Here is a 56,614-nt window from a genome sequence, read left to right as displayed (position 1 = left end):
TGAGTGGGCGGATGAGAACGGTAACCTGGGCCCCGTCTACGGTGCCCAGTGGCGCTCCTGGCCGACCGCCGATGGCCGGCACATCGACCAGATCGCCCAACTCATCGAGCAGATCAAAACCACCCCCGACTCACGCCGGCTGATCGTCTCCGCCTGGAATGTCGGCGAGATCGACAACATGGCCCTGCCCCCCTGCCACGCCTTTTTCCAGTTCTACGTGGCCGACGGCAAACTCTCCTGCCAACTGTACCAGCGCAGCGCCGACATCTTTCTCGGCGTGCCCTTCAACATTGCCTCGTACGCATTACTGACCATGATGATGGCGCAGGTCACCGGCCTGCAGGCCGGCGAGTTTATCCACACCCTGGGCGACGCCCACCTGTATTCCAATCACCTCGAACAAACCGAGCTGCAACTGTCACGCGAACCCTTGCCACTGCCGACGCTGAAAATGAATCCGGCCATCGACAACCTGTTCAACTTCAGCTTCGACGATTTCGAGGTGGTCGGTTACACCTCGCACGAACACATCAAGGCGCCCGTCGCCATATGACCCTGTCGCTGATCTGGGCCATGGCCGACAACCGCGTGATCGGCATCGACAATCGCCTGCCCTGGAAACTGCCCGCCGACATGCAGTGGTTTCGACAAAACACCCTGGGCAAACCCATCATCATGGGCCGCCTCACCTTTGAGTCCTTCGGCGCCAAACCCCTGCCGGGCCGGCGCAATATCATCATCAGTCGCAATCCCACCTACCAGGCCGACGGTATTGAAACCTACACGTCGTTAGCGGAGGCAATAAAAGCAACACAAGATGATGATGAAACAATGGTGATCGGCGGCATGTCGATTTACCAGCAGGCCCTGCCCCTGGCCGACCGCCTGTACATGACCCTGGTGCATGCCCCGCTGGAGGGGGACGCCTGGTTTCCGGAATTCGATCTCCGCCAGTGGCGCCAGACCGAGCGCCACGATTTCCCGGCCGATGACAAAAACCCCTACGCCTATAGCTTTATCGTGTTAGAGCGGAAGGCGGGAGAGAGGGCGTAAAGAGCACGGCCCGCAAGCCGCGCCCGGGGATGACCTACAGACCGGCTGGTCGCGAAGCCGATCTGTCTCGACTTTCTGTCGTAACCGGCACCGCTGTATGACAAATAATCTATAGGGTACCTCTAAAAATTCGATCAAGGCGCGAGGGCAAGGCGGAAATGGTCGAAAAAGCGCAGTGTACACGTAGTACATGAGCATTTTTCGACCATTTCCAACGCAGCCATCGCGGCTTCAGCGGATTTTTAGAGGTGCCTTATACGGTCTGCGCAAGATAGCGCTGTAAATAGGCATCGAAGGGCTCGCTGTCCGCCGCCTCCAGCTCGCGCTGTTGTTGCCAGGACTGCTCGGCGAGGCGGGTGAACTCGGCCGTCCTGGCCGGATCCTCCGGCAGCGCTCGAAAATAGGCCTGATGCTGCTGCGACATGCGCATCGCATAACGAAAGAAGCCTTCGCCTCTGGCGCGCATCTCCGCCAGCATCCGCGCCGACGGCGTGCGGTCCGGGTCGCGCACCTTTTCCGCCTGGTTGGCGAGCGAGCCGGTATAGGGTTTATGCTCCAGCCCTGCATCCAGCAGCTCACCCACGCCGCTCATCGCCTCGATGATCTCCGCCGCCCATTGCGTCAACCGCACCTGCCGGCCATTTCGATGCAGCATCAACTGCGGATCGCGCCCCCGGTGTGCGGCGGCCAGCTCATTGCGATCAATATCCTGACGTTCCTGGGAGCTGATTGGCGGGCTTTCGTGCAGCTGACAAAACACCAGAAAGGCCTCCAGGAATCGTAGCTGGCGTTCGTTGATGCCCAGCGGATCATAGGCGTTGACATCGATGGAGCGCAGCTCCACATAACGGACACCGCGCTGTTTCAGCGCCTGTATGGGTTTCTCAAAGGGCAGCAGGATCTGCTTGGGGCGGATGGTACTGTAGTACTCGTTCTCGATCTGCAGGATGTTGGCATTGAGCTGCTGGTAGCGGCCATCGACCTTCACGCCCATTTTTTCGTAGGGGGGATAGGGCGTTTCCGTGGCCCACCTGAGGCTGGCGATATAGCTCTCCAGACTATCGTAATTCGCCTTGATGCCGCTCTCCGCCTCCTGGTTATTCTGATAGCCGATGTCGCCCATGCGCAGCGAGGTGGCGAATTCCTGAAAGTAGGTGTTGTCGTCAAATGACGCCAGCTGCGTAGGCTTGCCGCCCAGAAAGGATTTGCAGACCGCGGGAGAGGCGCCGAACAGGTAGGGGATCAGCCAGCCAAAACGCTGCAGGTTGCGGATCAGGGCAAAATAGGCGGCGGAAATAAAATCCTGCCGGTTACCCGTCTGTTGCTCCACCTCCTGGTAGACCGGCCAGAAGCTGTCGGGAAAGGAATAGTTAAAATGCACCCCGGCGATCACCTGCATCACCCGCCCATAACGGTGGCCCAGACCCCGGCGATACACCGTTTTCATGGTGCCGGCATTGGAGCTGCCGTACTGCGCAATGGGGATGCTGGTCTCCCCCGCCACCACACAGGGCATGCTGGTGGCCCACAACAGCTCCCGCTCGGGCGCCGCATCCAGCACGCCGTACACAAACTGCTGGCTGTCGCGGAGAAAATCGAGCGCACCCTGCATCTCGTCACAGGGGGGCGTCACGAATTCGAGCAGGGCCTCGGAGTAGTCGGTAGTGATGTAGGGATGGGTCAGGGGCGAGCCCAGCGCCGCGGGGTGCACCGTCTGTGCCAGACTGCCTTCGGAGGAGACACGCAGACTCTCTTTTTCCAGACCGATCTGGCTGCCGGCTAACAGGCGGTTACCGCCGTGGCTGATCAGTGCCGAGAGTCGCCGTTCAGCGATGAGATACAATCCGTGCCCCTATAGGTTAATGATTCGATCGCCTGCGGGGCGGGTAACATTCACCGCTTTCCGCCAGGCCGAGGCGATTGTGCCGCAATCAGGGCAGAAAATCACTGCGCGTGGCCAGGTGCGGCGCCGATATCGCACAATCATAAAAAACTTTGATTGCATAACTGTGCGGCGAACCCTCCCACAGATAGGCAGAGAGGATCATCGCCAGCAGCGGCTCGTCAAACACCGCATCCCGGCTGCCGTCCGCCGTCTCCTGTTGCGACAGGTTTAGCGCATGCTCGGGCGGCACGCCCACGCGGGAATTGATCACCGAATCCATGCCCACCATCGCCCGGGCATAACAGCCCTGCAGGCGGGCATCAAACATCGGCGCGCTCACCGATCCCGACTGGTAGCGTGGATCGAAGGCCTGCGCGATGGGCGAGATCAGCAACATTATTATCCCTATCACTATTGCCACTATCAGCTTCGTTCTCATGGTGCGCCCTCCAGCCCGCAACCGCAGCAATCCCCAATAACACGCTGCGGACAGGTGATTGATTGCACCTCCCTTCCATCAGTGTAGCCGGATTTATCCAAGACACAGCGCGCCACGCGGCGATCACCCGCACCGCCCGCGCGGCACGATAAACCGGGTTTATTCTCGCCTTCAGCAAGCGGCTTATATAAATCCGCGCCAGCGGCTAAAATGGTGGCATGGAAAACGACGACCACTGGAAACAGAAACTGACCGCGGAACAGTATCGGGTTGCCCGCCAGGGCGGCACCGAACCGGCCTTCAGCGGTGAATATGAACACAACAAGGCAGCGGGCGAGTATCACTGTATCTGCTGCGGCAACCCCCTGTTCAGTTCGGCGCAGAAATACGATTCCGGCAGCGGCTGGCCCAGCTTCTGGGCGCCCATCAATCCGCAGGCCATCCGTGAAATCAGCGATCACAGCCATGGCATGAGCCGGGTCGAAACCCGCTGCGCGCAGTGTGACGCCCATTTGGGCCACGTGTTCACGGACGGCGCGGCACCCACCGGGCTACGCTACTGCATCAACTCCGCCTCCCTGCGGTTTGTGCCCGCGACGCCGGACACGCCCTAACCAATACTGAATGCGTGGCTTAACCGCGGCGCCGACCCACGGCGTGTTACGCGCAAAAACGGTATACTCCTTGCGCATTTTATCTATCGCCTGAATCCGAGGCTTAACCGCGGATCCAGGTATCACCCTTAATTTCGAATGACGGCAGGCACTCACTCATGACGCAACACGACCTATGCCCCTGTGGCAGCAACAACCGTTTCGACGACTGCTGCGGACCCTACCTCTCCGGCACGGCCGTGCCCCCCACCGCCGAGGCCCTGATGCGCTCGCGCTACACCGCCTACACGCGGCTGGATGACAACTACCTGTTAGCCACCTGGCACCGCGACACCCGCCCCGCCAGCGCCACACCCAGCGACGACGGTGATGGCGGAGTGTGGACGGGTCTGGATATCCTGCGCACCGAGGCCGGCCAGCCCGGCGACAACACCGGTATCGTGGAATTTCTCGCCCACTATGAGATCAACGGAGTGCCCTCCCAGCTGCACGAAATCAGCGAGTTCAGTCACGATGGTCAACGCTGGTTTTATGTGGATGGCTACGGCCAACAACCGATCCGCCGCGAGACGCCCAAGGTCGGACGCAATGACCCCTGCCCCTGTGGCAGCGGTAAAAAATTCAAGAAGTGCTGCGGCGGCTGAAATATAGAGCCGTAGGGCGCAATAACCGAAGGGCATTGCGCCGTATGTCAATCGCTACGGAAAAAACAACCGCGTAAGCATGCAGAATGAACACTGCCCACCAATCAGGCATCGTTGGTTTTTGTGCGACGGTGGACAATGCCCACCCTTCTCTCTACGAGACATTTTCCACCGGTCAATCAAAACGATTTTGCTTTGGAGAGGTTTCATGCGGCGCAATGCCCTTCGGTTATTGCGCACGCACGCTCAATACTGGCGCAGCGTCAGCTCGTTGCCACGCTGGGTAAATTCCAGATGCTTTAGAAAACTCATGCCCAGCAACACCTCGTCGCCCTGCATGTGGGGATTGATCGAGGCCCGCACCTGCCGCAGCACGATGCCGCCCAGGTCCACCGTGTCCAGGGTGGTCGCATACACACTGATCGTGCCATTGGCGGTCTGATAGCGCAGCTCGGCACCGCGTTGCAGACCGATCTCGCGCGCCAGGGCCTGCGGCACCGAGATATCCGTGGCCCCAGTGTCCAGCAGAAACACCACCGGCTGCCCGTTGATGTACCCACTGGCCACATAGTGCCCATAGCGGTTGCGTTGCAGCACCAGCTCACGCCCACCGCCATCCGCCTCGCCCAGGGCCAGACGCTGATTGGGGTTGTACTGTTTCTCCTGCCAGTTCTGAAAGAACAGGGTCATCAGGCCCAGCACCACCACCCACATGGCGATGGTCATCCCCACCCCCAGACCGCGCTGCGGGTTGGGCGGCTCCGCCTGCGGCGACCGGGGTTCGTCGTCGCTCATCGCCCGCCCTCAGCGCGCATCGCGGGCCTCCCGCAATACCGCGCCCAGGGCCGCCTCTTCAATGGGATAGGCCATCACCCGGAACACCTCGAATTGCTGTAGCAACCGGTCCAGCTGATGGCGGCTCTCCTTCTCATAAAACACGATGGCCCGGGTGTGGGGAAAGCGCTCTACCGAGGCCAGCAGGGATTCCAGGCTGCTGGTGCGGTCCCGAAAGTCGGACTGATAATTGAACTCGGCAACGATTACATCCGGGGTCTGCCGCTTGATGGCGGAGATGGCCTTGCGGGTGGAGGTGGCCGCGGTCACCACAAAACCCTCGCGCAGATACAGGGGGGTAAAATCGGGATAGCCCCCGAGTTCCACCAGGGAGAGCAGCAGGGGTTTAGGGTCAGGCGAGGATTTCGGGCTGTTAGTATTCAAGGCTCTGAGGTTTTTGAAAGACGCAGGTTATCGGGGCGATGGACATCTGTACGGCGATGATGAACAGGATTGTTACCCATCATGTGGGGGCGGATTCCACGACCACCAACGGCTACGCAATCAGGTGCGCAAGGCGCGAATTTAGGCCATGATAGGGGCATGTTACGTCCATGGCCAGCCTCGTTGATCGCTCTCCCTTTCGCGGCACTGTTTGCGACAGTCTGCGGCCTACTACTGCTCGCCGGCTGCTCCGATTCCGAGCTGAATATTCCCGACCGCAACAGCCTCGGTATGTCGAGCCCCCTCATCGAGATCTATTCTCCACAGAGCGGCTCCAGCCTGCCGGCCAACACCGACTTCACCCTGGAATACGCCATCCTGCGCAGCGAGGACGGCCATCATGTCAACATCCGCGTCGACGACAACAAACCCGTGAGCGTGTTCAAACTTCAGGGCAAACACCATATGCACGGCCTACCGGCAGGCAAGCATCGCATCCAGATCGTCGAATACACCCAGGATGGGCGCAAGACCGGCGGCAACATCACCCTGCAACTGACCATGGTCGATACCGCACCGGACGGCAACGCCCCCTCGGCCCCGTAGGGCGCAATAACCGCAGGGCATTGCGCCGTATGTCCGTCGCCACGGAAAATTCAACCGCGTAAGCGCTTTCATGGGAGCCTACATAACCCAAGCCACCGAGTGACCCTCGGTGGCAACGATACAAATCTGCTCTGCGAGATATTTCCCTCCGGCCAATCAAAACGATTCGGCTTTGGGGATGTCTCATACGGCGCAATGCCCTGCGGTTATTGCGCCCTACGCCCTAAACCCCCAGGCTTTTCGATAGCACCTCGTACACATCGCGCGACAGGCCCGGCGCCGCGAGCAGCTGTTGCATCTGTTCCTGCATCAACGTCTGACGCGGTGCGTCATAGCGACGCCACTGACTAAAGGCATTGCTCAGGCGCGCGGCCACCTGGGGGTTGAGGGCGTCCAGGGTCAGGACCTGTTCGGCCAGGAAGCGATAACCCCCGCCGTCGGCGGCATGGAACTGGGCCGGGTTGCCGTTGCAGAACGCGCCGATCAGCGCCCGCACCTTGTTCGGGTTGCGGATGCTGAACGCCGGGTGCTGGGTCAGCGCGCGCACATTCTCCAGCGCCCCGGGCAGGCGTGAGGTGGCCTGCAGGCTCAGCCATTTGTCCACCACCAGCGGATCCTCCTGCCACTGTTCGTAAAAGGCCGCCAGGGCCTCGGCCCGTTCCTCGCCGGGGGTGTTGACCAGCCCACTGAGGGCGACCATCACGTCGGTCATATTGTTGGCCGCACGAAACTGGCTGACACACTGCGCGCGCAACTCGGGATCATCGAGTTCCATCAGATAGGACAGGCAGGTATTTTTCAGCGCCCGCTGCCCGATCGCCTCGGCATCCAGCCGGTAGTCGCCCTGCTCCAGGTTTGCGTGGTAGGTGGACAGCAGCGGCTCGCGCAAGGCCTCGGCCAGGCAGCGCAGCACAAATCGCCGCGCCTCGTGCAGGGCCTGCGGGTCGATCACCGCCACGAACTCACCCAGATAGGCCTCCGACGGTAGCTGCAGGGCGGCGGCGATCAGCGCCTTGTCTAACGAGGAATCCAGCAGGGTCTTTTGCATCGCCGCCACATAGGCCTCGCTCAGGGCCAACGGCTCGCCGCGCTGCCAGGCCCCGGCCAGGGCGGTGATGATCTTCACACCCATCTGCTGTCCGGCCTCCCAGCGATTAAACGGATCACTGTCATTACCCATCAGGAAATAGAACTGTGCATCGCTGAGGTCGGTATGCAATTTGACCGGTGCGGAGAAGCCGCGTAACAGCGATGGCACCGGCGCCTCGGGGATGCCCTCAAACTCGAACACCTGTTCGCTTTCGCGCAGTTGCAGGACGCGGGTGCCCGGCTTGATCCCTTCATTGCCGGACGCATTGCCAGAGACGTTGCCGGATGCCGCCTCGCCCACCAGCCGCAGCGGGAGATCCCTGCCCTGCGCATCCAGCAGGCCGATGGCCAGCGGCATGTGGAAGGGAAGTTTGTGCGGCTGGCCGGGGGTCGCTGGACAGTGTTGCGAGACCGTCAGCCGGTAGCGCTGCTGCGCGGCGTCATAGTGCTGGGTGATGTCCAGCACCGGCGTGCCGGCCTGGCTGTACCAGCGGCGAAACTGGGAAAAATCGGCGTCATTGGCGTCCTCGATGGCGGCGACGAAGTCATCGGTGGTGACGGCCTGGCCGTCGTGGCGCTGAAAATAGAGATCGGTACCCCGGCGGAAACCGGCCTCGCCCACCAGGTGGGCCAGCATGCGCACCACCTCGGCGCCCTTGTTGTACACCGTCACCGTGTAGAAGTTGTTGATCTCGACATAGGACTCCGGGCGCACCGGATGCGCCATGGGGCCGGCGTCTTCGCGAAACTGGTGGGTGCGCAGGATGTTCACATCCTCGATGCGCTTCACCCCGCGCGAGCCCATGTCCGCGCTGAACTCCTCATCGCGATACACGGTAAAGCCCTCTTTGAGGCTGAGCTGGAACCAGTCGCGGCAGGTCACGCGGTTGCCCGACCAGTTGTGAAAATACTCGTGGCCAATCACCCCTTCGATGCCCTGATAGTCGGTGTCGGTGGCGGTGTCCGGCCGGGCCAGCACGTAGCGCGAATTGAACACGTTGAGGCCCTTGTTCTCCATCGCCCCCATGTTGAAGTCGTCCACCGCGACGATCATGTACAGGTCCAGATCGTATTCGCGGCCGTAGACCCGTTCATCCCAGGCCATGGCATTTTTCAGTGAGCGCATGGCGTGTTCGCACTTGTCGGTATTGTGGTGCTGCACGTAGAGGCGCAGGTCCACCCAGCGCCCGGAGACGGTCTGGAAACGGTCCTGGATGCAGGCCAGATCGCCTGCCACCAGGGCGAACAGGTAGGCCGGCTTGGGGAAGGGGTCTTCCCACTGCGCCCAGTGGCGGCCGTTGTCCAGCTCACCGCTGTCGATCAGATTGCCGTTGGATAACAGCACCGGGTAGCGGCCCTTGTCCGCCGTGATGGTGGTGACAAATCTCGCCATCACATCGGGGCGATCGAGATAGTAGGTAATCTTGCGAAACTCCTCCGCCTCGCACTGGGTGCAGAAATTGCCGCCCGAGGTATACAGGCCTCCCAGCGAGGTGTTGGCCTGCGGGTGGATGCGGGTCACGATCTCCAGCGTGAACGCCTCGGGCACCGCGGGGATCGACAGCCGCTCGGGCTCCAGCACATAGTCACCGGCGCCCAGCGTATGGCCATCGATCTTTATCGACACCAACTCCAGGTCGCGGCCATTGAGGCGCAGCGGCTGATCGCCGATGGCGGCGGGGTTGCGGCGCAGCTGCAGGGACGAGCGCACCCGGGTGTCAGCCTCGTCCAGGTCAAAATGCAGGGCGACCGAGTCGATCAAAAAATCCGGTACGCGATAATCGGCCAGATGCACCGTCCTGGGTTGCGCGGCCTCGGCCTGGGCTGTTTTCTGTTGCATGATTTTTTACCTACTGCATAGTTGATACGGATATGGCCTGCGATGCCGCGGTGATCGCGCCGTGGATGTGTCGGCCGGGATTTTTCGGGATCGTGGCGTAGCGGCGAGACAGTGGCGTATCGACGACAAAAACCGACGGGGAACGATGCCCGGTACACCCAACACTGAACGAGGGCGCGTGCCACTGATGACTGTATGAAATATCCGGCTTAAGTATAGGGCACGCACCCATCGCAAAGAGCCATTGTAAATGAAAATGCCTTTCGTGACCGAGCGGTAACCGGCTGACCGTTTCCATTCTCCCCTGCGCCGGCACGGCGTAGAATAGCGGCATGATCATTCACGCCGACATGGATGCCTTTTTCGCCTCGGTGGAAATCCGTGAGCAGCCGGGGCTGCGCGGCCTGCCAGTGGTGGTTGCTGGCCGACCCGAGCAACGCGGGGTGATCGCCGCGGCCAGCTATGCGGCGCGCCGCTATGGCGTGCGCAGCGCCATGCCCACGGCCACCGCCCTCAAGCGCTGCCCCGAGCTGATCATCCTGCCCGGGCGCATGTCCCTGTACAGCGAGGTGTCCGCGCAGATCCACGCCATCTTCTCCCGCTATACGCCCCTCATCGAACCGCTATCGCTGGACGAGGCGTTTCTCGACGTCAGTGCCAGCAAGAGCCTGTTCGGCTCCGCCGTGCACATCGCCCGCCGCATCAAACAGGAGATCCTCGACGAGCTGGGACTGGTGGTATCGATGGGGGTGGCGCCGAACAAGTTTCTGGCCAAGATCGCCTCGGACCTGGAAAAGCCCGACGGTTTCGTGGTGCTCGAGGCCGCCGACGTGCAGCGCTTTCTCGACCCGCTGCCGGTGTCACGCCTGTGGGGCGTGGGCCGGGTCACCGAACAACAGCTCCATGCCCTCAATATCCACACCGTGGCCGAGCTGCGCCGGCTAACCGAGGCCACGCTCAGCGCGCGCTTTGGTCAACTGGGCACCCACCTGTGGCAACTCGCCCATGGGGTGGATGATCGCCGCGTCACCCCGGAGCGCGAGGCCAAGTCCCTTTCCCGCGAGACCACCTTCGCGCAGGACATCAGCGACCCCGATATTCTGCGCGCGGTACTGCTCACCCTCACCGAGCAGGTCGCCTGGCGCCTGCGCCGTCAGGATCTGCGCGGGCGCTGCGTACAGCTCAAATTACGCTTTGCCGATTTTCGCACCATCACCCGCGTGCACAGCCTGCGCCGCCCCAGCCACGCCACCGATGAGCTGTGGCAGACCGTCGCGCAACTGTTCGACAAGACGACGGCGGACGGCCTGCCGCCCATACGCCTGATCGGCATGGGCGTCAGCGGCTTCGACAGCGGGCCGGAGCCCGCACAGCTCAACATGTTCGATGCGCCACAGGACGCGCCCAACCGGCTCGATCAACTGGCCGACGACATCAACAACCGCTTCGGCGGCCAACACCTGGCGCGCGCCCGCACCATTCGCCGGCCATCCTGAGCACGTCACCGGGCACTCCGGGCTAACAACGAATAGTAATCTTCAGACTACTACCAGGGGCGTTCTGGTCAGCGCCACCGCGACGATATACCCAAACACCGCCAGCGCCCCCAGCCAGGCCCAGCCGCGCACGGCCCGGGTCTTGCCCCGCCGCAGCGCCACCATCCCCAGCCCGATATAGAGCAGCAGGGCGATGATCTTGGCCTGCAACCACGGCAGGCCCAGAGCCGCCCAGCCCCATTGCGCGGCTAGCAGGATCGCACTCAGCAACAGCAGGGTATCGACTACATGCGGAGCGATCTTCAGTAGCGGCATGCGCAGCAATGGCGAGCCCCGCAGCATCAGCACGCCGCGCAGAAAAAAGCCCACTCCACTCACTGCGGCGCACGCCACATGCAGCTGTTTCACCACCTCCAGACCCGGCATAGCTCCCCCTGTTAATAGCGATTCATTGGATGCCGCCAAACTAAATCACTTTTTCCACTATGGCCATCATTAAAATGTAAATAAATTTTCGTGGCGGCCGATACGCTGTTTACCCCCCTCCCGCCGCGGCGGAGGATGCGGGCAAATTTCACCGCTCTAACACAGAATGACCAGAGGATGACGCCGTTGAACCCGAGCACTGTAGATCGCAAAACCCTGGCCTGGATCAAGGAGGGCGTCGACGAAACCCTGCAATTTGCGCAGGCGGCCCTCAGCGAATTCACCGAAAATATGGACGACACCACCCCTATCAAAATCTGCATCTCGGCCCTGCATCGCGTCAGCGGCGCCGCCACCATGGTGGAGATCGAGGGTGCCGCGCTGCTGGCCACCGAGATGAAACTGCTCGCCTGCGCCCTGGTGGAAGGCCAGGTCAAGGCCCGGCTGGATGCCGCCGAGGTGCTGGCGGCGGGCATGTTCCAGCTGACGGGTTATCTTGACAGCCTCTATCACGGCCAGCCGGATCTGCCCCTGGTATTGTTGCCCCTGCTCAACGACTGCCGCGCCTGCCAGAACAAGGAGCTGTTCACCGAGGGTGATTTCTTCTCGCCCAATCTCGCCATCGCCATGCCCGCCGCCCACGCCGCCTGCCTGGCCACGGCACACAGACCGGGCCTGCAGACCGGCAACAGTATCTCGGCCCTCGCCAGGAAGCTGCGCCCCGGTTATCTGTCCGGCCTGCTCGGCATCCTGCGCAAGGAGAACGAGGCCGATAACCTGAAGAAGCTGACCTTTGTACTGAACAAACTGTTAGGCGCCAGCACCACCGAAAAGTCGGAACAGCTGTGGTGGATCGCGCTCGGCATGGTGGATACGCTGCACGCCCAGCAACAGAATCCCAGCGTCTCGGTGAAGATCCTGCTGGCGAGGATTGACTCCCTGATCAAGCAGGTGATCACCAGCGGCGAGCAGATCCTGACCCAGCAGCCACCGATAAAGATCATCAAAAACCTGCTGTATTACATCGCCCGCTCACCCGTGGATGCGCCCCGCATCGGCGACATCAAGCAGGCCTTTCAACTGAGCTGCCCGACCACCGACGCCTGTATCGAAACGGCGCGGGAGACCCTGTACGGCTTCAATGTCAACATGATCGACAGCGTTACGAGTCAGTTAACGGAGGAGCTGGCCACCATCCGCGACGCCCTGGACATCAGCCTGCACCGCCATGGTGGCGCCACCGAAGGGCTGGAGCCGATACTGAAAAACTTTTCGGTCATCAAGGAAACGCTCGGCATGCTGGGCATGAAAAAACAGCAGGCCATCCTCGCGCAACAGGAAGAATTCCTGCGCCCCAGGATCAGCCAGGGGGAGATTCTCAGCGACGAGGAACTGATGGGCATCGCCACCGCCCTGCTACATATCGAGTCATCCATCCACAACCTGGCGGGCGAGATGCGTCAGCCGACCCATGAAGACACGCTGTCGCCCGCCGAATACGAAAACCTGCTCAAGGTGGTGGCGCGCGAACTGCTGGCGGTGATCAAGGAGATCAAGGATGCGGTGAATGAATATTCCATCACGCCCTCCAGGATCGAACTGCTGGGCAAGGTGCCCGATCAGCTGAAACAGATCGCCGATGTCATGTGCGCCATCAACGACGAGCAACAATCCAATCTGGCCCACGCCATCAATCAGTATGCCTGCCAGGAGCTGATCCTTAACCAGAGCGCAGATAACATGTTCAAGCTGGACCTGTTTGCCGACGCCATCACCGGTCTGGAAAACTATTATCAGGCCATACTCGAAGAGAGCGTGTCGTCCGAGGTGGGGCTGGCGGTTGCTGCGCGCAGCATTACCGAGCTGGGTTATCCACCCGCGCCGTCCATCACCGCCGCCGGCGCCATGCAGCACGCGACGCACAGCCCCTATCCTTCTTCGACAGCCTATGCCTGAATAGCTTGCGACGCAGGCGCGCCTAACCGGAATCTTCCTTTCATCCTCATTGCACACGCACGCTCACGCGCGCTATTCGCTCTCTGTCTGCGCGTCTATCTCTAGCGCCGCGTTTTTCTTTACGGTCGTGTTTTTTCTTGCCGGCGCGTTTCGCCCTAGCGCCGCGTCTCGCCCCGCCTGCTGCTGTTCCTGTTCATGCGCCTCATTCCAGATGGGGTTGGCACAGTCCTCCGGATTCAGCCGCGCCTGCTCCTGCTCATGCAGATGCCAGTACGATTTATCAATCGCCCCCTGTTGATACTCGGCCTTCTTGTCGTGACCAAAGGGACACCACCAGTTTTCCACCACCATCACCAGGTAACCCACATAGCGGAACAGGCCGACGCTTAGCGGACAGTACAATTTGCAATTGAACAGCCAGTACAAACGATAGTGACGCAGGTTATGCCAGCCCGCGCCCGTCGAATAGATGATCTGATTCTGGTACCGATAACGGTGCGAGTCCCAGCCCGGCACAAAATCACTGAACGGCCGAATCTCCCTGGCGCCCATTAACCGTAAATGGGCCTTCACCAGCCAGACACAAATGGCCACAAAAGGAATGGAAAACAGCAACGGCAGATAGATCAACGGCACGCCAATAAAAATCTTCCACAGGGGCTGCCGGTCAAAATTCTCACCAATCCGAACGCGATCCATCTTTTATCCTTATCGTTATCTAGCTATAGCCTGGGTGTGTTATTGGTGCAGCATGGATGTCACCGATGCCACCACTCCCCACCCTACCAGAATGGCCGCGCCGGATTCCGAAAATCTTCTATCGCGCTCCACAATCCGTGGCAGTAATTAGTAATATAAATTATTGGCGACATCAGTATACTGTCCACATGAGCGAAACCGGCGACCCTTCCGCGAACCCTTCGATCTCCTTCCGGGCCAGTGATGACAACACCCAGCTCATCGCCGTCCTGCCCGGTGGCACGGCCATTCCCGCACTCAACCTTGCCCAGTTAAACACGCTGCTCATCGAGCAGGGGCACAGCCACTGGCACCTGCTCAACGATGGGCTGGCACAGGTCTGTAGTCTGCTGGGAAAATCCGACGCGGCGAGCGAAATTGTGATCGGCGATCGACTGGATGGCGAGCTGGCGATCAAGGTCGCTGACGATGCCACCACGGTCCACCTGTCAGTCACCCCTCCTGTCGGCGGGCAGCCGGTCAGCGCAACACAGGTCAATCAGGCCCTGGCCGAGCTGGCGATCACCCACGGCATTAATGCATCGGCCATCGCGCAGGCGCTCGCCGGCAATAGCACCGAGCATTGCCTGATCGCCGAAAGCACGCCCCCGCAGCACGGCGAAGACGCATGCTTCGAGAGCCTGATCAGCGAGGCGAAAGACACCCGCCCGCAGATCAATGACGATGGCAGCGTCGATTACCACGAAATCGGCGCCTTCATCACGGTCAAGGCCGGGGATGCGCTGATGCGCAAGATACCGCCCACCAGCGGCGTTAACGGTGTCGATGTGCATGGCAAGGTGATTCCGGCGAAGTCAGGCAAGGACCTTGCGTTCTCGGGCAAGCTCACCGGCGTCGAGATCGACGCCGACGACCGGGCACTGTTGCGAGCCAGCACCGGCGGCCAGCCCGAAATCGTCGAGCGCGGCATGAATGTCAGCCCGGTGATCAACATCAAGGAGGTGGATCTATCCACCGGCAATATCGACTTTGATGGCACCGTCAACATTCAGGGCGACGTGGTCGAGGGCATGCAGATTATCGCCACCGGCGACATCATCATCACCGGCATGATGGAAGGCGCCACGCTCAAGGCGCAGGGCAATATCGTGGTGAGCAAGGGCGTGATCGGCCGGGGCGAACTGCGCACCGCGACCGGCGAGCCTGGCCAGGGCGCGGCCCTGTTGTCCAGCGAGGGATCCATCGAGGCCCGCTTTATCGAAAACGCGATCGTACAGGCGGGCGGCAACATCACCGTCGGCGAGCTGGTGTCACACAGCGAGCTCTCTGCCCTCAACAAGATTGTGGTCGGCAAAAAGGGCGCCAAGAAAGGTCATATCCTCGGCGGCAAAACCAGGGCCATACTGGCGATAGAGGCACAGATACTGGGCTCGCAGGCCAACGTAAAGACCGTGATCGAGGTCGGCAACAATCCCGAACTGCATGCAAAGGCACAGCAGCTCTCCACCGCCCACGAAGAAAAGATCGAGGAATGCGCAAAGCTGACCACCCTGATCAATCGCCTGAGGGGGCTGACCGACGACAAGAGCAAGGCCATCATGGCCAGGGCCTTGAGCACACTGACGAAATACAACGACGATCTGGCGACCATCGAGCAGGAAAAGGCACAGGTCGAGACACAGGATGAGTTGACCGGCTCCGCCACGGTGACGGTAAGAAAGCACGCCTATCCGGGGGTCTCCATTACCATCGGCGACAAGACGCATATAGTGCAGGATCGCACCGAGGCCGGCAGCTTCGTGCTGGAAGACAAGAAGGTCAGCTTCCACCACGGCTAGCCGACCGCACAACCACTACTGCCGGCGGGTGTCGCGCAGCCTTTTTTCAAATTGCCGGCAATTGTATTCGCTGCGCAGGTCCCCCAGACACGACACGCACAGGCAGTCATCATACTGCGCGCTGACATACTCCATCTGTTCCTGGGTCAGGTAGAGGGTCTGGCACTGGCACAGCAGAATCGAGCCCGCCTTGCATTCGAATTCGACCTCACAGCGGGGACAGCGCCGGGTTTCGTGCTTTTTTTCGTATTGGATTGCGTGTTGTTGACTGTCGGTCATGCATTCATTCTAACCGCAACGGGGAGTTCGACGAAAGTTCACTGTGTCCTTTTTGCCGGACTTTTTATAAGGGACCATAACAACCAAACCGTGCCGATTAGCCGACATATCTGTCTGGGCTATTTTTGGTGTCGCTGGCGCGGCCTGCCATAGAGATCCCGCAATTCATCCTTGGTCTGCTCCAGCCGTTCCTGCTGCGCGGCGGGAAGATTTTTTCCCGCGCGATTGATATAGAAGTTCAGCATCGACATCGCCGAACGAAAGGGATCGGTCTTGCGCCGCTGACTGCGCTCGGCCGAGCGTTGCAGCGACTCAGCAATCTGGCGCGGGTTTTCAAGGGTAAACACGCCGGGTTCAAGATCCAGCGCATTACTCTGCTCGGTGACCCGCTGTGACCACTTCTCCTGCTGCTCGGAACCCACAATAACGCGACTCCCTTTTTACAGTGCTTAGTACTAGTGCTTAGTGGACAGTAACTGTTTGACATTGTCCCAGGCGATTTTCCTGTGCACATCCTCCGGTAGATCCCTCAGCCAGGTCTGGTGATACCGGTATAACTGTTGATAGTGATCCCAGCCGTCATCCGATTCATCCCAGCTCTGGGTACGCGTCACCCGCCACACGGGATCAGTGCCGGTAAAGAAACGCTGGGGGAAATCCAGTACCACGCTCTTCCAGCCGGGCAGCAGGAGACCGTTGCCATCAGTCAGGCCGCCATAACGCCAGTCGTCCCGCGCCGACAGGTCGACCCAGACATTGGGGCACTGTTCAAGCACCGAACGGATATGCGCCGGTTTCAGATTGCCACCGGCGTGGGCAAAGATGATCTTGATTGCCGGGTGGGCCTTGCAGATACCCACAAAATAGGTTTCGTCGGAGGCATCCACGTGAATCAGCACCGGCACGCGATGCTGCCCGGCCAGCCCCATGAGCTGGAGAAAGATCGCATTATCCGGCCTGGGCAAAAAGCCGCTCATGAAGTGGATCTCGCCAATGCCGAAATAGATCCCCTGTTGCAGACCCTGGGCAGCCTGCTGCACAACGGCCTGGTCGAGATGCCAGTCACGCTTGCCCTGCTCATGGATATAGGGACTGAACAAGGGGATCACCCAATCACCACCGGCGGCCCGCAGCTCCAGCGCCAGATGGCTCGGGGTACTGGAGACCAGGGTGAGCCCCACTTTCTCCCGTCGGAGTGTCTCGACCACCGTCTGCACCGAGGTGACCTCGGCATGGTCCCAGTTATAGTGGATGTGCCCATCGGCGAAGGGGATCTCCGCCCTCACGGGGCCAATCCATAGGCAGAGAAAAAAGAGACTGAGGACAAGCGTAGTGATACGTCGCGCCGCACCCGCTGATGAGTGCAATGAAAGGCGCGGTGAAGGGTCTGTTGAAAGGCGCGGTGAAACGTATAACGGTATCGGGGTCATGTCATTACCTTGCAGGGAGTGTAGTCGAAGTATAGCGTGACCCATTCCATACTCAACTCGCGGCAAGGCGTGCTGACTCGCAGGCGAGTGGCCTGAAACAAGCAAATAAACCCGGATATTGCGGGGCCTTAGCCGCCCCGCCATTTCAGATAACGCTATCGTGGTGACAGCGAATTTCGCGCATCGAGATTGGCGCGGTCGATATCCGCCTGCACCTCGGCGCTACTTCGCGGGTACACAATCTCCCGGCCCATGACGGTGCCAACATAGGCCGAACCGTCCCGGGTCGGCTTCAGTCCACACCTGACGCTGTGCACACCCTCGCCCAGCACAACCTCGATCAGGGAGGCGCGCTTGCTGAACACCACCACCTCCATCTCGTTGCCGCTCTCCATTCTCAGCGTAATCTTTTCGGCATCCATTCCCGTTACTCCTGTCATAAAACATTCCATTGCCATGCGCATTCCCATCACGGCGTCTTATCCGCAGCCGAGCATACCACGCCGGTCGAACCCACGCGTACGGCTACAGCAACTAAGTGCGAGGCGCAAACATAATGATCGCCATCCCTGCAATAGCCACACCCGCACCGGTGATATCCCACAGCTGGGGGCGTTCGCCGTCCACCACCCATAACCACAACAAGGCGGTGGCGACATAGACGCCCCCATATGCCGCGTACACGCGCCCGGCCGACGTCGGGTGGAGGGTCAGCAACCAGGCGAATAATATCAGCGACGCCGCCGCAGGCAGCAGCACCCATACCGGCGCACGATTCTGCAACCAGAGATACGGCAAATAACAGCCCACAATCTCCGCAATGGCCGTGACAAAAAACAGACCGGTGGTCGTCAACAATTTCATGAGTCCTTAAGCGCCCAGAATATTAATGTGGACAGGGAGTGCGACAGAGGGTGCAACAGAGAGTGTGCATGGCGGCGAACGAACCCACTAATCCGACAGCCACGCCCTGGCCCGCTCCCACACCGCATCCCATTTCTCCGCGCTGTAGTTGGCGGTCGCTTCAAACGCATTGGATACCGCATCCGCCGAGGAACTTCTCAGCTCTACAAACAACGCCTTCGAGTCCTGTTTGCCCTCCTCGATACATTGCTCCATGTCCACGGACTCATTGGTGCCATAGAGGATATTGGCGTCCTCCTGCAACGAAGCCTTTTCCTCGCAGTAATCGGCCACCTCAAGACTCATGGTAGTGACCGCAACCGCCACCGTCCCGATCGTCACCGCCGCCAGTGCGGTCGAGGCCACCCGCCGCGATGACTTCTTGGCAAATTTTTTGGAAACGACACGACTCTTCTGTTGATGACGCCGCTTCACCCGATCGACGATCTGCTTTGACGCCACCAGATCCTGTAACCGGTCAATGGACGTCGCCGCCAGCCCAAAGGCGCCCAGCAGGGGAGTCAGGAAAAGATACCCCGCCATGGCCACAGCGGCGAGGGTCGCGGAAAAGGTCAGCAAGATTGTTTTCATCGCGTTACACCCAGGGGATGAATTGAAGATATGAAGTCAGGGATACCTCGGGAACTGATCTGGATATTTCCAGGCACTGCGCAAATTGGCGTAACAAGTTAGGGCTCTGCCACTTTAACGACCTTTAATCCGGGTCCTTCTATTCCAGCTCATAATCCAGCTCGGCCATGACGGTATTCAATCGCCCCTGCTCGCCACCTTCCCCCTTCAACTGACTGTTGCCGCCCGCCGTTGCACTTGCGATTCTTTGTGCCTTTTCAATATAGCGCTCGGAACATTCCTTGACGCTGCTCTTGAGATACTGAAAATGACCAGCAACCTCATTGATCGTCCTTACCCAGGTGAGAATGTATACTCCATCAGTGGGATTAATCTTCGGCGTGTAAACGTTTTTCGACAAACTGTCATTAAAGTCTTTGCACCACTCTGCTGGCGCTTTATGCGAGAGTTTGAAGACGAGATCGATGTACGGCTCCTTTCTGATTCTCGGTGGGCGCATCTCATCGATCCCGATAATTTTTATGTCGCTGATACCTTCCATTGTTGTTACTCCTAATGATGGGCTCATGGTAAGGCTTGCTCCGCACTTACGTTCTTGTAGACTCTCGCATCCTACACCTTTTCGTGCAATGTCCACCATTAAAGGTAATCAGAAAACCCCGCACAGCCCCTAATGGCCGGCGGCGCCAAGTCCATTGAAGCCCATTTATTTTAAATCATCGCCAAAAATATCATCGGCTATATACATGTAAAAATAGGGCACATAGGTCAAGACGGTGCCCTGATACACACCAAGATTTCTCCAGGTATCCGTAAGCTCGGCCAAGAGCGTTTCGTTATGCGAGTCCTGCTTCAGGGCTTCTAATATCGAGATTAAAGGCTTTATGGCAGGTTCATCTGTGTATTCATTTAACATCTGAATAGCGCTATCAATATCAGCGACACCCAGGCTGTGTGTAGCATTTCCCATATTAATTGTTATCCGTTTAATCCAGCATTAGCGTAAGGGACCTGACCATTTAAGGGATCGTCAGGCTAACTGTCCACCGCAAACTCAATCCGTTCCACGAGCTTTTCCAGGGCCTGCTTGGCGCAGGCGGCATCCCGCTCACCCCCTGGCGCACCACTGACACCCACAGCGCCCAGGTTATAGCCGCCGGAGACGATTCGCACACCACCCTCCATCACCACCAGCCCTTCGATATGATTCAGCTCCTGCTGAATATCCGGACGCGCCTTGCGAAACGCGCCGCTGTCGGTCCAGGCCATGACGGTAAGATTGGCCTTGCGTTCGGCGATCTCCAGGGTAAAGCGTGAGGCCAGATCATCGCGCAACGCGGCACGCACCAGGCCAAACCGGTCCACCACCACGACACTGACGTGGTAGCCCTGCCTGCGGCAGGCCATTACCGCCTCGTTGGCAATGTCGCGCGCCAGCTCCATGCCGATGCTCTTGTCATTGACCACATCAGCGGCGCTGGCCGTGGCGTTGATCGCCAGCGAGAGTAATGCACCGACCACAATCGCCTTCGTTATTCCTGTCATGTGAGTCTCCTCAGGGATCCCGGTAAATACTGCCATTGAACAGAGCTTATCTTTTACCGCAATAAAGGGCTACGCCCCTTTAAGACTATAGCCCTTCAATCACTACGGTCGATTCCACTGAGGACGGAGAAGGAGAGGAGGAGAAGAGGAGAAGACAGAAAGACCGCAGTATCGGCAGGCCAGGAATCAATGCCTCTGAACCCAAATAGATTTATTAATAGAGAATTAAATAACTAACGACGATATATCGAATCAATTTCCCCGACGCCACCAAAACAAAGAACCAGAAAAAATTAATTCTTAGCACACCAGCAACGACGGTCAACGCATCGCCGATTAACGGCACCCACGCAAAAAATAAAGACATCACCCCATACTTCCTAAACCGCGCCTCTGCCTTTATGAAATCCTCTTCCGGTATTTTCAATACCCTTTGCACAAAAGCCCTACTACCCCAAAATCCGATCGCATAGTTAGTAAATGCACCAAGCACATTACCCAGCGTCGCAACAGCAACCAGCAAAACGGGATTTAATTCATTTACTAATAAAACACTTAAAACCACCTCAGAACTCAATGGAAGAATCGTGGCCGCCAAGAATGAGGCCAGAAAAAGTCCGAGATAGCCCAGCTCTGAGAAATAGTCCATTTTTTAAATGATACTGAAGCCGTCAAAAGGTCCAAAATTAATTGGAGTCAGTATGAACTACAATTTTTAATCGCCAAAACTAAAATAGAAAGCTGCACCTTCCCCTGTTTTTGCTTCTGCCCAAATACGCCCGGAGTGGCGATTGATTATGCGTTGCACAGTTGCAAGACCAATACCCGTCCCTTCAAACTCTTTTTCGGTATGTAGACGCTTGAATGCAGTAAATAATTTTTCGGCATATTCCATATCAAATCCTGCGCCGTTGTCGCGCAAACAAAAGACGGGGTTACCATTTTTATCATGTGTCTCGTCAAATGTAATACTTGCGTTGTCGGTTTTGGCGGTATATTTCCATGCATTACCGATGAGGTTTTCTAAAAGAACGTGTGTCAAACGGTGGTCCGCATTAGCCATTAATTCAGGCTTAATGACAATGCTGATCTTTCGGTCAGCATTGTAGCGCTGGAGTTTATTGATAATATCTTCTGCCATGCTGGATAGGTTGAGTGGTTCACGTTGAATTTGACCGCGCGACACTTGCGACAGCTTCAGCAAATCATCAATGAGTTGCCCCATATTTTGGGAACCTGCACGGATGCGGCTGAGTAACTCTTGTCCCTCTTTACCCAGTTTCTCGGCGTAGTCTTCCTGTAATACCAGGCTGAAACCGTCAATGTGACGCAGTGGCGTGCGCAAGTCGTGTGATACGGAGTAACTGAAAGATTCCAGCTCTTGATTGATATTAGTTAATTCAGAAGTACGCTGTTCGACAAGATCTTCGAGGTGATTTCGGTATTCATGTAGTTCGGTTTCTGTTTTAACGCGTTTTGTTATGTCAATGAATGTCATCATGTAGCCGGCGATTTCACCATTTTTTAATATCGGGTGCGTCCATGCTTCGATGGGGAAACTTGTACCATCTTTCCGCCAAAATATTTCGCCGACAGTATGGCCGTGCGCGGTTGATTCCATGTTGCGTCGAATAGCGCAGTCTTCAGCGGGGTAATGTGAACCATCTGCGTGGCTATGATGTGTCAAATCATGAAAATCCTTGCCGATGACTTCGCTGGCATCCGTGTAGCCAATCATGCCTAGACAAGCCGGGTTGACGAACATGCAGCGTCGTTCTTGATCGATGCCGACGATAGCCTCAGCAGTGGAATTCATGAGCAAGCTTATCTGTGCCTGGCTTTCTTCAATTCTGCGTGTGCGTTCGGCAATACCCTTCACCATCTTATTGAATGCCAGCACTGTAAGCCCGATTTCATCTTTGTTGTCGGTGATGGGTATGGTGTCGTACTGACCTTTGCCAACACGTGCTGCCGTCTCGGTTAGAACGCGTAAGTTTCGCGTGAGATAAACGCCAAGCATGACCGTGACAATAATGCTCAGTATGATCTCTGTTATCGCAATGGCGATACTGCGATTCAGGGCTTGCGAGATCGTTTGATGCATCAGTTCCAGGGAAAAACCAACCAGCACACGACCCTGATATCTTCCTGCTAGGGAAATATCTGCTGCTACATCAAATACACCGTCTGTTACTTGTGCAGGGTGTGGATCAGGCTCGGGAATGCGGTCGTTTTTTACGCCCAGTCTTATAACTGCCTGTCCATTCGGCGTCAATACCAGTATGTATGTGACTTCACCATGACCGATGATGCTACTGGCATAATCTTCAAGTGAAGCATAATCGACTTCGACCATGTAGCCGCCTGCAATGTTGGCGAATTGTTGTGTTAACCTCTGTCCCGTATCGGCCAACCGATCAGTGTGGGTTCGATAAATGGTTTCAACATTATTCCAAACCATGATAGAGAGCATCAAAACTTCAATAACAACGACGCTAGCGATCAGCTTGAATCGAAGAGATCTAAATGGAGCTACTTTCATGGATTATTGTGTGCAGACTATTAAGGAAGCTTTAGTTGTTCAGCAACCAGTTTAAGGGATTCATATTCTTTAGGTGTTGCTTTCACAAAGCCGGGCCATGAAAGATGTTTGAGTAGCGCTTGTCCTTCCTGGGTAGAGCTCATCGTGATTAGTGATGTTTCAATAACACTGATCTCCTTGGCGGGCAGCCAGGGCGCTACGCTAATTGGCATGTGGGGTGTCCCTGTTGTTTTATCGATAATGCGCATAGCATTTTTGATTTCTGGCCGGGCCCTTTCGAATGGTGGGATCATTAGCGATGCTGCATCAGTGACGCCTTTGTGGGCGGAGAGTAGCGAGGCATTATGTGATGGCGTAGCGACAAGCGTTAAATCCTTGTCCGGATCAATTCCTGCAGTGATTAACCGGGCGCGAACGAGTGCTGTGCCAAGGGCCATAGGATCTGCCGTGGACAGCGAATGGCCACGCAAGTCATTCAGGGTACGAAGGTTGCTGTTCCCAGGGGCGACAATAATGGCACGCAGCTCTGGCGCATTAACGCGCACGAGCACCTGATAGTTAGCGTCCCGATGCGCCAGGTAGTAAAAATGTGGCGCCGTAAAAAGGATGTCATAGCGTTTTTCGTTATTTGTTCTGTTTAAAAACTGAACATAATCCGGTGCTGTTTCTATACGAACAGGCCTGCCCAGTTTTTCTGCAAGGTAGTCCGCCAGAGGCCCAAAACGGGCAACTAACTTTTTCGAGCTTATAATCGGTAAAAAACCAAATACCAACGGCTTAACTGTAGTGTTCTTTTGATCAGGTTCGGCGTAAGCCTCAGAAAAAGAAAATAATAAGACGAAAAGAAAAATTAGGGCAATATATTTTGTTTTCGTGCAATGTGTTTGCGCCATGAAGAAATCCTCTTCTCATTTCCGTTAGAGAGGTTTAGTGACTGTAAGACTACACTTTATACGATGGTGACTCTGAGTCCATTTATTATATTTATTCCCGTAGGCAATGAACAGGACAATGAATAAGGCCACGGTGAATCTCCTTTTTAAGGAATCGACTCTAACCCTATTAATTTCAAGGCATACCACCGTTACTAACCCAACTCAGGGTATTGAAAAAATAATACGCCTGACCATCATCGTAACGTTCATAGATTAATGGCACCGTGTCACCCGCTTTAGGGTGTGGCTGCTGAGGGGGTAAAATAAGTTTAATTTCCGTACCGTCGGGCAATTGAATCCTGCCCACCAGAAGGGCATTTTTATCCAAGTCATCCTCACCCTTTACCTCTAATAACTGGCCTGTTAGCTCACGGTATTCCACACGCTCAGCGCTGGTCTCCCACAGGGTCCAGGCAAGCATCCCCGCAAGCGCAACCACCATGCCCCAAGCCCGTGCATTGCGATGCGCCCAGGCCCAATTATCAAAAAAACGCCCCATCCCCAAACCCTTTAATCGCATGAATTTCGCAGCATCTTTCTCTGGCCACGCTCAACAGAGTAATGAATCGCGTCAAACCTATATTTGAAACAATTGCTCTCTGACACCAATCAATTTTGTTTTAACCCTTAAATGCATTTTCAGAACTTAAATATTCTATTTCTGCTTCACTGCTTTCGCGGCCGAGAATTTGATTTCTATGCGGAAAACGTCCATATTTTTTCACGATATCTCTATGATGCTCCGCAAATGTTATATTGTCTTTTAACTCATACTTCTTGAACAACTCAACCGACAGCTCCTGATGATCAATATTTTCACTATGCATCAGCGGCATAAACAAAAAAGACAGATGATTCTTTTCAAGTTTTTTATCAAAACCTCTATTGATAGCCGATAAGGCAACTTCAATAGCCTTTTTTTCGGTTTGAAAGCTCTTCGCTTCTCCTCTAAACATATTAAGAGGAAATTGATCTAGCACTATTACCAGTGCCAAACTCCCTTCTGGGGTGTTTTGCCATTCATCATATTCCCCCCTAGAAGATTCTATCCACACTTTCTCGTATCGATCTCTGATCTGATTGTCCAATTCAGGTGTCGAGGAAAACCAATGCTTCCGCATTGGATCAGCATACCAAAAGTCGATTATTTCTATGGGTTTCATTATCGCTCCTTACACATACAAGTTAGCATATGGAGCGCGCCGCGGCTTGGTGCGCCCCAGCGAACGACAGCGAGCAAACGCAATGCAATTGCCGTGCATAGTTACTCCACCTTCACGACATGACCACCCTCAACAATAAGGATCACCCTTTTATTCTCTATTAAAGGGCTCTGACCCCTTAAGCCCGTGACCCCTTAAGCCCGGTTAAGCTCCTCCAAGAGCGACTTAAATGCACGAACAGCACGATTGTGATTAGAGACTGTGTAGTCAGTCGACAGCCATTCGGTGTTATCAAGTTGAAATAAGTGCATCTTGTTTCTTAGCTCCCACAACCAATCAAGTTCGGCATGTAGGTGGGCCGAAATAATTCCGCTGTTCTCAAGATGCTCAGTTCTTTTCGCGTAATTGCCGCCACACTTTCCCTTAAGAAAAACTTTTGTTGCGCTTTCAACAATGCTTCCAAGCAAAAATATTTGAAGCTTTATGACCATTTCCTTTGCGGTGCCAGAAAGGTCTGTTCTCACCAAGAGCCAGTGTTGTACGTCTGATAACAGCATGGTGTAGGAGATATTGCTCTTAAGGTGGGAGTGATTAAGGAACCCCAATCTAGTGCGACCCTCTGCGGCCGGTCGTATATACCCCCGAGGAAAACGAACTTTGGCGGGTTTTGAAAAGTCACGCTTGGCATAGTCCTGAATTTCCTGCAGTAACTCACCAGCTCTTGCAACTGCGGCTGTCAGTTCATCGTCATTATTTATTGGCATAAGATTTGATGCCTAACGTTTAAGCTCAGCTGACTCCAAAAGCTGTGCGACGATAGGAGAACCGCTTTTGGAGTCAACTTGAGCGCCTTTTTAGGAAAATAATTTCAAACATCCGAATGTTCTTTGATATTTTCAGTTAATGTTTGTCTTACATTGTACGCTCCGAAGACTAATTCTCGTGATGGTAATTCGAAGGCTTCTCTCATGTCTTTTGCGAGATCCATAGCCATTATGCCAATTTGTGAAACTTGTATAACAGCTGCAGCGTGTGTTTGTTCAGCATCTGCTGTGACATCCCACCAGAATGCAATTTGTTGACCAGCTTGGCGAATATCCTGAGGAAAAATCATCAGGCGATTAGCAACTGATGCCTTCTTTGGCCGAAGAAAACCCGCTATGACTGATAATTCGGAAAATTCAGGAACGCTACCAAGAAATGCTCCAGCATGCCCATCAGAGCTAAGCGCCAGATCGTGATCGGCTATCTTGTCAGAGCATGCTAGCGCATACCCTTCCAGGGAGACAGCAGCACTTAAGGCTTCGAATCTTGTTGCATGCTTTGATTTCCTATTATCAAGCCATGCATTTATAGCTGCTCCTGCAACAGTAGCTACAAGTGCGCTCGTTACTACGGTTGTGATTAATCTATCCATGATTTGGAATCCGGGGACAGTATACCTATTTTCATTATCTGAAACGGGTTGAAGTGATTAATAAGTATACTGTCCCCGGAATTGCCAGGCATAGTTACTCCACCTTCACGATCTGACCACTCTCAATAATCAGGACCACCCTTTTTTCTCTATTGAAGGGCTCTGACCCCTTAACACTGCAGCGCTTATGGCAACTCCGCTCTTCGAGTAAGCTTAATGCTAATTTTCATATCAGGATTTTCAAGCATGAGGCCTTGAAGAATAAACTCATTCTCATGGGGAATGCCTTCAAGCAGCAAATTAAATTCTTTTAAGCTACCAAAGATGGACTGGAGCGTTCCCCTGTCATTTGTGCATTTAACTTTTGCATGGACTTTGCCATTTTTTACTTCGTAGCCACCAACGAAGACAAATGATGAATCACCGCCTAGAACTCGGCCGGTTTCCAGAACTACCACCCCATAACCACCATTATTCAAACTCGAGACAAATTCTACTCCATACAACGCTTCTATCATCCTTCTATCCTCTTTGTTTTTTTGGTGCTAACGTTTTAACTTATCCGTTATATTCGCGGTCGACTGGGGGTTTTTTGACAGAGGGCTATTTTCCGTAGCCATATTAATTTTTAAGAAAGGCATCATAAAAAATACTTCCCGCCTCAACAAAAGCAAAAAATGCAATTGCCGATGTAAGCCACAAACTGGCCTTTGAAGATTTATCAAGCTTATCTGTCGCCGCGCCGATTGAGCCCGTAAGCTCTTTTCTCTCAGCTTGAAGGAACTTTTTAAATAGCACTTGATCTTTGCTTGCAACTTCAGAAACACTCATGATTGCTTTCGAAAGCTCACCAACCCTACCAGATAAAACTTGTACTTCTTCTGCTGTTTCCATTGTCGACATCCTTATTCAAATAAATAAATAGGGTCAGAAAAGCTTTTTCTCTGATACTCCAGCCCGGTAATAATAGTAACAATTGCTCACTGATTCGGTTTTCCCAGCCTCTTTAATCGAACGTTCGTTAGTGCTATCGTATTTATCGGTAAGCCAATCGCAGAAGAGGCTCATGATACCTATCAATCAAGGACTCCATTGGATCAGCCCCATGAAAAAATGTCTTTGAATCAATATTCCCATTTTTCTGAGTTAGGCTTGCCGCATTCCGTACAGTACTAATCGCACCTTTACCAACCTGTTTTTTCCAGCCAGGAAAGCCAATCTGTGCTACTCGTCTAGTTTTCGTTTTTGCTCTACCAAAGACTCTAGACAAAACAAAAGTTTCTTCATATTTAACAACATCTATTCTATTTCCGTGAGGATTCTCAAGCCCATAGCCGAACTTCCTAAGCAGCACATTTAACTCTCTATAGGTACCGTATAGTACCTGCTATCACTTTCTCTCGATTTTCGTCTCAAAAAATCAGCTATAAACAATATCTCTGGATCATCACCGGTTTTTCGCAAATCTTTAAATCGCCTAAATCTTTTTAGGTTATCTTCAGCTATATCCACGGTGAAGTCCTCAAACTCCTTCTGCTGCACTTCCGGCAGCCTCCCCATCTTATGCAAAAAATAAAGCGACACTAAGAATGCTGTCCTCTTATTAGCATCATGGAACGGGTGATCTTTTATTAGGCCAAACATAAGAGTTGCACATCTTTGAAAATCATTATTCCATTTTTCTTTACCATCAAACCCCATAAACTGTCTGTAGAGAGCTGAATGCAATGAATCAATATTCTTTGGCCCTATTCCACCAACTCCCTCTAAATCTTTTTCATTATAAAAATAATCGATGATTAGAAAATGGGCACGCAAAACATCATGGATACCCATAGTATTTTGAGTGGCGTAAGGATCTTCTTCCCCAATAATATCCACCCACCTTAAATATTCTTCATGCAATGGTTCAGCTAAAAAATACATTTATTATTCATTCTACAATTTTTGAGGAGCCAGCCTTAAAGGCTCAAGCCTTAAAGAGTCAAAGCCTCTAATCGCGTCCTATAAAAAAAGGCAGCCGAAGCCGCCTTTAAAATTACCACCCTGTTAAGAGCAAGTGAGGGATTCGCAGGCAAGGCGCGGTGCCTTTTGAAAAACGAAGCGTACAACCAGTACGTGAGTATTTTCAAAATGTGCTGCACCAACAGTAGGCGCTTTAGGCGACGCACCTGCGGATTCCTCGCGCCGCTCTTAACCGCATTTGGAGTCGCCGCAGTTAAGACACGTCATACACCCATCCATCTTTATCACGGCCTTGGTACTGCATTTGGCGCAGAGCTGTGAGCCGGCGGGGAAGTCTGAGGCGACATCGTCACAGGCGGCCTGCTTTTGTTCGGCTTCGAACAGGGCGCGCTTTTCGGCGATGAGTTTTTTCTGGTGTTCGTCCAGCTCGTCGTCCTTGATCATGCCGATGTATTTGAGGTGGCTTTCGATGGCGTCGCCCAGTTCGCCCACCAGAGAAGGCATGTATTTTCCGCCTTTCTTGAAGTAGCCGCCGCGGGGGTCGAACACGGAGCGCAGTTCGTCGACCAGGAAGGTGACGTCGCCGCCTTTACGGAACACGGCGGAGATGATGCGCGTGAGGGCGACGATCCACTGGAAGTGGTCCATATTTTTCGAATTGATGAAGATCTCGAAGGGGCGACGCAGTTCGTGTTCGGTGCCCGGATTCAGCACCATGTCGTTGATGGTGAGATACAGGGAGTGCTCGGACAGCGGGGTCTTGATCTTGTAGGTGGAGCCGAGCAGCATTTCCGGGCGCTCCACTTTTTCGTGCATGTGCACGACATTGCTTTCGGTGATCAGCTCTTCTTCCGGCGGCAATACCTTGAGTTGCGGTTTTTCCTCGTCTTCCTTGACGACGCTGTAACTTACGATCTTTTTGTCTAGCTTGATGGCCATGGTGTCTGCTCCCAGCTCGCCGTCGTTGGCGCTTGCGCTTTACGACGACGGAATATTTTGTAGTGTGTGTTGTGGCCCAGGGGGCGCTTCTGCATCTCGCTGTTGATGGCGGCGGTCAGAATTTGCCGTAGTAGCCTTCCTTGAGGGCGTCGTAGAGATTGGCGGCGGAGTGCATCTCGCCGTCGTATTCGATCTCTTCATTGCCTTTGACCTCGACCACGCTGCCATCTTCGAGTGTGAAGCGGTAGGTGGTGTTCTCCAGGTCCTGCTCCTTGACCAGCACGCCCTGGAACACTTCCGGGTTGAAGCGGAAGGTGGTGCAGCCCTTGAGCCCCTTTTCGTAGGCGTAGAGATAGATGTCCTTGAACTGCGCGTAGGCGAAGTCGGTCGGCACGTTGGCGGTTTTGGAGATGCTGGAGTCGATCCACTTCTGCGCGGCGGCCTGGATGTCGACGTGGGCCTTGGGCGCGATGTCATCGGCGCTGATGAAATACTCGGGCAGCTTGTTGCGTTCGTCTTCGGCAAACGGCATGGCGTCGGTGTTGACCATCTTGCGATAGGCCAGCAGCTCGAAGGAGCAGACGTCGACCTTTTCCTTGCTCTTCTTGCCTTCGCGGATCACGTTGCGCGAATACAGGTGGGCGAAGCTGGGCTCGATGCCGTTACTGGCGTTGTTGGCCAGCGACAGGGAGATGGTGCCGGTGGGGGCGATGGAGCTGTGATGGGTGAAGCGGCAACCCTTCTCGGCCATCTCCGCGACCAGCTCGGGATTCACGCTGCCGACCTGCTGCATGTAGCGGCTGTAACGGGCGAGCAGTACCTTGCCCTTGACCGTGTCGCCGACCTTGTAGCCGTCGGTCTTCATTTCGGGGCGCTTGCGCAGCATCGCGGCGGTGACGGTGTAGTCCTGCTCCAGTACCGGTGCCGGGCCCTTTTCCTCGGCCAGCTGGACGCCGGTCTCCCAGCCCACCATGGCCAGCTCGCGGGTGACGCGCTCGGTGAACTCCAGCGATTCGTCGGAGCCGTATTTCATCTGCATCAGGGTGAGGGTGGAACCCAGGCCCAGGTAGCCCATGCCGTGGCGGCGCTTGTTGAGGATGGCCTCGCGCTGACCTTCCAGTGGCAGGCCATTGATCTCGACCACGTTGTCCAGCATGCGGGTAAAGATGGCCACGGTCTTGCGGAATTTTTCCCAGTCGAATGCGGCCTCGTCGGTGAACGGGTTGCGCACAAACTTGGTGAGGTTGATCGAGCCCAGCAGGCAGGAGCCATAGGGCGGAAGAGGCTGTTCGCCGCAAGGGTTGGTCGCGCGGATGTTTTCGCAGAACCAGTTGTTGTTCATCTCATTGACCTTGTCGATGAGGATGAAGCCGGGCTCGGCGTAGTCATAGGTGGAGGACATGATGACGTCCCACAGACGCTGGGCGCGGATGGTGCGGTAGACCTTGCAGGCCACCAGGCCTTCTTCGTTGACGATGTACTTGTCGTGGGTGGGCCATTCGCGCCATACCACCTGCTCGGGGTTGTTCAGGTCGATGCCGTCGATCTCCGCCTCTTTGTCGGTCAGCGGGAAGGCCAGCTTCCAGTCGATGTCGGCCTTGACGGCCTCGATGAATTCCTGGGTGATGAGCAGCGACAGGTTGAACTGGCGCAGGCGGCCGTCTTCGCGCTTGGCGAGGACGAAATCCAGCACGTCGGGATGGCCCACATCGAAGGTCGCCATCTGCGCACCACGGCGGCCGCCGGCGGAAGACACGGTGAAACACATCTTGTCGTAGATATCCATGAACGACAGCGGGCCGGAGGTGTAGGCGCCGGCGCCGGCCACAAAGGCCCCCCGGGGACGCAGGGTGGAAAATTCATAGCCGATGCCGCAGTTGTGGATAACCATCAGGCCGTTTTCGCCGGCGAGATAGTTGTGATGTTTTTCCACGGTGAAATCGTAGAAGGTCTCACCAATGGGCAGGTTGCGGCGCACGGTCTCCACCGGACGCAGGGTGCGGGCGAAGTTGATCACCGCGCGCAAGTGCGGGAAGCGCGTGCTCCAGCGGTCTAACCAGATTCGGCTGACCACGCTTTTTTCGTGATAGCCGTGATAGAAGCCGAGCGCCTGGCGTTCGTGGTGGCCGAGGCCTTCCAGTTCCGCGGCTAGCGCGGTCTTGAGTTGCTGCGGCAGCAGGTAACGGTCGTACTGGCCGGACTGGCTGGCGTGATCGTGAATGCGGCGGCGCTTGCCGCTGTCGGCCATGTGTTCGGCCACCGCGTGCAGGAAATCCGAATCGGAAATTTTCAGCATGGCGCCACCGCTGTCGCGGATGACATTTCCCTGATAGACATGCTCGCGCGGCTTGCGCACGGTGATAGCGGCATGCACGCCGAACAGACCGAGCAGGCCTTGCAGTTGTTCGGCGAAGGTGTGGCTCTGCATGGCGATGGTGACACTGCCGTGCTCGGTGCTCACGGTGCCATCGGTGTCGATGAGGCCGGCGAGGAACGGTAAAAAGTGGCGCTCGGGATGGGCGGCCACCCAGCTCGGCACGCGCAGGGCGGCAGTCTTCTTGCCGATCTGATGATCGATGAGATCGGCGGCGGCGCTGGCCTTGAAGCTGGCGACGGTGTAGCCCCACACGGGCGTGCCATTGGGCGTGGCGGTGGCGACCACCTGGGCCTGACTGCCGCAGAAGGAGTGGAAGAAGGCCGCGTAGCGCTCGACGACTTCACGTTCGGCGGCGCGGATCTTGAACACCAGGCGGCGGCCGGCGGCGCGGGCCTTCTGCGCCCAGGCCTGGCGGCTACCCTTGTAGGCGATCTGTTTTTCGTAGGCACTGCCATCGCCCAGGTGCGCGCCGGCGAACCAGGCCTGCAAGGCATTGGTCGCGTCTGCCTTCCATTCAAAGGCGTGATGCACCAGGCCATCGTCCTCGCGCACTTCGTCGGCGCGCACATAGCTCAGCCTGGCGTTGCGGTACACCAGCACCGGATGTTTGATGGAGGTCTTAAGGGTGGTGCCGTTGGAGACGATCTCAATGTTGTCCGCACGCGGCACATGGGTGGTCATGTGTTCTTCGATGTGGCGCATTTCAAAGCGGCCGCTGTCGCGATCGTAGCAGAGCATCTGCTGATGGCGCTCGCATACCGCGCGCTCTGCGCTAACCACGCCGTGTTCCGTGACCACGGTGGTGTCGGGAGCCACGCAGCCCGCCTTCAGGGTCAGGCCGGCCTCGTGCACCTTCTCCAGGATGTCGTTCATGGAGTCGTGGATGGTGCCGGAGACGGTGCAGTTGATGGTCGAGGTGGCCGGCTTGTAGGCCAGGGCGCCGGCGTTGGAGGTGATGCGGCCGGCGGGGATCGCGCCATGGCGCAGGGCCCACAGGAAATGCCCGCGCCATTCCTTGCGCTTGGCCTCGGTCTCTTCCACATCGGCCAGCGCGTTCGCCACCCGGCGGTAGGTGTCGTCGATGGTCTCATCGATGATCTTGCCGTCCTTGCTCTGCAGGCGGTACTTTTTCTCCCAGATGTCCACCGAGGCGGCCTGGAAAGGAATATCTTCGACGCTGGTCGATACGGATTTAATAGAAGCGGCTTTCATTTGACGGACATCCTCGTCGCTGTGAATTTTTGATCGTCTTGCATCTACGCCTGTGCCGGCCAGCTTTCGCTGCCCCCCATAGCACCTGCGTAGATCCCCCCGAGAAGCACAACCACTAGATGTTGTGTTCGCAGGCAAGGTTAAGCCCCGTATCCTGTGCTGTCAACAGACGGGGCCCGAAAAAATGGGCCCCATAAAAATCAACCAAAACAACAAGATAATAGCAAAGGATCAATAAACCTCGAGGTTTTTTCGGGTATATTTTTTTTATAAAAAAATCACATATACACAATATCTTGTGGCCCAAATCTGCCCGGAATTGGGGGATTACCCGTCATCACCCCAGCAATACCCGCCGTTGCCTGCTTATCACCAATTCATAACAGGGGGTCATTTAACGTCGCAGATCGGCACATGGGGCATGGCCCACGGAGGCCGGACAAAAACGGGCGGCCTCGATGGGGCCGCCCGTGTGGGAGTCGCCGGGTTCGCCCGGCGCCGAATGGGCCTGGACTGGCCTAGGCTGTGACCTTAGCGCAGCAGGCTTTCTCCCCGCCACAGATCCTCTACCGCTTCCCGCTGGCGGACGATCTGGAAGCGGTCGCCGTCGACCATCACCTCGGCCACCCTGGGGCGGGAATTATAGTTAGAGCTCATGGTGAAGCCGTAGGCCCCGGCGGAGCGCACCGCCAGCACATCACCGGCGACGATGTCGAGGCTGCGATCCTTGCCGAGAAAATCCCCCGTCTCACACACCGGGCCCACCACATCGTAGACCTGCGCCCCATCACCCGCGCGCGGCTGCACGGGGACGATGTCCTGCCACGCGCCATACAGGGCGGGGCGGATCAGGTCGTTCATGGCGGCATCGACGATGGCGAAATTTTTCTCCGCGCCGTGCTTGAGGTATTCCACCCTCGTCAGCAGGATGCCGGCATTCCCCACGATGGCCCGCCCCGGTTCGAGGATGATCTCCAGGGCGCGGGCCTTCAGCGGACCCAGCAGGGCGGCGGCATATTCGGCCGGGCTGGGCGGGGTCTCATCACGATAGGTGATGCCCAGGCCGCCACCCAGGTCGATGTGGCGCAGATGGATGCCCTGCGCGGCCAGGCTGTCGATCAGCAGCAGCACGCGATCCAGCGCATCGACAAACGGGGTCAGGTCGCTGAGCTGGGAGCCGATGTGGCAATCAATGCCGATGACGTCAAGGTTTAACAGCTCGGCGGCGCGACGATAGACCGCCGGTGCAGCTTCGATGTCGATGCCAAACTTGTTTTCTTTCAGGCCGGTGGAGATATAGGGATGGGTCCTGGCGTCCACATCGGGGTTAACCCGTAGCGACACCGGTGCACGCACGCCGACCTCAGCGGCGACCTCGTTGAGGCGTTCGAGCTCGGCCAGCGACTCGACATTAAAGCAGCGGATCCCCAGCTGCAGGGCGTAACGCATCTCGTCGACGCTTTTACCCACCCCGGAAAACACCACCTTGGACGGGTGGCCGCCGGCGGCAATCACCCGTCGCAATTCACCGGCGGAGACGATATCGAAACCCGAACCCAGGCGCACCAGCAGGTTCAGCACTGCCAGGTTGGAGTTGGCCTTTACGGCATAACAGATCAGATGTTCGTGGCCGCCCAGTACACTGTCAAAGGCCTTCCAGTGCCGTTCCAGCGTGGCACGCGAATAGACATAACACGGCGAGCCGACCTCGTCGATGATGCGTTGCACATCCACGTCTTCGGCGAACAGGCGTCCGCCACGGTATTCAAAATGATTCATCTTTTAGTGTCTTTCGGTATCTGCTGTGAACAGGGAATGGGATAGGCTGCGTTGAAAAAAGAGGTGCGTTTCAGTCGGCGCGTTGTTCGCTGGCCGGGTCCGGACGGGTAAGGCTGCCCTTCTGGCCGCAGGCGCTTAACAGGCTGCCGGTGCCCAGCACGGCGATCACCAACCAAAGTAGATATTGTGCCCAGCACGGTTTCATGAATAATCCCCCTTTGCGTTCGCCATTATAAACAGACCACGGGCGGAAGCCTAATACCCTTAATCGCAGGAGATGACCGCAGTGGAGCCAGGCGAATTCAACCAGAAAGTCGATGACATGTTGTCCGCCATTGAAGATGCGCTGGATGACTGCGACGCGGAGCTGGACTGGGATTCGGCCAGCGGCATCCTCACCATCGAATGTGAAAATGGCTCGCAGGTGATCATTAATCGCCAGGAGCCTTCCCGCCAGATCTGGGTGGCCGCGCGCTCGGGGGGGTTCCATTTCGACTACGATCCTGAGGCGCATTGCTGGAAGCAGGGCGAGCTGGAACTGGTGAGCTTTCTGAACAAGGCGCTCAGCGAACAGTCGGGCGAGAGCGTGGCGCTCAAGGCCTCTGCCTAGCATTCCATGAGGCAGTTCGACAGCCACATCGAGATCGACACCTCCCCCTCGCCCACCGCCGCTGTCATCTGGCTGCACGGCCTCGGGGCCGACGGCAGCGATTTTGTGCCTGTGGTGCCCCAGCTTGGGTTGCCGGAAAATCCCGGCATCCGCTTCCTGTTTCCGCACGCCCCCGTGCGCCCGGTGACCTGCAATGGCGGCTACGCGATGCGCGCCTGGTACGACATCTATTCGCTGGATGAGCTGAGACATGAGGACCAGCCGGGCCTGGTCGATGCCCAACAGCGCATCGAGGCCCTGATCCAGGCCGAAAACGAACGCGGCATCCCCACTCACCGCATCGTGCTGCTGGGCTTCTCGCAGGGTGGCGCGGTCGCCCTGTATACCGGCCTGCGACACCCGCAGCGACTGGCCGGGATCGGCGCCCTGTCCAGCTATCTTCCGTTATGCCAGACGCCCGCCGCAGACTATGCGCCCGACAATCGTGACACGCCCGTTTTTATCGCACATGGACGACAGGACCCGGTCGTCGCCTTTCACCTCGGCAAGGAGAGTCGCGAGCGACTGCAACAGCTGGGCTACCCGGTGGAATGGAAAAGCTACGACATGGAGCACAGCGTGTGCGCGGATGAGATCGACGACATCTCCGCCTGGCTGAGTAACTGCCTGAGATAAAGTCTGAGTTCAAGCCTGAGTTCAAGCCTGAGTTAAAGCCTGAGTTAAAGCCTGTTCAGTTCCTTGTTGAGCTTCTCTTCGATGCGTTTCTTGTATTTCAGATAATCGATGGCCTGCACCTTGTCGGCGCGCCGCGCACCCAGCAGGGTCGGCGACAGATCGACATCGGTGATGTAGATGGGATAACGCTGGCCACTGTTGCGCATTCGCAGCACATAGCGCGCAACCTCCTTGAACAACGAGGTGCCGTGATCCAGCGAGGAAAATTCCTCGTCATTACAGTACACGGTGAAGGCGGTATTCTGGTTCACCATGTCGCCAATCACCTGCACATTAAAATAGTTCATGGGCCGATCGACATCCACGGCCTGACGTTCAAGATCATATTTATTGTGGCGATGCCTGACCTTGAATATCTCCAGCGCGTCTAGCATCAGGCTGGCGTGACTGTCCTGAAACATGAAGCTCTGCCGGTTAAGCACGGCATCAAAAAACCGGCTGTAGTGATTCACCAGCGCCCCATCCTCGAAGTAGGGAATGCGCTGGTGAAACAGCGAGCCATTTTCATCCAGCACAAAAATATCCACCTCTTTACCCAGTGAGTAATAAAACATCTGGATAAAGCCGGTTCTGTTTTTGCCAAGGATCGTCGGCAGCGGCGTATTGTGCATCGCATGCCGATCGACCTTTATCGGCCGGAAAACTTCCTGCGGCTCGGCCAGCTGGCCCAGCAAGGATTCATAGGTCGGCTGATAACTGTATTTGAAAGAACCCTGATACGATTCGAGCAGGTAATAGGATTTTTCCACCTGCAAGATATAGCGCGCTTCCCCCGTGCCCGTGGCTGTGGAAAACACCCCGGCCACCGCAGCAAAAAGTTCCTCGATGCGCTTGGCGATGGCATGACTGTGGCTGGAGGAAAAACTGTAGGCGCTGGGCGGTGGCGGGGCCAGCCCCGTCGATAGCTCGGCATCGGTGGCGTTCCAGTGTAGATATTGTGCCAGGCACTCCAGCAATCCGCCGATGCCGGAATATTTATAGGTAATCACCTCGTTCCAGCTGGTCACCACCAGAAGATCAAAGCTGATCGCCAGATTGTGTGAAAAACCGCTGTAATTCATGATGTCGGACTGATCGCTCACCAGCCCGGTACCCCGCCGCGAATGTGTCGGTAGCGGGTCAACGCCCACGTTGGCGAAGATACAGCCGGTCACGATGCGCGGCGGCGCGCTGAAACTTTCGATATCGGTTGGCGGCAGGATACCGTCAGGGAACTGTGATTCCAGGGTCGACAGGATCGCCCGGGTTTCTTTCAGTGACAGCACCCCGTCATTCAGTACCAGGCTGATAATGGTGCGCGGCCCGATCAGTCGATTGAAATGACACCACGCCAGAATCTCCAGAATGCTGCGCGCCCGCTTCAGACTGGCGCCCGGCTCGGCGGCCTCGACCGCCCCGGGATACAGGGCCCACGACTCCTCATCTTCCTTGCCCCGGCCCTGGATGATCGTAATGTGGCTTTCCACAATATTGGCGGAGATACCACGATTCACCGTTTCGATCTTGCCGGCCTTGCGCTCAAATGCTGCGTACAATTTGCGGCCCAGGACATTCAGGTCTTTCTGTTCAATGCGCGCGAGATCAGAATGCTTCCGGCCAAAACGCGACAGGGCCATATAGCTGTGGGTGATCTCGTCCACCAGCACCCGGCGCTCTTTTAATACCTGATGCACATTCCACGATGCCCTGTCATCAAGGTGTTCGATATATCCATCGGTCCACTGCCAGAGGCTGGCCAGTTCGGTCATGCGCTGCCAGCGCCAGTTCCGGTTCACCCGCGAGTGACGACTGAGCGCAAGCTCTACCTTGAAATAAAAGCAGCGCCGCACCAGTTCCAGCCGTTCGTGTGATCCGCGATGCAACAGGTACTGCTGTAATCTTTCGATCAGGATGGTGTAGGGGTCCAGCAGATTCAGATCAGTAACCCCGGAATAGATGGCACGCTTAAAACTCAGGCTGAGCAGATCACCGTTGGGATATTCTGCGGCATAGACCTCCATCAGCAACATCTTCAGCACCGACTTGTAGGGCGAGTCGATACCTTTATAGACCTGCCACAGCGCCGCGCCAAAAAACTCCTCGGCAGGCACCTCGCTCAGGCCACCGAAATCGATCACCTCGTTTTCCGGGATAAAACGCTGGCGGATAAGGCGCGCGACATACTCCGTATAATTCGCCTCCTCTTCCGGCGGCACCAGCCACCAGACCGGGTAACGTCCGGCAACCAGCAGGCTGGTGCGATAAAACTCCTCCAGCAGGAGATGGTGCTGGGTACTACCACTACTCTCACTACTCAGCTCTACCACGTCGCCACTGCGGAACTTGTCGGCATCCATCAGGAAAAAGTGGACTTCCAGACCGACGGACGCTCCCCATTTTTCGATATCCGTACACTTGGTGGATAGCTGCACCAACTGATCGTTGTTCAGATCCGGGCGATGGCATACCCATACGTCAAAGTCGCTTTTTTCCGAGTGACCGATCGTGCCCACACTGCCCATCAAAAATATCGAATGGATATCGAAGGTCCGCAGGGCGCGCTTTTTATAGTCAAAGCTTTTGGCGTGGCGCTTGCCTGCCTCAAGACTCTTCTTGGTGGGCGTCCAGTCCGAGATTCCCGCCGGCGTTTGCTTGGAGACAAAACCGGGCAACATCGCGTGATTGATGTGAAACAGCAAGGGTAGCAATTCCAGGAAATCGCGCGTCCGATAGCGTAAGGCCTCTTCCGCACGGCGCAGGCGTTCGCGGTTTATTGCCAGAAAACGCTTACGCATCGCACGCACATCCAGCGGATCAGTGCCGGTCTTGGCCTGCCTGTCGGGCGCTGCTGAGGGGAGGTTGTCGCTGGTCATTTATGCTTTGTGGTTTTTGTCCGTCATCGAACGATCCAGCAAATTATCCACTGAATAATCCATACACAGCCTGTTGGCTCAATGCCGTAGCGCGTACCTCCAACGATGCGCCGCTACAGCGAATATTTTCCATTGCAGGATATCTTCGGCATAAATTGCTATTTATTAACCCGAACCTTTCAGAATTCGCCGCGCCGCGGGGCACGCAAAAACCTGCCCGAGGGGCTAAAGATATTTCCGCCATGACCGCTGATAAGCCCATGTTTACAGACAGAAAATTACGCCAAGGGCAATCAATTCAGAATAATCAAATAGTTACGATAAGCTTCGGCAATAAATTGGCGGCCTTCGGGCGGCCCTTATCCATTAGCGCAGAGATTATTCCCTTTCCACGGCCGACCCCATTAACCCCTATGAGCGCCTATCCGGCAACGCATCCTGAGGAGCACCCCTGCATGGAAGACCCCACTCTCGACTTCAGCCATCACATCCTGAATCACGTCCCCATGGCCATCATCATCACCGATGATGCCGGGCTGGTCTTGTGGTGCAACGACACGATGGCCAACTGGACCCAGTGCCTTGCCAGCAGCTGCCTCGGTCGCAACGAGGCCTCCATCCTCGGCTCCACGGCGCAGGCCAATTCCAGCCTACAGATTCCCACCAGCAACGGCCCCTTCACGCTCGGACAGACGTCCAGCGGCGAACCACGGCGCGTGATGCGCTGCCCCCTGCCGGCACTCGATGGCCTGCAGACTGTCTGTTATCTGGACGTCAGCGACGAAGAGTCGCTGCGCAAGGAACGCACCCAACTGGCGCAACAACTGGCACAGCACAATACCGTGGACACCATCAGTGGCCTGCTGAATGACAACGCCATCCACAGCGGGCTTGAGCCGCTCATCTCGCGCAGTCGCCGTTACCAGAATCCGCTGTCCGTGGTCACCATGGAGATTACCAATTTCCCGCAGATCAACATCGCCGCCGGCCAGGTGGCCATCGACAAGGTGATCATTGCGGTCAGTCAGTTGCTGCGTGACCAGATGCGCTGGGCCGATATGGTCGGTCGTCTCGAATCCGGGCAGTTCGTGTTTGTATTGCCGGAGACCGATCGCGTGGCCGCCATTGCCCTGGCGCACAAACTTTCCACCCAGCTCAGCACCCTCAACATCAGCGTGGACGAACACCTCGCGGTACAGCCGCAGGCCTGTTTCGGCGTGGCCGCCTGGGAAAAGGGCGATGACATTCGCCTGCTACTCACGCGCTCCAGCGAGGCAGTGCAGACCGCGATTCAGGGTGGCGCGTTTTCGGTGCAGGCCGGCTGAGGCAAATCCCTGGCGCTGGCGCGGCTCGGCACGTAAGCAGCGGGCCGCACAGGACCGTGCGAGTGATGTAGGCCCGGTCCCGACTCCGCTATACTCAATCCATCTTTCCGCACAATGTCCGGGGGCGCACTATGGCCATGCTGCCAATCGTAATCGCCAGACGACCGATCACCTCGCCGCACCGCTGGGCCGCTGCGTTGTTCAGCACCCGGCTCTGGTTCTGCACGCTGCTATGGTCCAGCGCTCTGCTATGGCTCGGCCTCTGCCTGCCGCTTGCCGCCGCTGACACCGAGCCCGCCAATGAAGGCCGGTTTCTGGTCGCCACCGCGCAGCTGGAGGGCACCAGTTTTCAGGAGGCCGTTATCCTGATCACGCATTACAGTGAACGCGGCGCCACCGGCCTAACCATCAATCGTCCTACCGACATCCCCTTGCAGGATGCCTTTCCGCACAACGACCATCTACAGCAGCGAGCAGACCCGTTGTACCTCGGTGGCCCGGTGAGCAGCAATGCAATCTTCGTGCTGCTGCGCACCGACCGGCCGCAGCCCACTATGCACCGCATCGCCAAGAATATTTATTTCGCTACCGCCCAACATGCCTTTAGTGATTTACGCGCGGGACATTCACGCATCTACGCCGGTTATGCCGGCTGGATGCCCGGCCAGCTGCAGGCCGAGATTGCCCGCGGTGACTGGCTGGTCGTCAACATCGACCCCGATATTATCTTTGAAAATGACACCACCACGATCTGGCCGCGCCTGAGCAAGAGCTGGTCTGGTCGATGGCTCTAAAACACACCACCCCATGCATTACACCCTGGGCCGTGCTGCGGAGATTGAGGAAGGCGCCGGCAAGGCCTACACGCTGACCATCGACCACAGGCCCCTTGCCCTGTTTGTCGTGCGTCACCACGACAACTTTTACGCCTACGAAAACAGCTGCCCGCATACCGGCGTCACACTCAACTGGCAACCCGACCAGTTTCTCGATATCACCGCACAACGCATCCAGTGCGCCACCCATGGCGCACTGTTCAGGATTGAAAACGGACTCTGCGAATGGGGTCCCTGCCTGGGACAACGGCTGCGCGCCCTCACGCTTGAGGTACAGCAGGGGGAACTGCGATTGATCGACCGGGACGTCGCGGAAACCTGAAAGGCTGCGTTTTGCGGATCAATATTTCAGTCTGATCCGAGTATAAATATTCGATACTGAAAAATTGCTGGGCAGATGTAACTAATCTGGCTTAAAGGGCTCTGACCCCTTTAACGCTGCTGACCCCTTTAACGCTCTTCCGCAATCGAGGCCACTTGTTTTCCATTTACCAGGCGTTCTATGAGTACACCTTTTTCACGACCTGAATCATCCAGTGATAATTTTTTGCACAGATCCTTCAGTTCGTCACGCTTCAATGTTTCAAGCATATCTGCCAGTGCAATTTTTCGATATTGGACCATGGCCTGTACGATATCACCTTTGGATTTACTGCTAAGGCCTGAAACGTCGTAATTTCCCGCTAGCTCCAACAAGCGTGTGCGGGATATCAGAGGCAATAAATCTTTTTTCGTTCTTTTACTCATAAATTACTTTTTTTTCCTAAATCGTTTTAACTGGTTTTTGACTTCATCCCAGGGCAGGCGACTGCCATCTGCTTTCATTCTCTCATAAGCCAGTTCAATTTCATCAAAGCTGACGATTTTTGTGCTGTGTAATTCATTAACCAGCCATAAGCTTCCGTGGACTTCGACATTTTCCTGGATACAGACTTGATGTAGTTTCCTATCGCCCGTTAACAATGGTGCCTGTTCCTGTTGTGCCAGCCCCATTGAGGCCAGGTCATAACTACTGACCCCTGTATGGCCATAAGTTTGGCTGAACTCTACAAGTTGTTGCACTGTGTCCTCAGATAATTCCATCGCTTTAAGCCCCATATCAAGCAAGTGCGGATGAAGTTCTGCTAATTCTTCTTGATAAAGCATATCAGGCGTAGCAAACGTATATTCCAGTGAAAACATGGGCTCAAGTAGCCCACCTGCATCCATATCAATCAGGATATTTGCATCACTGATCAGTAATGTCTTGCTCACAGCTCCCCACATTTCTCATCTTTCGGAAATCAACGAGCGACATACCCATTAGTTCAGCAGCCTTTGAATCACTAACTAACTCTTCGCCATATGCATGGAAGACCAGTTGGGTGAATAGTTTGGGCTTTTCTGCTGGATATTGTTTTCCAGGTTCTTTTTTTATCCAGTTGCGGGATCGGAAATAGTCCCACATTTTTTTTGAAGCTGCTTTATTGAGTATATTTAAATCGCTGGCACGATAAATCCAGCCACGCATGCTCAGCCCATAAGTTTGTTTAAGAACACATAGCTCGACTGGTTCTAACCAGCTTCTAGTACTACCTAGTTCTTTTATTGCCTCGGCAGCGGGTACCAGGAATGCGCCAGCAAACCGATTAGCTGCTTTTTCTTCATCTAAACCCTCGGCTAATCGGTTCTTAAGAACAAGATGACCAAGTTCGTGAGCCAAAGTAAAACGTTGCCGATCACCAGGCCAATCTCTTCCAACAACAATTACTGGAGTACTGTTGACGGTGGCCGCCAAACCATCAAATTTTTCGTCATGTAAAGCAATTGACTGAAAAACTTTGATACCGCGCTCTTCCAAAGTATCAATCAAATCAGGTATTGGATTATTACCAAGCCCCCATGCTTTTCGGATTTCGAGCACGATGGATTCAATTCTCTCGTAATCCTCAATTTGCTTAGGCAAGCTCTTTGGCAACTTGAAGACCTGTATAGGATTTACTGGAAGTAGCTCTTCAAGCTCAATGAACCGTTCAATTTGCTCAATAACATCACCTTCAATCTGATCGAGTACCTTTTTCGGTAAGCTGACATGTTTACGATACTCAACCTCACGTAGCTCTACTCTAGCGCGACGTAAAAAGTACTCAGTCCGTACCTGCAAAGCCTTAGCCAGGGCCAGCATCACCCCGGATGAGGGGGTGGACTTGTTGTTTTCGTACTTGGATATTGCCATGGCAGACACACCAGCCTTTTCGGCCAATGCACGCAGGGATAAGCCTGACGCTTTACGCGCCTGCTGTATTCGTTCTCCAATCATGGTCTCACTCCAGTTTACAAAACTTGATCATTTCTTATAATTGTGTAAACTATAGTTAATGGCTAGCATTGTAGCAAGCCTAATTTTGATCAAATATTTTTATGGATCAGGAGGTTAGAACTTATGGCTACCAACCCACCTAAAGGCGACGGACGACGAAATGGTGCAGTCCGAGGCCGATCACAGACATATAACCCCCAGAATGACCATTGGGTCAAGCGGGATACTACAACCGGTCGATTTATAGACCAGAAAGCTGACAGCAACCCCTTCAAGGGCGTCAGAAAGGAGAAATAACATGCCTAATGCAGCAACACATCGGCTTGGAGCTGCCCTCGTTGTGGGGGGGGATCTCCTGCTACGCGGAACAAAAACAAGGCGCAAATACCGCTGAACCCGTAGTAAACGCATCTCTTGCAGCTGCCTGCGGTACCTTGCCTGACATCCTGGAGCCAGCTTTTCATCCCAATCATCGCCAATTATTTCATAGCGTTGGTTTTGCAGTGTTGCTGGGTTATGGCTTGTATAGCCTATGGAAGTGGCAGCCTGAAGATGAGGGCCGCCAATTGGCTCGGAAATTAGGGCTCGTTATTGGTGGCGCCTATTTGGTTCACTTGGCGATGGATGCCTCGACTCCCAAGTCTCTTCCTCTATTCGGTAGATAAATAACGGTGAGGAATTTCCATGCAGGCAGAAAATCTGGAAGTACTAAATTTTACAGGGAGGCAATTTGATAAGGAAATTTATCCGAGTGTAAAAGACGGTGTGAATCGCCCCCATTTCTCGACAGACTTCAAACCTACCCGACAGACTTTATTACTTGCGAACATTACTTCCCACAATCGCGACAGTTATTCCACCGTCACCGATTTTGCGAGGTTACGCGGCTGATCGACATCGGTGCCTTTGAGCACGGCGACGTAATAGGCCAGCAGTTGCAGGGGGATGGTGTAGACCACGGGGGATATGGCGTCGTCCACGGGGGCGACATTCAGTACCTGCAGGCCCTCTTCTTCTTTTAGTTGCGAGTGCATGTCGGCGAACACCAGTAGCTTGCCGCCGCGTGCGCGCACTTCCTGTAGGTTGGATTTCAGTTTTTCCAGCAACTCATTGTTAGGCGCTACTGCGATGATGGGCATGCTTTCGTCCACCAGGGCCAGTGGGCCGTGCTTCAGTTCACCCGCGGGATAGGCCTCGGCATGGATGTAGGAAATCTCTTTCAGTTTGAGTGCGCCCTCCATGGCCACCGGGTACTGTGCGCCGCGGCCGAGAAACAGGGCGTTATGTTTATCGGCGAACTGTTCGGCGATCTGCCGAATGGGTTCATCCAGCTTCAGCACCCTGTCGATCTCCGCCGGCAGCTTCTCCAGCTCGGCTACCAGACGGGCCTCGTTTTCCGCTGTCATGCCGTGGCGGCGGCCCAGTACGATCACCAGCAGCATCAATGCGACCAGCTGGGTGGTGAAGGCCTTGGTGGAGGCGACGCCGATTTCCGGCCCGGCGCGGGTCAGCAGCACCAGATCCGACTCGCGCACCAGTGAGCTCTCGGGCACATTGCAGATCGACAGTGAGTGGCCAAATCCCAGTCGCCTGGCCTCCAGCAATCCGGCCAGGGTGTCGGCGGTTTCGCCGGATTGCGAGAGGGTGATGATCAGGGAATTCTTGCGCACCACCGGCTTGCGGTAACGAAACTCGCTGGCCACCTCCACGCTACAGGGAACACCGGCGATCGATTCCAGCCAGTGGCGGCCAATCAGCCCCGCGTGATAACTGGTGCCGCAGGCGATGATGTGCACGCCCTGCACCGTGTCGAAGATTTCCGCGGCGCGGGTGCCAAAGGCCTGATCGAGCACCCGGCCGTTACTGATCCTGCCCTCCAGGGTGTCGGCAATGGCGCGCGGCTGTTCGTAGATTTCCTTCAGCATGTAGTGACGATATTCGCCACGCTCGACCGCATCGGCCGACAGCTCACTCTCTTTTATTGGCCGCTCCACCACCGCGCCCTGCGCATCATAGATCACCAGACCACTGCGCCGGATATCGGCAATGTCGCCCTCCTGCAGAAAGATGAAGCGTTGGGTCACCGGCAACAGCGCCGCGGCATCCGAGGCGATGAAATACTCACCGATGCCGACGCCGACCACCAGCGGACTGCCCCGGCGTGCGGCAATCATTCTCCCCGGCTCCCTGGTGCTGATCACGCCCAGGGCGTAGGCACCTTCAAGATCGGCGACGGTATCCTGCACGGCGACCAGCAGATCCTTGGCCTGATCCACGTGATTGTCATGCAGCAGATGGACCACGACCTCGGTGTCGGTCTCCGAGGTAAAGCGGTGTCCGGCCGCGATCTGTGCGGCGCGCAATTTTTCGTGGTTTTCGATGATGCCGTTGTGCACCACGGAGACGGTGTCGCGGCAGATGTGCGGGTGGGCGTTGTTCTGACTGGGCACACCGTGTGTCGCCCAGCGGGTGTGGGCAATGCCGACCGTGCCCTTCAGCGTGTCCGCCATAGACTCCACCAGGGCGGCGACCTTGCCCATCGAGCGCACCCGCGCCAGGCAGCCACCGGCGTCCAGCACCGCAATACCTGCCGAATCATAACCCCGGTATTCCAGCCGACGCAGCCCTTCCACCAGAATCGGCACCACATCCCTATCCGCAACAGCCCCAACGATTCCACACATCTGATTCTTGTCTCGAGTTTTGTTTATCTTTCGCTATCGCCAGATCGGCCGGTAGCGCGTTTTCCACAGCTATTTCTTATTACTTATCCTTACAATTATTTCTTCTTTGTCGGTCGGCTCCAACCGTTGATCGTGGCCTGTTTGACCCGGCTCAGGGTCAGGGTGTTCGCGGGCGTGTCATGGGTGATGGTGGAGCCTGCGCCGATGGTGGCGCCTGAGGCAATGGTCACCGGCGCGACCAGCTGGGTGTCGGAGCCGATAAACACATTGTCACCAATGATGGTTTGATGCTTATTGGCCCCGTCGTAATTGCAGGTGATGGTGCCCGCGCCGACATTCACCTGACTGCCCATGGTGGTGTCACCCACATAGCTTAGGTGGTTGACCTTGCTGTCGGCGGCGATGGTGGACTTCTTGATCTCGACAAAGTTGCCGATCTTCACCCCGTCCGCCAGCTGCGTCTCTGGGCGCAGCCGCGCGAAGGGGCCGATATCGCAATGGCTGCCGAGGCGACTGTCTTCCAGCACGCTGTTGGCATACACCTGGGTGGCGCTGCCGATGGTGACATTCTTCAGCACCACATTCGGGCCGATCACCACACCATCGCCCAGCTCGACCCGGCCTTCGATGACGACGTTGATATCGATCTCCACATCGCGGCCGATCATCAGCTCACCACGCAGATCAAACCGGGCCGGGTCACGCAGCGTCAGGCCGTCTTCCATCAGCCGGCGTGCCTGGCGCAACTGATAGGCACGTTCCAGCTCGGCCAGCTGGCGCTTGTTATTGACGCCCTCTATCTCACAAATCTCGGCGGGGTTGGTGGTGTTCACACTGACATGATCGGCAACCGCCAGGCCAACAATATCCGTTAGATAGAATTCGCCCTGGGCATTATTGTTGTCGAGCCTGTCGATCCATCTTTTCAGCAGCGCGGCATTTACCGCCAGCATGCCCGTATTGATCTCGGTGATGGCCAGCTGCTGTTCGTTGGCATCTTTCTGCTCGACTATGGCCTGCACCGCCCCGCCGGCATCGCGCACGATGCGGCCGTAGCCGGTCGGATCATCCAGCCTCGCGGTCAGCAGCGCCAGCGCATCCGCGCCATCGCTGGTCACGCCGGCGGCAAGCAGCTGCCGCAGGCTCGCCACGCTGATCAGCGGCACATCACCGTACAGCAGCAATACCAGATGATCATCCGCAATCCCCGGCAGGGCCTGCTCGACGGCATGCCCGGTGCCCAGCTGCTCGGCCTGTTCCGCCCAGCTCAGGTCGTAGCCGGACAGGGCCTGCTGCACCTGTTCACCGCCGTGGCCATAAACCACATGGATATCGCTGGCCTGCAGCTGCCGGGCGGCCTGAATAACGTGTTCCACCAGCGGTCGCCCGGCGATGGTATGCAACACCTTCGGCAGGCTGGACTTCATGCGCGTGCCCTGGCCGGCGGCCAGCACTACTACGCTTAACGGTCTTTCATTGAGAGGGGACATAAACTAAAAATCCTTTTCTACACAATCGTACGGGTTGCATCACTTTCAAATTAATATCTACACAGTGAAATCATTATCCAGGCCCTGTGGATTAACAAGCACCTTGCGGCCATAGGCAGCGCCATCGGTGCAGTTTAGCCCGCTTTAATGACAATTCTACCACCAATAAAAAAGGGCGGTATAAGCCGCCCTTTGGTCTACTGTCTTTTGCCGATGCCTGCCGGAGGCTAGTGGTCCTTCAAGGTAATATTTGCGGGTTCAGTTGGCCTGTCAGCGTTCAGGGCAAGGCGCGCCTCGCAGGGAATGGCCATAGTCCTTTCCAAGAGGCGGAACGCAGCCATGGACGCTGACAGGCCAACCCTTCGGGCGATCCTGTGGTGTCCCGCCGCGGCGTTGCAGTGCTTGACAAGGGAATGGCCATTGCCTGCGCACTGCGTCTTGCGGCGAAACACCACAGGAACGCTGAATCCGCAAATATCACCTTGAAGGACCACTAGTGGCCGACCTTCTTTCGCAGTCGGGCGATGGCCTGCAATTGGGCCATGGCCTCGGCCAGCTCTGCCGATGCTGCGGCATAGTCGACGTCGGACTTCTGGTCCGACAACAGCTTCTCGGCACGCTCTTTGGCCTGCAGCGCTGCCGCCTCATCGAGGTCGCTGGCGCGTTGGGCGGTATCCGCCAGAATGGTGACGGACTCGGGCTGAATCTCCAGCATTCCGCCGGAGACATACAGCACCAGCTCTTCGGCACCCTGCTCGGTGACAATCCGCACTTCACCGGGCTTGATGCGTGTCAGCAACGGCGCGTGACGGGGCAAAATACCCAGATCACCCATCGCACCCGGCGCAAACAGCATTGTGGCCGGGCCGGAAAAGATCTCTTCCTCGGCACTTACGACGTCTACATGCATAGTCATAGGCATTTTCGGTTCCCTTTCATGATCAAAAAAGTCATCAACAACCAGCCTGTCTTACGACAGGGTCTTGGCTTTTTCGATGACCTCTTCGATACCGCCTACCATGTAGAAGGCCTGTTCTGGCAGCGAATCGAACTCGCCATTCACAATAGACTTAAAGCCGGAAATGGTGTCTTTCAGTGACACGTATTTACCCGGCGCACCGGTGAATACTTCGGCCACGAAGAAGGGCTGTGAGAAGAAGCGTGTCAGTTTACGTGCACGGTTCACGGACAGTTTGTCTTCTTCGGACAGTTCATCCATACCCAGGATGGCGATGATGTCTTTTAGTTCTTTATACCGCTGCAAGGTACCCTGCACGGCACGGGCGACACCGTAGTGTTCGTCACCGATAACCAAAGGATCCAGCTGACGTGAGGTGGAATCCAGCGGATCCACCGCAGGATAGATACCCAGTTCGGCAATCTGACGTGACAACACCAGCGTTGCATCCAGGTGAGCAAAGGTGGTGGCCGGAGACGGATCGGTCAAGTCATCGGCAGGCACGTACACCGCCTGGAATGAGGTGATGGAACCGGTCTTGGTGGAGGTAATGCGTTCCTGCAAGGCGCCCATTTCCTCAGCCAGGGTCGGCTGGTAACCCACCGCAGATGGCATACGACCCAACAGTGCAGATACCTCGGTACCGGCCAATGTATAACGGTAGATGTTATCCACGAACAACAACACCTCGCGACCTTCGTCGCGGAAATGCTCGGCCATGGTCAGACCGGTCAGCGCCACACGCAGACGGTTGCCGGGTGGCTCATTCATCTGACCGTAAACCAGCGCCACTTTATCCAACACGCCGCCTTCTTCCATCTCGTAGTAGAAGTCATTACCTTCACGAGTACGCTCACCCACGCCGGCGAACACGGAGAAGCCGCTATGCTCAACCGCGATGTTACGAATCAGCTCCATCAGCGTCACGGTCTTGCCCACACCCGCACCACCGAACAGACCGATTTTACCGCCCTTGGCGATCGGCATGACCAGATCGATAACCTTGATACCTGTTTCGAGAATATCCAGACTGGCGGACTGCTCATCAAAGGTCGGTGGCTTACGATGAATCGGCATGTACTTTTCAGCCGGTACTTCACCCGCCTGGTCAATGGGTCGACCCAGCACGTCCATGATACGGCCCAGCGTGCCCTGACCTACTGGCACCTGGATCGCTGCACCCGTACCGGATACTTCCATGCCGCGCTTCAGACCATCGGTAGTGCCCATGGCAATGGCGCGAACCACGCCGTCACCCAGTTGCTGCTGCACTTCCATGGTCAAATCGACGTCGTTCAACTTCAGCGCGTCATAAATCTTCGGCATGGAATCACGCGGGAATTGTACGTCGACCACAGCGCCGATGATTTGTACGATTTTTCCTGAACTCATGTTTCAGTCCTCTTGGTAATTCAGATAAAAGATAAAAGGGTAAAGATACAAGTAAAAGACGAATGCGAACTTCGCGTACATTCACGATAATTAGCTTCGTGCGCCGCGCTGTAGTTAACTTTCATCTTTCATCTTTCCTCTTGTATCTGCAGCCGTTATACGGCTGCTGCGCCACTGACGATCTCGGAAATTTCCTGAGTGATCGCGGCCTGGCGGGCCTTGTTGTAAGCCAGATTCAATTCATCGATAAGGTCACCGGCATTATCCGACGCGGCCTTCATGGCCACCATTCGTGCCGACTGCTCGCAGGCCACATTTTCCACCACGGCCTGATAGACCAGTGACTCCACGTAACGGGTTAACAGATCGCTAATCACATCCTTGGCTTCCGGCTCGTAGAGATAGTCCCAGTGATGGGCGTACTCTTTCTTCTCTTCGGCCTGGATCGGCAATAACTGCTCGATCTGCGGATCCTGCGACATGGTGCTCACAAACTTGTTGTACACCACGTACAAACGATCGATCTCGCCCTTGTCATAGGCATCCAGCATCACCTTGATGGTACCGATCATGTCGCTGATGCGCGGGGCATCACCCAGATGAGAGGTCTGCGCGGCGATGTTGCTGCCCAGGCGTCTGAAGAAACCGGTGGCCTTGGAACCGATCGCGCATACGTCAATCCCCACACCCTGGTCCGCCCAGCCTCTCAGTGACTTGAGGGAGGCGCGAAACAGGTTGGAGTTCAGGCCGCCACACAGACCGCGGTCACTGGACACTACAATAAAGCCCACACGCTTGACCTCACGGTCCTGCATGTAGGAATGCCTGTATTCCGGATGCGACTGCGCCAGGTGATGAATCACGTTGCGAATCTTGTCCGCATAAGGGCGTGACGCCTTCATGCGATCCTGCGCCTTACGCATCTTGCTCGCCGCCACCATTTCCATGGCGCGGGTGATCTTCTGCGTGTTCTGGACGCTCTTGACCTTGGTGCGTATCTCTTTACCGACTGCCATGCCTTTCTCCTAACCTTCTCTTAGCTTTTTAACTTTTTATAAGTAAAGAAAAGCCTAGTAAGTGCCAGACGCTTTGAACTTGGTGATGGCCGCGGTCATTTCACCGGCGATCTCATCGTTGAAGTCACCGCTTGCATTGATCTTGGCAAGCAGGTCGGCCGCGTTGGCGCGCAGGAAGGAATGCAGTGCGGCCTCAAAAGCCACCACCTTCTTCACGTCGACGTCGTCGAGGAAACCTTCGTTAGCGGCAAACAGCGAAAATGCCATTTCAGCAACCGACAGCGGCGAGTACTGCAACTGTTTCATCAGCTCGGTAACACGCTGGCCACGTTCGATCTGCTTACGTGTGGACTCATCCAGATCGGAGGCAAACTGCGCGAAGGCCGCCAGTTCACGATACTGCGCCAAATCGAGACGCACACCGCCACCCAGCTTCTTGATGATCTTGGTCTGCGCCGCACCACCCACACGCGACACCGACAGACCCGCGTTAATGGCAGGACGGATACCGGCGTTAAACAAATCAGCTTCAAGGAAGATCTGTCCGTCAGTGATGGAAATCACGTTGGTCGGCACGAAGGCCGACACGTCACCCGCCTGGGTTTCGATGATCGGAAAAGCGGTCAGTGATCCGGTCTTGCCTTTCACTTCACCATTGGTGAGACGTTCCACCTCTTTCGCATTGATGCGAGAGGCGCGCTCCAGCAGGCGGGAGTGCAGATAAAACACGTCGCCCGGATAGGCTTCACGGCCTGGCGGACGGCGCAACAACAGGGAAACCTGACGATAGGCCCAGGCCTGCTTGGTCAGATCGTCATACACGATCAGGGCATCTTCGCCGCGGTCGCGGAAATACTCACCCATGGTACAACCGGCATACGGTGCGATGTACTGCATGGCCGCAGGATCGGCAGCCGTCGCGGCGACGATGATGGTATGCGCCAGCGCACCGTGTTCTTCCAGCTTGCGCACCACGGCGGCAACGGAAGAGGCCTTCTGGCCGATAGCTACGTAGATACACTTAACCCCGGTGCCCTTCTGATTGATGATGGCATCGATGGCAACAGCGGTCTTGCCCGTCTGGCGGTCACCGATAATCAGCTCACGCTGGCCACGACCGACCGGCACCATGGCGTCGATCGCCTTCAGTCCGGTCTGCACCGGCTGATCAACCGACTTGCGTTCGATAACGCCCGGCGCAACCTTTTCGATCGGCTCATAGCTGCTCGCATCAATCGCGCCCTTGCCATCAATGGGCACACCCAGGGAGTTCACCACGCGACCCAGCAGACCCGGACCGACCGGCACTTCCAGAATGCGGTTGGTGCACTTCACCTTGTCGCCTTCCGTGATGTGCTCGTAGGCACCCAGCACCACGGAACCGACAGAGTCCTGTTCCAGATTGAGCGCGATACCGAATGTGTTGCCGGGGAATTCGATCATTTCACCCAGCATCACGTCGGACAACCCGTGGATGCGCACGATACCGTCGGTGATACCCACCACAGTGCCTTCGTTACGCGCCTCGGTGGAGACGTCAAATTTCTCAATTCGTTGTTTGATCAGCTCGCTGATTTCAGACGGATTTAATTGCATTTTCTATTTCCTCTTTTGGCGGCTCAACGCGCGTTGCGTTAGCCTGCCAGCTCCACGGAAAGCTTGTTTAATTGACCACTCACCGAACCATCAATCACCATATCGCCCGCCTTGATAATCGCGCCCCCCATGAGGGACTCATCAACGCTGCACTTGAGAGACACTTCACGTCCCAAACGTGCTTTAAGCTTTTCAGCGATCATCGCCTGTTGTGCCGCACTGACTTGCTGAGCGGATACGATTTCGGCCTCGACGGTTTTTTCCGCCTCGGCCTTCAGCGTTTCAAATTGCTCGGCAATTTCAGCGACCACATCCAGGCGGCGATTTTCGGTCAGCAACTTGACCAGATTTGCGCCTGCGTCAGTCAGCACATCGCCGGCCACATCAATCACCAACTGCGCCACTTGCGCCTTGTTGACACTGGTGTTGCCGATAATGCCTTGCATGCCCGCATCCGCAGCAATCATCGCCACGGTTTGCAACATGCCAGACCATTCCTTCAGCTGGCCGGCTGCATGCGCCAGCTGGAAAACCGCTTCGGCATAAGGTCGGGCGATAGTAGATTTCTCAGCCATGGCCTTAGATCTCTGCTGCTAATTCGTTCAACAGGGCATCGTGAGACTTGGCATCGATTTCGCGCCGCAGCACTTTTTCGGCACCGGCAATAGCAATGCTGGCGACTTGCGCACGCAATGCTTCTTTTGCCTGATTAATCTCGCGCTCGATCTCGGCGTTGGCGGCGGTGACGATACGCTCACCTTCAGTGCGTGCCGTCTGCTTGGCCTCTTCAACAATTTCAGAAGCACGCTTCTGACCTTGCGCCACAACTTCAGCCGCCTGGGCCTTGGCCTCCTTGAGCACCTCAACCGCCTTCTTTTTGGCCAGCTCTTCTTCGTGCTTGCCTTTTTCAGCGGCCGCAAGACCATCGGCGATACGCTTCTGGCGCGCCTCCATGATCCCCGACAGAGGGCCCCACATCACTTTGTTGACAAACCAGATCAACAAACCGAACGCGATCATCTGCGCTATAAGGGTAACTGTAATATTCACTGTTTCTTTCCTCCCGGCTTATCGCTGCGCTTTATTAACATTCAACAAAACGGACGGCGCATCGCCAAGTTAGTGGCCTGTTCTTTAACGTCTTCTCTATGGCAAGAAAATATTAAAGCGCGCCGATAGCGGCAGACAGGGCACCAACGAAGGGGTTAGCAAACAGGAACCACATTGCGAACGCCAGGATGATGAAAGGGAAAGACTCCATCAGACCGGCAAAGATGAACATGTTGGTCATCAGTACAGGACGCATTTCAGGCTGACGTGCGATGCCTTCCAGGGTTTTGGCACAGATCAGGCCCCAACCGATAGCGGAACCCAGTCCGGCAGCGGCCAGAATCACACCCACACCCACTGCAGTGTAAGCGTAAATCATCGCGATCATATCAGGTGTCATTGTTACTCTCCTTCAACTTAAAGTTTAAAAACAAGATTAAAAATAATTACTTTCCAAAAAGCCGCCTGTTGCAAAACGGCCTCTCAAAACTTTCACTCAGTGGTAGTGCTAGTGATCTGCGGTGTGCGCCATTCCCAGGTACACAATGGTCAATACCATGAAGATGAAGGCCTGCAGGGTGATAACCAGAATATGAAATAGCAACCAGCCCAGATCCAGCACCACCTGCAGCGGGAACCAGATCAGCATGCCTGCGCCCAGCGTTGCCGCACCGGCCAGCAGGGCGATCAACAGGAACACCAGCTCACCCGCAAACATGTTGCCGAACAGACGCAGACCGAGGCTCAGCGGCTTGGCCAGCTCTTCGATCGCCGTCATGACGATATTGGCGGGCATCGCAAACTTACCAAACGGATGGAACAGGAACATCTTCAGATACCCGCCCACGCCTTTGACCTTAAGATTGAAATACAGCGACAGCAGAAACACCGTCAGCGCCATCGCCATGGGTACGCTCAGATCCGTGGTAGGCACTACCTTGAGGTAGGGAATGCCCACCCAGCTGGCGATCAGGGGCAGTAGGTCGACCGGGATCAGGTCCATGAAGTTCATCAACCAGACCCAGACGAAGATGGTCAGCGCCATGGGCGCGATCAGCGGGTGATGGCCGGGGAAGGAATCGCGCACCTGGGTCTGCACAAATTCCAGGATAGACTCCACGAAATTCTGCATGCCGCTGGGCACGCCATCGGTGGCATTTTTGGCCACCCGCGCTCCGAAGGTCACAAACAGGATGCCGAGCACTACCGAGATGACGATGGAGTCGATATTCCAGGTCATAAACCCTTCACCGACATGCAGGTTGGTTAAATGATGCTGGATATACTCAACGGTACCACCACCGCTGGAACCTTCTGCTGATTGACTCAAGATCCTATCCCCTTAACGTTTTTAATCCGAGCTGCGCGCCGCGTTGCGGTCACGCACACTCATCAAATAACTGGCCTGTGCCAGGGCGAAGCCGATCAATACGGCCAGCGCGTCGAGCTTCAACAATCCCAGCCCGATTCCCAGCAACACGATCACTGCCGCAAATCTCACCACGGCACCGATGTATAAAATCATCATGCTCTGTTTGGGATCACTCAGCGCGATGGCATTCGCGCGCTTAAAGCCTCCGATCGAGATCAGAGCGAGCACTACGCTGGACAGGCCACCGTAACCGGCCGCCAACGCCTTCCACAAACCTGCTTCACTTAACCCAAAAAATGCAGCCGCGACGATCAGACTCATCGACAACTGGACGATAACAACCCGGCGGGCTTTTCCTGCAAGTGCTTTGTCTATTCCGGTCACTAACAAATCACTGCAATTTCGGATCGTTCAACAATTTGTATATTTTCAGGAAGCCGCCAACCAGACCCATCGCGCCTAAAATCAGCATGAAGATGGGCTGCGTCCCAAACCAGGTATCGACCCAGTAACCCAGTAAAAAACCGGCAACCACCATCGAGCTAAGCATGGTGCCGACGCTGATCAACAGCAGTCCGGGGGGCTTTGGCTTTTGTCCGGGCTTGAGTCCGGGCTTTTCCCTGGATCCACCCTCGCTCATCTGTATCGCTCCCTGCCTTCGGAGCTTTCCCTCATCCGGGGCATCCCAAAATTGGGCCGGAAGTATAACCAGCCACCCCGCTCGCGGCAAGCCACATCCAGGAGATATTTCTGTTTTTGCTGTGCTCAAGGCCAGCCCGGTCGCGCCGAAAACGGCGCGCCGCGCGGTTGGTCTCGCGACAATGCAGGGAGAATTTCGGGGAAATAATCCAGGGAAAATACTGGGGTGGAAAATTTCAGCAATGCCTTAAAGGCTTATCGGCCGCGCGGCCCCCGCCGCCCCGCCAGCCGGCGGGGCATCGGGCTAATTTACTGAATGCGCTGCAATATGCCATCCAGCTCATCGAGGCTGTTGTAGTGGATCACCAGTTTGCCGTTGCCCCTGGCGGCATGCTGGAACAGCACCTTGGCCGACAGCTTGCCGGACAGCTCGTCCTGCAAACGGCGGATGTCCGGATCCGGCAGCGGGCTGGCCTTTTTGCCCTGCGCAGGAGGCGCGCCCAGACGCCGCACCAGCTGTTCCGTCTCGCGCACGGAATACCCCCTGGTGGCGACCTCGCGGGCCGCCTCGCTTTGCGCCCGTCCCTGCAGCGCCAGCAGCGCGCGGGCATGGCCCATCTCCAGATCGCCATGCTCCAGCATCTTGCGCACGTCCTCATTGAGCGTCAGCAGGCGCAGCAGATTGCTCACCGCGGCCCGCGAGCGACCCACCGCGCCGGCGGCCTGCTGATGGGTCATCTCAAATTCGTCGATCAGGCGCTGCAGGGCGACGGCCTCTTCGATGGGATTCAGGTCTTCACGCTGAATATTCTCGATCAGCGCCATGGCCACGGCGGCCTCGTCCGGCACATCGCGCACCACGGCCGGGATCTCATGCAGG

Annotated in this window: 62 protein-coding genes (1 of these 62 cut by a window edge); 14 read left to right on the top strand and 48 right to left on the bottom strand. The window is 56.1% G+C overall.

Annotated elements, in window-relative coordinates; all coding sequences use genetic code 11:
* Positions 1-553, top strand: the 3' portion of a protein-coding gene (locus tag RRB22_04540; GenBank protein MDT8383663.1) for a thymidylate synthase. 242 nt of this gene lie to the left of the window's left edge; only the last 553 of its 795 coding nucleotides appear in the window; the start codon falls outside the window, past its left edge; the stop codon is at positions 551-553.
* A complete protein-coding gene (gene folA / locus RRB22_04535) occupies positions 550-1,053 on the top strand; it encodes a type 3 dihydrofolate reductase (GenBank protein MDT8383662.1) in 504 nt (167 codons plus the stop codon). The genes RRB22_04540 and folA overlap by 4 nt, the downstream gene beginning before the upstream one ends.
* 253 nt (positions 1,054-1,306) lie before the next feature.
* Here the strand turns inward: folA and gshA are convergent, their stop codons facing one another.
* On the bottom strand, positions 1,307-2,896 hold the full coding sequence (gene gshA, locus RRB22_04530; protein MDT8383661.1) for a glutamate--cysteine ligase: 1,590 nt from the start codon (positions 2,894-2,896) through the stop codon (positions 1,307-1,309).
* A gap of 88 nt (positions 2,897-2,984) precedes the next feature.
* On the bottom strand, positions 2,985-3,335 hold the full coding sequence (locus RRB22_04525; protein ID MDT8383660.1) for a hypothetical protein: 351 nt from the start codon (positions 3,333-3,335) through the stop codon (positions 2,985-2,987).
* 260 nt (positions 3,336-3,595) lie between these two features.
* Between RRB22_04525 and msrB the strand changes: the two genes are divergently transcribed.
* Complete coding sequence (msrB, locus tag RRB22_04520; protein MDT8383659.1) at positions 3,596-3,991, top strand: peptide-methionine (R)-S-oxide reductase MsrB; 396 nt, start codon at positions 3,596-3,598, stop codon at positions 3,989-3,991.
* Positions 3,992-4,149: 158 nt separating this feature from the next.
* On the top strand, positions 4,150-4,635 hold the full coding sequence (locus tag RRB22_04515; protein MDT8383658.1) for a YchJ family metal-binding protein: 486 nt from the start codon (positions 4,150-4,152) through the stop codon (positions 4,633-4,635).
* Positions 4,636-4,881: 246 nt separating this feature from the next.
* Here RRB22_04515 and RRB22_04510 read toward each other — a convergent pair whose 3' ends face one another.
* Together RRB22_04510 and RRB22_04505 are read right to left on the bottom strand one after the other, a co-directional pair.
* Positions 4,882-5,430, bottom strand: a complete 549-nt coding sequence (locus RRB22_04510) for a TIGR02281 family clan AA aspartic protease (GenBank protein ID MDT8383657.1) — start codon at positions 5,428-5,430, stop codon at positions 4,882-4,884.
* A 9-nt stretch (positions 5,431-5,439) separates the two neighbouring features.
* A complete protein-coding gene (locus RRB22_04505) occupies positions 5,440-5,853 on the bottom strand; it encodes a hypothetical protein (protein ID MDT8383656.1) in 414 nt (137 codons plus the stop codon).
* Positions 5,854-6,012: 159 nt separating this feature from the next.
* Here RRB22_04505 and RRB22_04500 point away from each other — a divergent pair, with 159 nt between their 5' ends.
* The gene (locus RRB22_04500; protein MDT8383655.1) at positions 6,013-6,459 is read left to right on the top strand and encodes a hypothetical protein; all 447 of its coding nucleotides are present in this window, start codon (positions 6,013-6,015) and stop codon (positions 6,457-6,459) included.
* 223 nt (positions 6,460-6,682) lie between these two features.
* On the opposite strand, the gene pepN is transcribed toward RRB22_04500, so the two are convergent.
* The gene (gene pepN / locus RRB22_04495) at positions 6,683-9,388 is read right to left on the bottom strand and encodes an aminopeptidase N (GenBank protein ID MDT8383654.1); all 2,706 of its coding nucleotides are present in this window, start codon (positions 9,386-9,388) and stop codon (positions 6,683-6,685) included.
* Between the two features lie 332 nt (positions 9,389-9,720).
* Between pepN and dinB the strand changes: the two genes are divergently transcribed.
* Positions 9,721-10,884: a DNA polymerase IV gene (dinB, locus tag RRB22_04490; GenBank protein ID MDT8383653.1), complete on the top strand. Its 1,164-nt coding sequence runs from the start codon at positions 9,721-9,723 to the stop codon at positions 10,882-10,884.
* A 42-nt stretch (positions 10,885-10,926) separates the two neighbouring features.
* Here the strand turns inward: dinB and RRB22_04485 are convergent, their stop codons facing one another.
* Positions 10,927-11,310, bottom strand: coding sequence for a SirB2 family protein (locus tag RRB22_04485; protein MDT8383652.1), 384 nt, complete (start codon positions 11,308-11,310; stop codon positions 10,927-10,929).
* Between the two features lie 186 nt (positions 11,311-11,496).
* Here RRB22_04485 and RRB22_04480 point away from each other — a divergent pair, with 186 nt between their 5' ends.
* Positions 11,497-13,266, top strand: a complete 1,770-nt coding sequence (locus RRB22_04480; protein ID MDT8383651.1) for a hypothetical protein — start codon at positions 11,497-11,499, stop codon at positions 13,264-13,266.
* A 72-nt stretch (positions 13,267-13,338) separates the two neighbouring features.
* On the opposite strand, the gene RRB22_04475 is transcribed toward RRB22_04480, so the two are convergent.
* Positions 13,339-13,965 (bottom strand): hypothetical protein, encoded by a 627-nt coding sequence (locus RRB22_04475; GenBank protein ID MDT8383650.1) that lies wholly within the window; start codon positions 13,963-13,965, stop codon positions 13,339-13,341.
* A gap of 188 nt (positions 13,966-14,153) precedes the next feature.
* Between RRB22_04475 and RRB22_04470 the strand changes: the two genes are divergently transcribed.
* Positions 14,154-15,803, top strand: coding sequence for a FapA family protein (locus RRB22_04470; GenBank protein ID MDT8383649.1), 1,650 nt, complete (start codon positions 14,154-14,156; stop codon positions 15,801-15,803).
* A 15-nt stretch (positions 15,804-15,818) separates the two neighbouring features.
* On the opposite strand, the gene RRB22_04465 is transcribed toward RRB22_04470, so the two are convergent.
* The 24 genes from RRB22_04465 to RRB22_04350 form a co-directional block, all read right to left on the bottom strand.
* Positions 15,819-16,082, bottom strand: a complete 264-nt coding sequence (locus RRB22_04465) for a cysteine-rich CWC family protein (GenBank protein ID MDT8383648.1) — start codon at positions 16,080-16,082, stop codon at positions 15,819-15,821.
* Positions 16,083-16,201: 119 nt separating this feature from the next.
* Entirely contained in the window at positions 16,202-16,504 is a 303-nt protein-coding gene (locus RRB22_04460; GenBank protein ID MDT8383647.1) for a DUF3175 domain-containing protein, read from the bottom strand.
* 33 nt (positions 16,505-16,537) lie between these two features.
* A complete protein-coding gene (locus RRB22_04455) occupies positions 16,538-17,368 on the bottom strand; it encodes an amidohydrolase family protein (GenBank protein ID MDT8383646.1) in 831 nt (276 codons plus the stop codon).
* Positions 17,369-17,667: 299 nt separating this feature from the next.
* A complete protein-coding gene (locus RRB22_04450; protein MDT8383645.1) occupies positions 17,668-17,952 on the bottom strand; it encodes a hypothetical protein in 285 nt (94 codons plus the stop codon).
* A 94-nt stretch (positions 17,953-18,046) separates the two neighbouring features.
* Positions 18,047-18,376 (bottom strand): YnfA family protein, encoded by a 330-nt coding sequence (locus RRB22_04445; GenBank protein MDT8383644.1) that lies wholly within the window; start codon positions 18,374-18,376, stop codon positions 18,047-18,049.
* A gap of 87 nt (positions 18,377-18,463) precedes the next feature.
* Positions 18,464-19,006 carry a hypothetical protein gene (locus RRB22_04440; protein ID MDT8383643.1) on the bottom strand — a complete coding sequence of 181 codons (543 nt, stop codon included), beginning with the start codon at positions 19,004-19,006 and terminating at the stop codon, positions 18,464-18,466.
* Positions 19,007-19,145: 139 nt separating this feature from the next.
* Positions 19,146-19,547 carry a hypothetical protein gene (locus RRB22_04435; protein ID MDT8383642.1) on the bottom strand — a complete coding sequence of 134 codons (402 nt, stop codon included), beginning with the start codon at positions 19,545-19,547 and terminating at the stop codon, positions 19,146-19,148.
* A gap of 165 nt (positions 19,548-19,712) precedes the next feature.
* Positions 19,713-19,976 carry a hypothetical protein gene (locus RRB22_04430; protein MDT8383641.1) on the bottom strand — a complete coding sequence of 88 codons (264 nt, stop codon included), beginning with the start codon at positions 19,974-19,976 and terminating at the stop codon, positions 19,713-19,715.
* Positions 19,977-20,041: 65 nt separating this feature from the next.
* On the bottom strand, positions 20,042-20,551 hold the full coding sequence (locus RRB22_04425) for a heme-binding protein (GenBank protein ID MDT8383640.1): 510 nt from the start codon (positions 20,549-20,551) through the stop codon (positions 20,042-20,044).
* Positions 20,552-20,765: 214 nt separating this feature from the next.
* Positions 20,766-21,200: a YqaA family protein gene (locus RRB22_04420; protein ID MDT8383639.1), complete on the bottom strand. Its 435-nt coding sequence runs from the start codon at positions 21,198-21,200 to the stop codon at positions 20,766-20,768.
* A gap of 66 nt (positions 21,201-21,266) precedes the next feature.
* A complete protein-coding gene (locus RRB22_04415; GenBank protein MDT8383638.1) occupies positions 21,267-23,093 on the bottom strand; it encodes a PAS domain S-box protein in 1,827 nt (608 codons plus the stop codon).
* Positions 23,094-23,113: 20 nt separating this feature from the next.
* Positions 23,114-23,986 (bottom strand): phosphate/phosphite/phosphonate ABC transporter substrate-binding protein, encoded by an 873-nt coding sequence (locus RRB22_04410; GenBank protein MDT8383637.1) that lies wholly within the window; start codon positions 23,984-23,986, stop codon positions 23,114-23,116.
* A 175-nt stretch (positions 23,987-24,161) separates the two neighbouring features.
* Positions 24,162-24,548 carry a hypothetical protein gene (locus RRB22_04405; GenBank protein ID MDT8383636.1) on the bottom strand — a complete coding sequence of 129 codons (387 nt, stop codon included), beginning with the start codon at positions 24,546-24,548 and terminating at the stop codon, positions 24,162-24,164.
* A gap of 100 nt (positions 24,549-24,648) precedes the next feature.
* Positions 24,649-25,191 carry a DUF924 family protein gene (locus RRB22_04400; GenBank protein MDT8383635.1) on the bottom strand — a complete coding sequence of 181 codons (543 nt, stop codon included), beginning with the start codon at positions 25,189-25,191 and terminating at the stop codon, positions 24,649-24,651.
* Between the two features lie 194 nt (positions 25,192-25,385).
* Positions 25,386-25,955 (bottom strand): hypothetical protein, encoded by a 570-nt coding sequence (locus tag RRB22_04395; GenBank protein MDT8383634.1) that lies wholly within the window; start codon positions 25,953-25,955, stop codon positions 25,386-25,388.
* A gap of 104 nt (positions 25,956-26,059) precedes the next feature.
* Positions 26,060-26,608: a hypothetical protein gene (locus RRB22_04390; GenBank protein MDT8383633.1), complete on the bottom strand. Its 549-nt coding sequence runs from the start codon at positions 26,606-26,608 to the stop codon at positions 26,060-26,062.
* A gap of 185 nt (positions 26,609-26,793) precedes the next feature.
* On the bottom strand, positions 26,794-27,126 hold the full coding sequence (locus RRB22_04385) for a GrlR family regulatory protein (GenBank protein MDT8383632.1): 333 nt from the start codon (positions 27,124-27,126) through the stop codon (positions 26,794-26,796).
* Between the two features lie 103 nt (positions 27,127-27,229).
* On the bottom strand, positions 27,230-27,502 hold the full coding sequence (locus RRB22_04380; GenBank protein MDT8383631.1) for a hypothetical protein: 273 nt from the start codon (positions 27,500-27,502) through the stop codon (positions 27,230-27,232).
* 142 nt (positions 27,503-27,644) lie between these two features.
* Positions 27,645-27,962, bottom strand: coding sequence for a hypothetical protein (locus tag RRB22_04375; GenBank protein MDT8383630.1), 318 nt, complete (start codon positions 27,960-27,962; stop codon positions 27,645-27,647).
* A gap of 2 nt (positions 27,963-27,964) precedes the next feature.
* Positions 27,965-28,534 (bottom strand): type II toxin-antitoxin system death-on-curing family toxin, encoded by a 570-nt coding sequence (locus RRB22_04370; protein ID MDT8383629.1) that lies wholly within the window; start codon positions 28,532-28,534, stop codon positions 27,965-27,967.
* A gap of 267 nt (positions 28,535-28,801) precedes the next feature.
* Complete coding sequence (locus RRB22_04365; GenBank protein ID MDT8383628.1) at positions 28,802-29,512, bottom strand: NrdJb; 711 nt, start codon at positions 29,510-29,512, stop codon at positions 28,802-28,804.
* 115 nt (positions 29,513-29,627) lie between these two features.
* Positions 29,628-33,101 (bottom strand): adenosylcobalamin-dependent ribonucleoside-diphosphate reductase, encoded by a 3,474-nt coding sequence (locus RRB22_04360; protein ID MDT8383627.1) that lies wholly within the window; start codon positions 33,099-33,101, stop codon positions 29,628-29,630.
* A 531-nt stretch (positions 33,102-33,632) separates the two neighbouring features.
* On the bottom strand, positions 33,633-34,880 hold the full coding sequence (gene lysA, locus RRB22_04355; protein ID MDT8383626.1) for a diaminopimelate decarboxylase: 1,248 nt from the start codon (positions 34,878-34,880) through the stop codon (positions 33,633-33,635).
* Positions 34,881-34,950: 70 nt separating this feature from the next.
* Positions 34,951-35,085 (bottom strand): lipoprotein, encoded by a 135-nt coding sequence (locus RRB22_04350; protein ID MDT8383625.1) that lies wholly within the window; start codon positions 35,083-35,085, stop codon positions 34,951-34,953.
* 81 nt (positions 35,086-35,166) lie between these two features.
* On the opposite strand from RRB22_04350, the gene cyaY reads away from it, so the two are divergent.
* Positions 35,167-35,490 carry an iron donor protein CyaY gene (cyaY, locus tag RRB22_04345; protein ID MDT8383624.1) on the top strand — a complete coding sequence of 108 codons (324 nt, stop codon included), beginning with the start codon at positions 35,167-35,169 and terminating at the stop codon, positions 35,488-35,490.
* 6 nt (positions 35,491-35,496) lie between these two features.
* Positions 35,497-36,165, top strand: a complete 669-nt coding sequence (locus RRB22_04340) for an alpha/beta hydrolase (GenBank protein ID MDT8383623.1) — start codon at positions 35,497-35,499, stop codon at positions 36,163-36,165.
* Positions 36,166-36,209: 44 nt separating this feature from the next.
* Here the strand turns inward: RRB22_04340 and RRB22_04335 are convergent, their stop codons facing one another.
* Complete coding sequence (locus RRB22_04335; protein ID MDT8383622.1) at positions 36,210-39,077, bottom strand: class I adenylate cyclase; 2,868 nt, start codon at positions 39,075-39,077, stop codon at positions 36,210-36,212.
* 455 nt (positions 39,078-39,532) lie between these two features.
* Between RRB22_04335 and RRB22_04330 the strand changes: the two genes are divergently transcribed.
* The 3 genes from RRB22_04330 to RRB22_04320 all read left to right on the top strand — a co-directional run bounded on the left by RRB22_04330 (position 39,533) and on the right by RRB22_04320 (position 41,560).
* The gene (locus RRB22_04330; protein ID MDT8383621.1) at positions 39,533-40,402 is read left to right on the top strand and encodes a diguanylate cyclase; all 870 of its coding nucleotides are present in this window, start codon (positions 39,533-39,535) and stop codon (positions 40,400-40,402) included.
* 131 nt (positions 40,403-40,533) lie between these two features.
* Positions 40,534-41,196 carry a YqgE/AlgH family protein gene (locus tag RRB22_04325; protein MDT8383620.1) on the top strand — a complete coding sequence of 221 codons (663 nt, stop codon included), beginning with the start codon at positions 40,534-40,536 and terminating at the stop codon, positions 41,194-41,196.
* Positions 41,197-41,209: 13 nt separating this feature from the next.
* Positions 41,210-41,560: a Rieske (2Fe-2S) protein gene (locus RRB22_04320; GenBank protein MDT8383619.1), complete on the top strand. Its 351-nt coding sequence runs from the start codon at positions 41,210-41,212 to the stop codon at positions 41,558-41,560.
* A gap of 128 nt (positions 41,561-41,688) precedes the next feature.
* Here the strand turns inward: RRB22_04320 and RRB22_04315 are convergent, their stop codons facing one another.
* The 3 genes from RRB22_04315 to RRB22_04305 are packed head-to-tail and all read right to left on the bottom strand — an operon-like array spanning position 41,689 to position 43,537.
* Entirely contained in the window at positions 41,689-41,985 is a 297-nt protein-coding gene (locus RRB22_04315; protein ID MDT8383618.1) for an SAP domain-containing protein, read from the bottom strand.
* Between the two features lie 3 nt (positions 41,986-41,988).
* Positions 41,989-42,492 (bottom strand): DUF3368 domain-containing protein, encoded by a 504-nt coding sequence (locus tag RRB22_04310; protein MDT8383617.1) that lies wholly within the window; start codon positions 42,490-42,492, stop codon positions 41,989-41,991.
* Positions 42,467-43,537: an XRE family transcriptional regulator gene (locus RRB22_04305; protein ID MDT8383616.1), complete on the bottom strand. Its 1,071-nt coding sequence runs from the start codon at positions 43,535-43,537 to the stop codon at positions 42,467-42,469. The genes RRB22_04310 and RRB22_04305 overlap by 26 nt, the downstream gene beginning before the upstream one ends.
* A 305-nt stretch (positions 43,538-43,842) precedes the next feature.
* Between RRB22_04305 and RRB22_04300 the strand changes: the two genes are divergently transcribed.
* Entirely contained in the window at positions 43,843-44,202 is a 360-nt protein-coding gene (locus RRB22_04300; protein MDT8383615.1) for a metal-dependent hydrolase, read from the top strand.
* Positions 44,203-44,388: 186 nt separating this feature from the next.
* Here RRB22_04300 and glmS read toward each other — a convergent pair whose 3' ends face one another.
* The 13 genes from glmS to RRB22_04235 form a co-directional block, all read right to left on the bottom strand.
* On the bottom strand, positions 44,389-46,221 hold the full coding sequence (gene glmS / locus RRB22_04295) for a glutamine--fructose-6-phosphate transaminase (isomerizing) (protein MDT8383614.1): 1,833 nt from the start codon (positions 46,219-46,221) through the stop codon (positions 44,389-44,391).
* A gap of 95 nt (positions 46,222-46,316) precedes the next feature.
* The gene (gene glmU, locus RRB22_04290; protein MDT8383613.1) at positions 46,317-47,711 is read right to left on the bottom strand and encodes a bifunctional UDP-N-acetylglucosamine diphosphorylase/glucosamine-1-phosphate N-acetyltransferase GlmU; all 1,395 of its coding nucleotides are present in this window, start codon (positions 47,709-47,711) and stop codon (positions 46,317-46,319) included.
* A 493-nt stretch (positions 47,712-48,204) separates the two neighbouring features.
* Positions 48,205-48,633 carry a F0F1 ATP synthase subunit epsilon gene (locus tag RRB22_04285; GenBank protein MDT8383612.1) on the bottom strand — a complete coding sequence of 143 codons (429 nt, stop codon included), beginning with the start codon at positions 48,631-48,633 and terminating at the stop codon, positions 48,205-48,207.
* Between the two features lie 48 nt (positions 48,634-48,681).
* A complete protein-coding gene (gene atpD / locus RRB22_04280) occupies positions 48,682-50,061 on the bottom strand; it encodes a F0F1 ATP synthase subunit beta (GenBank protein MDT8383611.1) in 1,380 nt (459 codons plus the stop codon).
* A gap of 155 nt (positions 50,062-50,216) precedes the next feature.
* Entirely contained in the window at positions 50,217-51,077 is an 861-nt protein-coding gene (gene atpG, locus RRB22_04275; protein MDT8383610.1) for a F0F1 ATP synthase subunit gamma, read from the bottom strand.
* Positions 51,078-51,131: 54 nt separating this feature from the next.
* A complete protein-coding gene (gene atpA / locus RRB22_04270) occupies positions 51,132-52,673 on the bottom strand; it encodes a F0F1 ATP synthase subunit alpha (GenBank protein ID MDT8383609.1) in 1,542 nt (513 codons plus the stop codon).
* 38 nt (positions 52,674-52,711) lie between these two features.
* On the bottom strand, positions 52,712-53,248 hold the full coding sequence (locus RRB22_04265) for a F0F1 ATP synthase subunit delta (protein MDT8383608.1): 537 nt from the start codon (positions 53,246-53,248) through the stop codon (positions 52,712-52,714).
* A gap of 4 nt (positions 53,249-53,252) precedes the next feature.
* Entirely contained in the window at positions 53,253-53,723 is a 471-nt protein-coding gene (locus RRB22_04260) for a F0F1 ATP synthase subunit B (protein MDT8383607.1), read from the bottom strand.
* 112 nt (positions 53,724-53,835) lie between these two features.
* A complete protein-coding gene (gene atpE, locus RRB22_04255; GenBank protein MDT8383606.1) occupies positions 53,836-54,123 on the bottom strand; it encodes a F0F1 ATP synthase subunit C in 288 nt (95 codons plus the stop codon).
* Between the two features lie 108 nt (positions 54,124-54,231).
* Complete coding sequence (gene atpB, locus RRB22_04250) at positions 54,232-55,053, bottom strand: F0F1 ATP synthase subunit A (protein MDT8383605.1); 822 nt, start codon at positions 55,051-55,053, stop codon at positions 54,232-54,234.
* Positions 55,054-55,074: 21 nt separating this feature from the next.
* A complete protein-coding gene (locus tag RRB22_04245) occupies positions 55,075-55,479 on the bottom strand; it encodes an ATP synthase subunit I (protein MDT8383604.1) in 405 nt (134 codons plus the stop codon).
* A gap of 7 nt (positions 55,480-55,486) precedes the next feature.
* The gene (locus tag RRB22_04240) at positions 55,487-55,735 is read right to left on the bottom strand and encodes an AtpZ/AtpI family protein (GenBank protein MDT8383603.1); all 249 of its coding nucleotides are present in this window, start codon (positions 55,733-55,735) and stop codon (positions 55,487-55,489) included.
* A gap of 308 nt (positions 55,736-56,043) precedes the next feature.
* The coding region (locus RRB22_04235; GenBank protein MDT8383602.1) for a ParB/RepB/Spo0J family partition protein at positions 56,044-56,614 on the bottom strand (571 nt) is incomplete at its 5' end.

The sequence above is a fragment of the Gammaproteobacteria bacterium genome (genome assembly GCA_032250735.1).
Taxonomy (GTDB): domain Bacteria; phylum Pseudomonadota; class Gammaproteobacteria; order SZUA-152; family SZUA-152; genus SZUA-152.
This window is presented reverse-complemented; position numbering and strand designations above follow the sequence as displayed.

What these genes read in the sequence shown, in the direction of transcription:
- glmU (MDT8383613.1), bottom strand. Translation starts at nt 47,711, where the DNA reads ATGTCCCCTCTCAATGAAAGACCGTTAAGCGTAGTAGTGCTGGCCGCC.
- RRB22_04440 (MDT8383643.1), bottom strand. Translation starts at nt 19,006, where the DNA reads ATGAAAACAATCTTGCTGACCTTTTCCGCGACCCTCGCCGCTGTGGCC.
- RRB22_04465 (MDT8383648.1), bottom strand. Translation starts at nt 16,082, where the DNA reads ATGACCGACAGTCAACAACACGCAATCCAATACGAAAAAAAGCACGAA.
- RRB22_04510 (MDT8383657.1), bottom strand. Translation starts at nt 5,430, where the DNA reads ATGAGCGACGACGAACCCCGGTCGCCGCAGGCGGAGCCGCCCAACCCG.
- atpG (MDT8383610.1), bottom strand. Translation starts at nt 51,077, where the DNA reads ATGGCAGTCGGTAAAGAGATACGCACCAAGGTCAAGAGCGTCCAGAAC.
- atpD (MDT8383611.1), bottom strand. Translation starts at nt 50,061, where the DNA reads ATGAGTTCAGGAAAAATCGTACAAATCATCGGCGCTGTGGTCGACGTA.
- msrB (MDT8383659.1), top strand. Translation starts at nt 3,596, where the DNA reads ATGGAAAACGACGACCACTGGAAACAGAAACTGACCGCGGAACAGTAT.
- RRB22_04420 (MDT8383639.1), bottom strand. Translation starts at nt 21,200, where the DNA reads ATGGACTATTTCTCAGAGCTGGGCTATCTCGGACTTTTTCTGGCCTCA.
- glmS (MDT8383614.1), bottom strand. Translation starts at nt 46,221, where the DNA reads ATGTGTGGAATCGTTGGGGCTGTTGCGGATAGGGATGTGGTGCCGATT.
- RRB22_04370 (MDT8383629.1), bottom strand. Translation starts at nt 28,534, where the DNA reads ATGTATTTTTTAGCTGAACCATTGCATGAAGAATATTTAAGGTGGGTG.
- folA (MDT8383662.1), top strand. Translation starts at nt 550, where the DNA reads ATGACCCTGTCGCTGATCTGGGCCATGGCCGACAACCGCGTGATCGGC.
- RRB22_04265 (MDT8383608.1), bottom strand. Translation starts at nt 53,248, where the DNA reads ATGGCTGAGAAATCTACTATCGCCCGACCTTATGCCGAAGCGGTTTTC.
- dinB (MDT8383653.1), top strand. Translation starts at nt 9,721, where the DNA reads ATGATCATTCACGCCGACATGGATGCCTTTTTCGCCTCGGTGGAAATC.
- RRB22_04285 (MDT8383612.1), bottom strand. Translation starts at nt 48,633, where the DNA reads ATGCCTATGACTATGCATGTAGACGTCGTAAGTGCCGAGGAAGAGATC.
- RRB22_04330 (MDT8383621.1), top strand. Translation starts at nt 39,533, where the DNA reads ATGGAAGACCCCACTCTCGACTTCAGCCATCACATCCTGAATCACGTC.
- RRB22_04400 (MDT8383635.1), bottom strand. Translation starts at nt 25,191, where the DNA reads ATGAAACCCATAGAAATAATCGACTTTTGGTATGCTGATCCAATGCGG.
- RRB22_04430 (MDT8383641.1), bottom strand. Translation starts at nt 19,976, where the DNA reads ATGGGAAATGCTACACACAGCCTGGGTGTCGCTGATATTGATAGCGCT.
- RRB22_04445 (MDT8383644.1), bottom strand. Translation starts at nt 18,376, where the DNA reads ATGAAATTGTTGACGACCACCGGTCTGTTTTTTGTCACGGCCATTGCG.
- lysA (MDT8383626.1), bottom strand. Translation starts at nt 34,880, where the DNA reads ATGAATCATTTTGAATACCGTGGCGGACGCCTGTTCGCCGAAGACGTG.
- RRB22_04360 (MDT8383627.1), bottom strand. Translation starts at nt 33,101, where the DNA reads ATGAAAGCCGCTTCTATTAAATCCGTATCGACCAGCGTCGAAGATATT.
- atpE (MDT8383606.1), bottom strand. Translation starts at nt 54,123, where the DNA reads ATGACACCTGATATGATCGCGATGATTTACGCTTACACTGCAGTGGGT.
- RRB22_04485 (MDT8383652.1), bottom strand. Translation starts at nt 11,310, where the DNA reads ATGCCGGGTCTGGAGGTGGTGAAACAGCTGCATGTGGCGTGCGCCGCA.
- RRB22_04325 (MDT8383620.1), top strand. Translation starts at nt 40,534, where the DNA reads ATGGCCATGCTGCCAATCGTAATCGCCAGACGACCGATCACCTCGCCG.
- RRB22_04340 (MDT8383623.1), top strand. Translation starts at nt 35,497, where the DNA reads ATGAGGCAGTTCGACAGCCACATCGAGATCGACACCTCCCCCTCGCCC.
- RRB22_04525 (MDT8383660.1), bottom strand. Translation starts at nt 3,335, where the DNA reads ATGTTGCTGATCTCGCCCATCGCGCAGGCCTTCGATCCACGCTACCAG.
- RRB22_04425 (MDT8383640.1), bottom strand. Translation starts at nt 20,551, where the DNA reads ATGACAGGAATAACGAAGGCGATTGTGGTCGGTGCATTACTCTCGCTG.
- RRB22_04335 (MDT8383622.1), bottom strand. Translation starts at nt 39,077, where the DNA reads ATGACCAGCGACAACCTCCCCTCAGCAGCGCCCGACAGGCAGGCCAAG.
- RRB22_04300 (MDT8383615.1), top strand. Translation starts at nt 43,843, where the DNA reads ATGCAGCAACACATCGGCTTGGAGCTGCCCTCGTTGTGGGGGGGGATC.
- RRB22_04305 (MDT8383616.1), bottom strand. Translation starts at nt 43,537, where the DNA reads ATGATTGGAGAACGAATACAGCAGGCGCGTAAAGCGTCAGGCTTATCC.
- RRB22_04410 (MDT8383637.1), bottom strand. Translation starts at nt 23,986, where the DNA reads ATGGCGCAAACACATTGCACGAAAACAAAATATATTGCCCTAATTTTT.
- RRB22_04405 (MDT8383636.1), bottom strand. Translation starts at nt 24,548, where the DNA reads ATGCGATTAAAGGGTTTGGGGATGGGGCGTTTTTTTGATAATTGGGCC.
- RRB22_04475 (MDT8383650.1), bottom strand. Translation starts at nt 13,965, where the DNA reads ATGGATCGCGTTCGGATTGGTGAGAATTTTGACCGGCAGCCCCTGTGG.
- atpA (MDT8383609.1), bottom strand. Translation starts at nt 52,673, where the DNA reads ATGCAATTAAATCCGTCTGAAATCAGCGAGCTGATCAAACAACGAATT.
- RRB22_04435 (MDT8383642.1), bottom strand. Translation starts at nt 19,547, where the DNA reads ATGGAAGGTATCAGCGACATAAAAATTATCGGGATCGATGAGATGCGC.
- RRB22_04390 (MDT8383633.1), bottom strand. Translation starts at nt 26,608, where the DNA reads ATGGATAGATTAATCACAACCGTAGTAACGAGCGCACTTGTAGCTACT.
- RRB22_04380 (MDT8383631.1), bottom strand. Translation starts at nt 27,502, where the DNA reads ATGGAAACAGCAGAAGAAGTACAAGTTTTATCTGGTAGGGTTGGTGAG.
- RRB22_04350 (MDT8383625.1), bottom strand. Translation starts at nt 35,085, where the DNA reads ATGAAACCGTGCTGGGCACAATATCTACTTTGGTTGGTGATCGCCGTG.
- RRB22_04500 (MDT8383655.1), top strand. Translation starts at nt 6,013, where the DNA reads ATGTTACGTCCATGGCCAGCCTCGTTGATCGCTCTCCCTTTCGCGGCA.
- RRB22_04315 (MDT8383618.1), bottom strand. Translation starts at nt 41,985, where the DNA reads ATGAGTAAAAGAACGAAAAAAGATTTATTGCCTCTGATATCCCGCACA.
- RRB22_04240 (MDT8383603.1), bottom strand. Translation starts at nt 55,735, where the DNA reads ATGAGCGAGGGTGGATCCAGGGAAAAGCCCGGACTCAAGCCCGGACAA.
- RRB22_04450 (MDT8383645.1), bottom strand. Translation starts at nt 17,952, where the DNA reads ATGACAGGAGTAACGGGAATGGATGCCGAAAAGATTACGCTGAGAATG.
- RRB22_04320 (MDT8383619.1), top strand. Translation starts at nt 41,210, where the DNA reads ATGCATTACACCCTGGGCCGTGCTGCGGAGATTGAGGAAGGCGCCGGC.
- RRB22_04515 (MDT8383658.1), top strand. Translation starts at nt 4,150, where the DNA reads ATGACGCAACACGACCTATGCCCCTGTGGCAGCAACAACCGTTTCGAC.
- RRB22_04365 (MDT8383628.1), bottom strand. Translation starts at nt 29,512, where the DNA reads ATGGCCATCAAGCTAGACAAAAAGATCGTAAGTTACAGCGTCGTCAAG.
- RRB22_04470 (MDT8383649.1), top strand. Translation starts at nt 14,154, where the DNA reads ATGAGCGAAACCGGCGACCCTTCCGCGAACCCTTCGATCTCCTTCCGG.
- RRB22_04385 (MDT8383632.1), bottom strand. Translation starts at nt 27,126, where the DNA reads ATGATAGAAGCGTTGTATGGAGTAGAATTTGTCTCGAGTTTGAATAAT.
- pepN (MDT8383654.1), bottom strand. Translation starts at nt 9,388, where the DNA reads ATGCAACAGAAAACAGCCCAGGCCGAGGCCGCGCAACCCAGGACGGTG.
- RRB22_04395 (MDT8383634.1), bottom strand. Translation starts at nt 25,955, where the DNA reads ATGCCAATAAATAATGACGATGAACTGACAGCCGCAGTTGCAAGAGCT.
- RRB22_04415 (MDT8383638.1), bottom strand. Translation starts at nt 23,093, where the DNA reads ATGAAAGTAGCTCCATTTAGATCTCTTCGATTCAAGCTGATCGCTAGC.